Annotated in this window: 51 protein-coding genes (2 of these 51 running past the window's edge); 25 read left to right on the top strand and 26 right to left on the bottom strand. The window is 72.7% G+C overall.

Annotated elements, in window-relative coordinates; all coding sequences use genetic code 11:
* Positions 1-286 carry the 5' end (the start) of a LysR family transcriptional regulator gene (locus BZZ08_RS07980; protein ID WP_198601360.1) on the bottom strand. It extends 632 nt beyond the left edge of the window, so 286 of the gene's 918 nt are visible here — the first part of the coding sequence; it begins with the start codon at positions 284-286; its stop codon lies beyond the left edge, outside the window.
* 71 nt (positions 287-357) lie between these two features.
* Here BZZ08_RS07980 and BZZ08_RS07975 point away from each other — a divergent pair, with 71 nt between their 5' ends.
* Positions 358-801, top strand: coding sequence for a tautomerase family protein (locus tag BZZ08_RS07975; RefSeq protein WP_104631426.1), 444 nt, complete (start codon positions 358-360; stop codon positions 799-801).
* A gap of 71 nt (positions 802-872) precedes the next feature.
* Here BZZ08_RS07975 and BZZ08_RS07970 read toward each other — a convergent pair whose 3' ends face one another.
* On the bottom strand, positions 873-1,922 hold the full coding sequence (locus tag BZZ08_RS07970) for a LacI family DNA-binding transcriptional regulator (protein WP_198601359.1): 1,050 nt from the start codon (positions 1,920-1,922) through the stop codon (positions 873-875).
* A gap of 138 nt (positions 1,923-2,060) precedes the next feature.
* On the opposite strand from BZZ08_RS07970, the gene BZZ08_RS07965 reads away from it, so the two are divergent.
* From BZZ08_RS07965 to BZZ08_RS07950, 4 genes are read left to right on the top strand one after another with little or no spacing between them, the layout of a single operon-like run.
* Complete coding sequence (locus BZZ08_RS07965; protein ID WP_104631425.1) at positions 2,061-3,365, top strand: ABC transporter substrate-binding protein; 1,305 nt, start codon at positions 2,061-2,063, stop codon at positions 3,363-3,365.
* Positions 3,366-3,375: 10 nt separating this feature from the next.
* Entirely contained in the window at positions 3,376-4,332 is a 957-nt protein-coding gene (locus tag BZZ08_RS07960) for a carbohydrate ABC transporter permease (RefSeq protein WP_104631424.1), read from the top strand.
* Positions 4,329-5,147 (top strand): carbohydrate ABC transporter permease, encoded by an 819-nt coding sequence (locus BZZ08_RS07955; RefSeq protein WP_104631423.1) that lies wholly within the window; start codon positions 4,329-4,331, stop codon positions 5,145-5,147. Before BZZ08_RS07960 ends, BZZ08_RS07955 begins: the two co-directional genes overlap by 4 nt.
* Complete coding sequence (locus tag BZZ08_RS07950; protein ID WP_104631422.1) at positions 5,144-7,543, top strand: beta-xylosidase/alpha-l-arabinosidase; 2,400 nt, start codon at positions 5,144-5,146, stop codon at positions 7,541-7,543. The genes BZZ08_RS07955 and BZZ08_RS07950 overlap by 4 nt, the downstream gene beginning before the upstream one ends.
* A 66-nt stretch (positions 7,544-7,609) precedes the next feature.
* Here BZZ08_RS07950 and BZZ08_RS07945 read toward each other — a convergent pair whose 3' ends face one another.
* On the bottom strand, positions 7,610-8,182 hold the full coding sequence (locus BZZ08_RS07945) for a dihydrofolate reductase family protein (protein WP_198601358.1): 573 nt from the start codon (positions 8,180-8,182) through the stop codon (positions 7,610-7,612).
* Between the two features lie 40 nt (positions 8,183-8,222).
* Complete coding sequence (locus BZZ08_RS07940) at positions 8,223-9,899, bottom strand: PucR family transcriptional regulator (RefSeq protein WP_198601357.1); 1,677 nt, start codon at positions 9,897-9,899, stop codon at positions 8,223-8,225.
* Positions 9,900-10,050: 151 nt separating this feature from the next.
* On the opposite strand from BZZ08_RS07940, the gene BZZ08_RS07935 reads away from it, so the two are divergent.
* The 4 genes from BZZ08_RS07935 (at position 10,051) to BZZ08_RS07920 (ending at position 18,167) form a co-directional block, all read left to right on the top strand.
* Positions 10,051-11,316: an aspartate aminotransferase family protein gene (locus BZZ08_RS07935; protein WP_104631420.1), complete on the top strand. Its 1,266-nt coding sequence runs from the start codon at positions 10,051-10,053 to the stop codon at positions 11,314-11,316.
* 88 nt (positions 11,317-11,404) lie between these two features.
* A complete protein-coding gene (locus tag BZZ08_RS07930; RefSeq protein ID WP_104631419.1) occupies positions 11,405-12,844 on the top strand; it encodes an NAD-dependent succinate-semialdehyde dehydrogenase in 1,440 nt (479 codons plus the stop codon).
* Between the two features lie 84 nt (positions 12,845-12,928).
* Positions 12,929-14,374 carry an argininosuccinate synthase gene (argG, locus tag BZZ08_RS07925; RefSeq protein ID WP_104631418.1) on the top strand — a complete coding sequence of 482 codons (1,446 nt, stop codon included), beginning with the start codon at positions 12,929-12,931 and terminating at the stop codon, positions 14,372-14,374.
* Between the two features lie 397 nt (positions 14,375-14,771).
* On the top strand, positions 14,772-18,167 hold the full coding sequence (locus BZZ08_RS07920) for a CARDB domain-containing protein (RefSeq protein WP_104631417.1): 3,396 nt from the start codon (positions 14,772-14,774) through the stop codon (positions 18,165-18,167).
* Positions 18,168-18,245: 78 nt separating this feature from the next.
* Here the strand turns inward: BZZ08_RS07920 and BZZ08_RS07915 are convergent, their stop codons facing one another.
* Positions 18,246-20,528 (bottom strand): PI-PLC domain-containing protein, encoded by a 2,283-nt coding sequence (locus BZZ08_RS07915; protein ID WP_104631416.1) that lies wholly within the window; start codon positions 20,526-20,528, stop codon positions 18,246-18,248.
* 149 nt (positions 20,529-20,677) lie between these two features.
* Positions 20,678-22,123 carry a glyceraldehyde-3-phosphate dehydrogenase gene (locus BZZ08_RS07910; RefSeq protein WP_104631415.1) on the bottom strand — a complete coding sequence of 482 codons (1,446 nt, stop codon included), beginning with the start codon at positions 22,121-22,123 and terminating at the stop codon, positions 20,678-20,680.
* A gap of 212 nt (positions 22,124-22,335) precedes the next feature.
* On the opposite strand from BZZ08_RS07910, the gene BZZ08_RS07905 reads away from it, so the two are divergent.
* Complete coding sequence (locus BZZ08_RS07905; RefSeq protein ID WP_076973082.1) at positions 22,336-22,746, top strand: SseB family protein; 411 nt, start codon at positions 22,336-22,338, stop codon at positions 22,744-22,746.
* Positions 22,747-22,780: 34 nt separating this feature from the next.
* Here the strand turns inward: BZZ08_RS07905 and BZZ08_RS07900 are convergent, their stop codons facing one another.
* Entirely contained in the window at positions 22,781-23,191 is a 411-nt protein-coding gene (locus BZZ08_RS07900) for a MarR family winged helix-turn-helix transcriptional regulator (RefSeq protein ID WP_104631414.1), read from the bottom strand.
* Between the two features lie 129 nt (positions 23,192-23,320).
* Between BZZ08_RS07900 and BZZ08_RS07895 the strand changes: the two genes are divergently transcribed.
* From BZZ08_RS07895 to BZZ08_RS07875, 5 genes are all read left to right on the top strand, one after another.
* Positions 23,321-23,608, top strand: a complete 288-nt coding sequence (locus BZZ08_RS07895; protein WP_198601356.1) for a helix-turn-helix domain-containing protein — start codon at positions 23,321-23,323, stop codon at positions 23,606-23,608.
* 167 nt (positions 23,609-23,775) lie between these two features.
* Positions 23,776-24,240: a fluoride efflux transporter CrcB gene (gene crcB / locus BZZ08_RS07890; RefSeq protein ID WP_104631412.1), complete on the top strand. Its 465-nt coding sequence runs from the start codon at positions 23,776-23,778 to the stop codon at positions 24,238-24,240.
* Positions 24,237-24,581, top strand: coding sequence for a DUF190 domain-containing protein (locus BZZ08_RS07885; RefSeq protein WP_104631411.1), 345 nt, complete (start codon positions 24,237-24,239; stop codon positions 24,579-24,581). The genes crcB (BZZ08_RS07890) and BZZ08_RS07885 overlap by 4 nt, the downstream gene beginning before the upstream one ends.
* Entirely contained in the window at positions 24,578-24,952 is a 375-nt protein-coding gene (gene crcB / locus BZZ08_RS07880; RefSeq protein ID WP_104631410.1) for a fluoride efflux transporter CrcB, read from the top strand. The genes BZZ08_RS07885 and crcB (BZZ08_RS07880) overlap by 4 nt, the downstream gene beginning before the upstream one ends.
* Before the next feature lie 39 nt (positions 24,953-24,991).
* A complete protein-coding gene (locus tag BZZ08_RS07875) occupies positions 24,992-25,828 on the top strand; it encodes an undecaprenyl-diphosphate phosphatase (protein WP_104631409.1) in 837 nt (278 codons plus the stop codon).
* A gap of 25 nt (positions 25,829-25,853) precedes the next feature.
* Here BZZ08_RS07875 and BZZ08_RS07870 read toward each other — a convergent pair whose 3' ends face one another.
* Complete coding sequence (locus tag BZZ08_RS07870) at positions 25,854-26,912, bottom strand: fatty acid desaturase family protein (protein ID WP_198601355.1); 1,059 nt, start codon at positions 26,910-26,912, stop codon at positions 25,854-25,856.
* A gap of 135 nt (positions 26,913-27,047) precedes the next feature.
* On the opposite strand from BZZ08_RS07870, the gene BZZ08_RS07865 reads away from it, so the two are divergent.
* Entirely contained in the window at positions 27,048-27,980 is a 933-nt protein-coding gene (locus BZZ08_RS07865; RefSeq protein ID WP_198601354.1) for a glutaminase, read from the top strand.
* 15 nt (positions 27,981-27,995) lie between these two features.
* On the opposite strand, the gene BZZ08_RS07860 is transcribed toward BZZ08_RS07865, so the two are convergent.
* The 3 genes from BZZ08_RS07860 to BZZ08_RS07850 form a co-directional block, all read right to left on the bottom strand.
* Positions 27,996-29,171 (bottom strand): D-alanyl-D-alanine carboxypeptidase family protein, encoded by a 1,176-nt coding sequence (locus BZZ08_RS07860; RefSeq protein ID WP_198601353.1) that lies wholly within the window; start codon positions 29,169-29,171, stop codon positions 27,996-27,998.
* 123 nt (positions 29,172-29,294) lie between these two features.
* The gene (gene rho, locus BZZ08_RS07855; protein WP_104631406.1) at positions 29,295-30,434 is read right to left on the bottom strand and encodes a transcription termination factor Rho; all 1,140 of its coding nucleotides are present in this window, start codon (positions 30,432-30,434) and stop codon (positions 29,295-29,297) included.
* Positions 30,435-30,784: 350 nt separating this feature from the next.
* Positions 30,785-31,195 (bottom strand): nuclear transport factor 2 family protein, encoded by a 411-nt coding sequence (locus BZZ08_RS07850; RefSeq protein WP_104631405.1) that lies wholly within the window; start codon positions 31,193-31,195, stop codon positions 30,785-30,787.
* An 80-nt stretch (positions 31,196-31,275) separates the two neighbouring features.
* Between BZZ08_RS07850 and BZZ08_RS07845 the strand changes: the two genes are divergently transcribed.
* Positions 31,276-31,863 (top strand): PadR family transcriptional regulator, encoded by a 588-nt coding sequence (locus tag BZZ08_RS07845; RefSeq protein WP_104631404.1) that lies wholly within the window; start codon positions 31,276-31,278, stop codon positions 31,861-31,863.
* A gap of 4 nt (positions 31,864-31,867) precedes the next feature.
* Positions 31,868-32,593 carry a class I SAM-dependent methyltransferase gene (locus BZZ08_RS07840; RefSeq protein ID WP_104631403.1) on the top strand — a complete coding sequence of 242 codons (726 nt, stop codon included), beginning with the start codon at positions 31,868-31,870 and terminating at the stop codon, positions 32,591-32,593.
* A 9-nt stretch (positions 32,594-32,602) separates the two neighbouring features.
* On the opposite strand, the gene BZZ08_RS07835 is transcribed toward BZZ08_RS07840, so the two are convergent.
* The 6 genes from BZZ08_RS07835 to BZZ08_RS07810 form a co-directional block, all read right to left on the bottom strand.
* Positions 32,603-33,364 carry a GntR family transcriptional regulator gene (locus tag BZZ08_RS07835; protein ID WP_104631402.1) on the bottom strand — a complete coding sequence of 254 codons (762 nt, stop codon included), beginning with the start codon at positions 33,362-33,364 and terminating at the stop codon, positions 32,603-32,605.
* Between the two features lie 124 nt (positions 33,365-33,488).
* Positions 33,489-34,457, bottom strand: a complete 969-nt coding sequence (locus BZZ08_RS07830; protein WP_104631401.1) for an acetylxylan esterase — start codon at positions 34,455-34,457, stop codon at positions 33,489-33,491.
* 118 nt (positions 34,458-34,575) lie between these two features.
* Positions 34,576-35,160 carry an Rv1733c family protein gene (locus tag BZZ08_RS07825; RefSeq protein WP_104631400.1) on the bottom strand — a complete coding sequence of 195 codons (585 nt, stop codon included), beginning with the start codon at positions 35,158-35,160 and terminating at the stop codon, positions 34,576-34,578.
* Between the two features lie 152 nt (positions 35,161-35,312).
* On the bottom strand, positions 35,313-36,089 hold the full coding sequence (locus tag BZZ08_RS07820; RefSeq protein WP_241965404.1) for a ferredoxin reductase: 777 nt from the start codon (positions 36,087-36,089) through the stop codon (positions 35,313-35,315).
* Positions 36,082-36,687 carry a sulfite oxidase-like oxidoreductase gene (locus tag BZZ08_RS07815; protein ID WP_104631399.1) on the bottom strand — a complete coding sequence of 202 codons (606 nt, stop codon included), beginning with the start codon at positions 36,685-36,687 and terminating at the stop codon, positions 36,082-36,084. The genes BZZ08_RS07820 and BZZ08_RS07815 overlap by 8 nt, the downstream gene beginning before the upstream one ends.
* Positions 36,688-36,777: 90 nt before the next feature.
* Positions 36,778-37,272, bottom strand: coding sequence for a MarR family winged helix-turn-helix transcriptional regulator (locus tag BZZ08_RS07810; protein ID WP_104631398.1), 495 nt, complete (start codon positions 37,270-37,272; stop codon positions 36,778-36,780).
* 273 nt (positions 37,273-37,545) lie between these two features.
* Between BZZ08_RS07810 and BZZ08_RS07805 the strand changes: the two genes are divergently transcribed.
* Positions 37,546-38,388: a putative protein N(5)-glutamine methyltransferase gene (locus BZZ08_RS07805; protein WP_104631397.1), complete on the top strand. Its 843-nt coding sequence runs from the start codon at positions 37,546-37,548 to the stop codon at positions 38,386-38,388.
* Here the strand turns inward: BZZ08_RS07805 and BZZ08_RS07800 are convergent.
* Positions 38,378-40,489, bottom strand: coding sequence for a SpoIIE family protein phosphatase (locus BZZ08_RS07800; RefSeq protein WP_104631396.1), 2,112 nt, complete (start codon positions 40,487-40,489; stop codon positions 38,378-38,380). The two genes, BZZ08_RS07805 and BZZ08_RS07800, sit on opposite strands and share 11 nt — an antisense overlap.
* A gap of 257 nt (positions 40,490-40,746) precedes the next feature.
* On the opposite strand from BZZ08_RS07800, the gene BZZ08_RS07795 reads away from it, so the two are divergent.
* From BZZ08_RS07795 to BZZ08_RS07780, 4 genes are all read left to right on the top strand, one after another.
* Complete coding sequence (locus tag BZZ08_RS07795; RefSeq protein WP_104631395.1) at positions 40,747-41,643, top strand: hypothetical protein; 897 nt, start codon at positions 40,747-40,749, stop codon at positions 41,641-41,643.
* 91 nt (positions 41,644-41,734) lie between these two features.
* Positions 41,735-42,106 (top strand): hypothetical protein, encoded by a 372-nt coding sequence (locus BZZ08_RS07790; RefSeq protein WP_104631394.1) that lies wholly within the window; start codon positions 41,735-41,737, stop codon positions 42,104-42,106.
* 111 nt (positions 42,107-42,217) lie between these two features.
* The gene (locus tag BZZ08_RS07785) at positions 42,218-44,233 is read left to right on the top strand and encodes an NADPH-dependent 2,4-dienoyl-CoA reductase (RefSeq protein ID WP_104631393.1); all 2,016 of its coding nucleotides are present in this window, start codon (positions 42,218-42,220) and stop codon (positions 44,231-44,233) included.
* A 54-nt stretch (positions 44,234-44,287) separates the two neighbouring features.
* Positions 44,288-44,839, top strand: coding sequence for a PadR family transcriptional regulator (locus BZZ08_RS07780; protein ID WP_104631392.1), 552 nt, complete (start codon positions 44,288-44,290; stop codon positions 44,837-44,839).
* Between the two features lie 28 nt (positions 44,840-44,867).
* Here BZZ08_RS07780 and BZZ08_RS07775 read toward each other — a convergent pair whose 3' ends face one another.
* Together BZZ08_RS07775 and BZZ08_RS07770 are read right to left on the bottom strand one after the other, a co-directional pair.
* The gene (locus tag BZZ08_RS07775; protein WP_198601352.1) at positions 44,868-45,425 is read right to left on the bottom strand and encodes a hypothetical protein; all 558 of its coding nucleotides are present in this window, start codon (positions 45,423-45,425) and stop codon (positions 44,868-44,870) included.
* Between the two features lie 182 nt (positions 45,426-45,607).
* Positions 45,608-46,597, bottom strand: a complete 990-nt coding sequence (locus BZZ08_RS07770) for a fibronectin type III domain-containing protein (RefSeq protein ID WP_104631390.1) — start codon at positions 46,595-46,597, stop codon at positions 45,608-45,610.
* A gap of 399 nt (positions 46,598-46,996) precedes the next feature.
* On the opposite strand from BZZ08_RS07770, the gene BZZ08_RS07765 reads away from it, so the two are divergent.
* Positions 46,997-47,833, top strand: coding sequence for a glycoside hydrolase family 75 protein (locus BZZ08_RS07765; protein ID WP_198601351.1), 837 nt, complete (start codon positions 46,997-46,999; stop codon positions 47,831-47,833).
* A 49-nt stretch (positions 47,834-47,882) separates the two neighbouring features.
* Here the strand turns inward: BZZ08_RS07765 and BZZ08_RS07760 are convergent, their stop codons facing one another.
* From BZZ08_RS07760 to dhaK, 3 genes are read right to left on the bottom strand one after another with little or no spacing between them, the layout of a single operon-like run.
* Positions 47,883-48,293 carry a PTS-dependent dihydroxyacetone kinase phosphotransferase subunit DhaM gene (locus tag BZZ08_RS07760; protein ID WP_030182406.1) on the bottom strand — a complete coding sequence of 137 codons (411 nt, stop codon included), beginning with the start codon at positions 48,291-48,293 and terminating at the stop codon, positions 47,883-47,885.
* Positions 48,286-48,885 carry a dihydroxyacetone kinase subunit DhaL gene (dhaL, locus tag BZZ08_RS07755; protein WP_104631388.1) on the bottom strand — a complete coding sequence of 200 codons (600 nt, stop codon included), beginning with the start codon at positions 48,883-48,885 and terminating at the stop codon, positions 48,286-48,288. Before dhaL ends, BZZ08_RS07760 begins: the two co-directional genes overlap by 8 nt.
* A gap of 49 nt (positions 48,886-48,934) precedes the next feature.
* Positions 48,935-49,927, bottom strand: a complete 993-nt coding sequence (dhaK, locus tag BZZ08_RS07750; protein ID WP_104631387.1) for a dihydroxyacetone kinase subunit DhaK — start codon at positions 49,925-49,927, stop codon at positions 48,935-48,937.
* 312 nt (positions 49,928-50,239) lie between these two features.
* On the opposite strand from dhaK, the gene BZZ08_RS07745 reads away from it, so the two are divergent.
* A complete protein-coding gene (locus tag BZZ08_RS07745; protein WP_241965403.1) occupies positions 50,240-52,915 on the top strand; it encodes a SpoIIE family protein phosphatase in 2,676 nt (891 codons plus the stop codon).
* A gap of 10 nt (positions 52,916-52,925) precedes the next feature.
* On the opposite strand, the gene BZZ08_RS07740 is transcribed toward BZZ08_RS07745, so the two are convergent.
* The 3 genes from BZZ08_RS07740 to BZZ08_RS07730 form a co-directional block, all read right to left on the bottom strand.
* A complete protein-coding gene (locus BZZ08_RS07740; RefSeq protein ID WP_104631385.1) occupies positions 52,926-53,552 on the bottom strand; it encodes a histidine phosphatase family protein in 627 nt (208 codons plus the stop codon).
* Between the two features lie 113 nt (positions 53,553-53,665).
* Positions 53,666-55,825: an ATP-binding SpoIIE family protein phosphatase gene (locus BZZ08_RS07735; protein ID WP_198601350.1), complete on the bottom strand. Its 2,160-nt coding sequence runs from the start codon at positions 55,823-55,825 to the stop codon at positions 53,666-53,668.
* A 169-nt stretch (positions 55,826-55,994) separates the two neighbouring features.
* Positions 55,995-56,410, bottom strand: the end of a protein-coding gene (locus BZZ08_RS07730) for a polyketide synthase (RefSeq protein ID WP_104631383.1). 769 nt of this gene lie beyond the right edge of the window; 416 of the gene's 1,185 nt are visible here — the last part of the coding sequence; the start codon falls outside the window, past its right edge — the gene reads right to left on this strand; its stop codon occupies positions 55,995-55,997.

Raw genomic sequence — 56,410 nt, 5'->3', positions numbered from 1 at the left:
GGCTCGTGGCGTCCTGGACCCCGCGCAGTTCCCGGTCGGCCGCCTCCAGCGCGTCCAGTGCGGCGACGGCGTGGCGCAGCAGGGCGCGGCCCTCGCCGGTCGGCCGTACGCCGCCGGGGAAGCGGTCGAAGAGCCGGGCGCCCGCCGCCTGTTCCAGCGCGGCCACCTGCCGGGAGACCGCCGACTGCGTGTACCCGAGGCTGCGCGCGGCCGCCGTGAAGGTGCCCCGCTCCGCCACCTCGCGCAGCACCCGCAACCCGACCAGCGTCACATCGGCCATACCCATGAGGCCGCAGCATATCCGGCATGCCGAACATTCGCTGTCGGAATGACTCGCGGGCTCCTAGCGTCGGCGTCATGCCTCTGATCAGCATCTCCCTGCGCAAGGGAACCACGCCCGAGTACCGTCGTCTCGTCTCCGAGGCGCTCCACGCGTCCATGGTCGACGTCCTGAAGATCCCGCGGGACGACCAGTTCCACGTCTTTCACGAGGTCACGGACGACAACTTCGTCATGCAGCCGGTGGTGTTCGGCATACCGCGCAGCCGGCGCACCCTGTTCATCCAGCTGTCCTTCAACCGGCGCGGTGCCGGACAGAAGGCGGAACTCTTCCGGACGATCGTCGACAACCTCCGGCAGCGCGCGGGCGTCCCCGAGGAGGACGTCATGCTGGTGGCCTTCGAGACGGCGCGGGAGAACTGGTGGGCCGCCGGCCGCGTCGTCGATCCCGCCACGGGCTACGACGAGCGCATGACCGACGTGCCCGACCTGCCCGACGTGCCCGCCGATCCGGGCCGATAGGCGCCGCGGCAGGTCCTTGTCCGGTTCTCGTCCGGTTCTCGTCCTGTCCTCGGCTGTCCTCGTCGCCCTCGTCAGGAACGTGCGCCGCCGGGCGCCTGTGCCGCCCCGCCCGGTGGCGCCGTGCTCTGCCGTACGACGAGATGGGTCGCCAGTTCGATGCGGCGGCCGGCCCGGCCGGGATCGTCCGGGCGGAACAGCATGCGGGTGGCCTCCTCGGCCATGTGCCGCAGCGGCTGGTGGACGGTGGTCAGCGGCGGGCTCGACCACTGGGCCAGCGGCACGTCGTCGTAGCCCACGACCGAGAGGTCCTGAGGGACCCTCAGGCCGCTGACGCGGGCGGCCTCCAGCACGCCCAGCGCCTGGAGGTCGCTGCCCGCGAAGATCGCCGTCGGCCGCCCGGGACCGGCGAGCAGGTCCCTGCCGTGCTCGAAGCCGCTCTCCATGCTGTAGTCGCCGTAGCGGACGAGGGCCGGGTCGATCGGCAGGCCCGCCATGGTCATCGCCGAGCGGTAACCGTCGAGCCGGGCCAGTGAGCACAGCATGTCCTCGAACCCGGTGATGATCGCGACGCGTTCGTGCCCGTGGTCGGTGAGGTGACGGGTCGCCGCCAGCCCTCCGGCCCAGTTGGCGGAGCCGACCGACGGGACGTCGGGGTCGGGGTCGCCGGCCGGGTCGACGATGACGAAGGGGATGTCCCAGGACCGGAGCCGGTGCTTGACCTCCGCGGGGAGCGAGGAGAAGACCAGCACCACACCCAGCGGCCTGCGCTGGAGCACGCCGTCGATCCAGTCCGGCGCGGGCGCGTGCCGGGTGCCGCTGCGGGTGAGCACGACCTCGGTCCGGTTGGCCTTGGCGACGTCCTCCACGCCCCGGACGAGCTCCATCGCCCAGACGCTGTCCAACTCGTGGAAGACCAGTTCGACCAGCGGCGAGCGCGGCGGGCTCGCGGTGCGGCGGCGGTAGCCGTGCACTTCGAGGAGCCGCTCCACGCGGGCCCGGGTGGCGCTGGAGACATCCGAACGACCGTTGAGGACCTTCGAAACTGTCGGGGGCGAGACCCCCGCCTCTTTCGCCACCTCGGCCAGGGTCACCCTGGCGCTCACCTCAACTTCCTCGTGCATGCAGGAAGGATAGGCCATGCGGTCGATAACGTTTTGAGTCGGCAGCCGCACGGCCATTGACCAGAATTCCGGTCTCACTTTACTGTCCGACCAGCATGGACTTTCGGTGATGGCGCCGAAACTTTCGAAAGGCGAACGATGAAGACACGTGCGCGCTTGCCCAGACTGGTCGCCACCGGTGCGACGCTCGCCCTGGCGCTGAGCCTGTCGGCCTGCGGTGACGGGGACGGCGGGGCGTCGTCGGACGACGGCAAGATCCATGTCCTGGTCTACGGGGACGCCAGCAACAAGGTCGAACAGCAGATCGTCGACACCTTCAACAAGACGTCCGACGTCAAGGCGGTGCTCGACACCATCCCCGGTGCCGACTACCAGACGAAGCTCCAGACGATCATCAACACCCCGCAGGCCCCGGACGTCTTCTTCAACTGGGGCGGCGGCAGCATCAAGCCGTTCGTCAAGGCGGACCTGCTGCTGCCGCTCGACGACTTCATCAAGAAGAACCCGGACCTGGAGAAGAAGTTCCTGCCGTCCGTCTTCGAGAGCGCCGTCGTCGACGGCAAGCCGTACGGCGTCCCGATGCGCGGCACCCAGCCGGTCCTGCTCTTCCACAACAAGAAGGTCCTCGACGACGCGGGCGTCCAGCCGCCCAAGACCTGGGACGAGCTGCTCGCCGCGGTGGACAAGCTCAAGGACGCGGGCGTCACCCCGATCGCGCTCGGCGGCGGCGACGTCTGGCCCACCCAGATGTGGTTCCAGTACCTGTACGACCGCATAGCCGGCCCGGAGCTGTTCGCCAAGGCCGTCGGGGGCGACAAGAGCGCCTGGGAGAGCCCGGACAGCAAGAAGGCCCTGGACATGATCAAGGAGCTCGTCGACACCGGCGCCTTCGGCAAGAACTACGACTCCGTCAAGTACACCAACGGCGGCTCGGTCCAGCTCGTGGCCTCCGGCAAGGCCGGCTTCGAGCTGATGGGCTCCTGGTACTACTCCCAGCAGCTCACGGACCACAAGGAGTTCGCCGAGAAGGACCTCGGCTACTCCGCCTTCCCGACCGTCGAGGGCGGCAAGGGCGACCCGGCCGACGTGGCCGGCAACACCAACAACTACTACTCGGTGATGAAGAAGACCAAGCACCCCGAGGCGGTCGCCGAGTTCCTGAAGCTCATGTACTCCGACGAGTTCGTCAAGGCGCAGCTGGACATCGGCAACCTGCCGACCACGACCAACACCGACAAGTTCATCGACGGCTCCGGCACCCCCGAGTACTCGCGCTTCCAGTACGACCTCGTGTCCAAGGCCCCGTCCTTCCAGCTGTCCTGGGACCAGGCGTACCCGCAGAAGGCCAGCTCGGACATGCACAAGGCCATCCAGCAGTTCTTCAACGGACAGCTCGACACGGACGGCTTCATCAAGGCCATGCAGGCCCTCCCGACCGAGTGACGAACGGCTCATGACCACACACCTCACGAGCGCTCGGCCCGCCGCCGGACCCCGCAAGGAGTCCCGGCGGCGGCCGCCCGCCTCGTCCGCGACGACGGTGGGCCGCCCCGGCTTCGGCTGGGCGGTTCCCGCCGCACTGTTCTTCTTCCTCTTCGCGATCGTCCCGCTGATCATGGTGGCGGTGCTGTCCTTCATGAGCTGGGACGGCATCAGCTCGCCCGAGTTCGTCGGCACGGACAACTGGTCGCGCCTCATCGACGACCCGGTCATGCTCAAGAGCATCTGGCTGACCCTGCTGCTGACCGCGCTCGGCGTGGTCCTCCAGACCCCCCTGAGCATCCTGCTCGGCGTCTGGGCCGCGGGTCACCAGCGCAACCGCGCCGTCCTGTCCGTCATCTACTTCATCCCGCTGCTGCTGTCCGCGACGGCCGTGTCCGTGCTGTGGCGGGCGCTGCTCGACCCGAACTTCGGCATCCCGGCCGAGGCGAGCTGGCTCTTCGGCGACGGCAACCTCTTCGGTGAACAGAGCACCGCCATCGGGGTGCTGGCCTTCGTCAGCACCTGGCAGTTCACCCCGTTCCACACGCTGATCTACCAGGGCGCCGCCCGCGCGGTCCCACCGGTGCTCTACCAGGCGGCGGAGATCGACGGGGCGGGCCGCTACCGGCAGTTCTTCCACATCACCCTGCCGCAGCTGCGCACCTCCATGATCACCTCGATGATCCTGATGATCGTCGGCGGTCTGACCACCTTCGAGACGGTCCTGATCCTGACCCAGGGCGGCCCCGGCACCGACACCACCATCAGCGCCTACTACATGTACGACAAGGCGTTCAAGGGCTTCGACTACGGCATCGGCTCCGCGATCGCCCTGGCGCTGGTCGTGGCGGCCACGATCATCTCGCTGATCGTCGTCCGGGTCTCCGGCTACGACAAGATGCGCAGCTCCATGGAGGGTGTGTCATGAGGCGCCGACCCAACTATGTGGCCGGCGTCGGCTCGCTCGTCTGGCTCGTCCTGGTCGGGCTTCCGCTGTACGTGATGCTCGCCGCCACCCTGCGCACCCGCCAGGACTACGCCGAGAACGGCCCGGTCTCGCTCCCGGACAGCTTCACGCTGGACAACTTCACCGGCGCCTTCGACTCGGGCTTCGGCCAGTACTTCTTCAACACACTGGTCGTCACCGCCTGCGTGATCGGTATCGTGCTGCTGCTGGTCCCGCCGCTCGCCTACGCGATCGTCCGCAGCCGCGGCAGGGCCACCTCGGCGATCTTCCGGCTGTTCCTGCTCGGCCTCGCCATCCCGGCCCAGGCCGTCATCGTGCCGATGTTCTACCTGATCAGCGAAGCCGGGCTGTACGACAACCTGCTCGGCGTCATCCTGCCCACGGCCGCGTTCTGCCTGCCGATGTCCGCGCTCATCCTCAGCGGCGCGATGCGCGACATCTCCCCGGAGCTGTACGAGGCCATGGCGATGGACGGCGCCAGCCCGCGGCGCATGTTCTTCCAGCTCGTCGTGCCGCTGTCCCGCGGGGGACTGTCCACGATCGTGGTGTTCTCCGCGCTCCAGGCGTGGAACGGCTTCCTGTTCCCGCTCGTGCTGACCCAGTCCGAGTCCACCAAGGTGGTCACCCTGGGTCTGTACAACTTCCAGACCGCGCACGGCATCGACATCCCCGGTCTGCTGGGAGCCGTGGTGCTGTCCATGGTGCCCATCCTGCTCGTCTACCTGTTCGCCCGTCGTGCCCTGGTCCAGGGGCTGATGGGTGTCGGAGGAAAGTGACTGCCGACGTGGCCGTAGAGACCACCCCCGAAATCCCCCTCTGGAACGACCCCACCCACCCCGTCGCCGCCAGGGTCGACGCGCTCGTCGCCGCGATGACCCTCGAGGAGAAGATCGCCCAGCTGTACGGCGTGTGGGTCGGCGCCTCCGACCAGGGCGGCGAAGTCGCCCCCCACCAGCACGACATGGAGGAGGCCGTCGATCTCGACGCGCTCGTGCCCGCCGGCCTCGGTCAGCTGACCCGCCCCTTCGGCACCGTGCCCGTCGACCCCGCGCTCGGCGCGCTCTCCCTCATGCGCACCCAGGCCCGCATCACCTCGGCGAACCGCTTCGGCCTCCCCGCCGTGGCGCACGAGGAGTGCCTGGCCGGATTCGCCGCCTGGGGCGCCACGGCCTACCCCGTCCCGCTGTCCTGGGGCGCCACCTTCGACCCGGACGCGGTGCGCCGGATGGCCGCCGCCATCGGCCGCGACATGCGCTCCCTCGGCATCCACCAGGGCCTCGCCCCCGTCCTCGACGTGGTCCGCGACGCCCGCTGGGGCCGGGTGGAGGAGACCATCGGAGAGGACCCCTACCTCGTCGGCACCATCGGTACCGCCTACGTGCGGGGCCTCGAATCGTCCGGGATCGTCGCCACCCTCAAGCACTTCGTCGGCTACTCCGCCTCCCGCGCCGGCCGCAACCTCGCCCCCTCCTCCGTGGGCGCCCGCGAGCGGGCCGACGTCCTGCTGCCGCCGTTCGAGATGGCCGTCCGCGAGGGCGGCACCCGCTCGGTCATGCACGCCTACACCGATATGGACGGCGTGCCGGCCGCGGCCGACGAGACGCTGCTGACCGGACTGCTGCGCGACACCTGGGGCTTCGAAGGAACCGTCGTCGCCGACTACTTCGGCATCGCCTTCCTCAAGACCCTGCACGGCATCGCCGCCGACTGGGCCGACGCCGCGGGCGCCGCGCTGAAGGCGGGCGTCGACGTCGAACTGCCCACCGTCAAGACCTTCGGCGCCCCGCTCGTCGAGGCGGTCACCGAGGGCCGGGTCCCCGAGGCGCTCATCGACCGGGCGCTGCGCCGCGTCCTCGGGCAGAAGGCGGAGCTCGGACTGCTCGACCCGGACTGGAGCCCGCTCCCGCCCGCGCTCCACGGGGTGGACCTCGCGGACCCGGAGGCGCTGCGCGGAAGCATCGACCTGGACCGGCCCGAGAACCGGGAACTGGCCCGCGAGATCGCCGAGAAGGCGGTCGTCCTGCTCACCAACGACGGCACCCTGCCGCTGGCCCGGCCCCGCCGCATCGCCCTGGTCGGTCCCAACGCCACCGAGGCGACGGCCGTGCTCGGCTGCTACTCCTTCCCGCGGCACGTCGGGGTGCAGCACCCTCAGGTGCCGGTCGGCATCGACCTGCCCACCCTGCGCGACACCCTGACCGCCGAGTTCCCCGACGCGGACATCACCGTCGTCCGCGGCACCGGCGTCGACGACGGCGACCTGTCCGGCATCGGCGCGGCGGCGGACGCGGCCCGCGAGGCGGACGTCGTCGTCGCCGTCCTCGGCGACCGTGCGGGCCTGTTCGGCCGCGGCACCAGCGGCGAGGGCTGCGACGCCGAGTCCCTCGCGCTGCCCGGCGCCCAGCAGCAGCTCCTCGACGCGCTGCTCGACTCCGGCACCCCGGTGGTCACGGTCCTGCTCGCCGGACGGCCGTACGCGCTGGGCCGGGCCGTCGCCGAGTCCGCCGCGATCGTGCAGTCGTTCTTCCCCGGCGAGGAGGGCACCGCGGCGATCGCCGGTGTGCTGAGCGGGCGCACCAGCCCCTCGGGGAGGCTGCCGGTCAGCGTGCCCGGCGGGGCGGGTGCCCAGCCGACCACCTACCTGGGGGCGCGGCTCGCCCACGCCAGCGAGGTGTCCAACATCGACCCGACACCGGCCTTCGGCTTCGGGCACGGGCTCACCTACACCACGTTCGCCTGGAGCGACCTCGTGGCGCACACCGAGGAGGCGCCGACCGACGGCGGGTTCTCGCTGGAACTGACCGTCCGCAACACCGGCGAACGGCACGGCACCGAGGTGGTGCAGCTCTACCTGCACGACCCGGTCGCCTCCGTCGTCCAGCCGGTGCAGCGCCTCGTCGGCTACACGCGGGTGCCGCTGGCCCCCGGTGCGGCCCGCAGGGTGCGCGTCGAGGTCCCGGCCGACCTCGCCTCCTTCACCGGCCGCGACGGCCGCCGCGTCGTCGAACCGGGCGACCTGGAGCTGCGGTTCGCCGCGTCCAGCACCGAACCGCGGCTGACGGCGACGGTCGCGCTCACCGGACCGGAACGGCCGGTCGACCACACGCGGCGGCTGCACGCGGTGTTCACGCAGGAAGCGCACGAAGCGCAGGAAGCCGTCGAGGGCGCCTGAGCCGTCGGCACAGGACGAGCGGTGGTCCCGGGTCCGTGGTCCCGGCACCACCGCTCGCCGCGCGGCTCAGCGCACGACGTCGAAGACGTTCTTCTGGATGCCGTTGGCGTAGACCTCGTGCTCGACGAGCCTCAGCTGCTGCGCGTCCTTGTCGGTGTCGCTGAACAGCCGCTTGCCCGCACCGAGGAGGAGCGGGAAGACCAGCAGGTGGTAGCGGTCGATCAGGCCGGCGTCCGACAGGCTCCGGTTCAGGGCGGCGCTGCCGTGGACGATGATCGGGCCGCCCCCGGTCTCCTTCAGCGCGGCGACCTCGTCGAGCGAGCGCAGGATCGTCGTCTCGCCCCAGTTCGTCACCAGGTCGTCCTCGGTGAGGGTGGTGGAGACGACGTACTTCGGCATCGTCCGGTACTCCGGGAACTCCGCCATGCCGGGCCACACCGGGCTGAACGCCTCGTAGCTGGCCCGGCCGAGGAGCAGTGCCGTGGCCTCTCCCTGCTCCCGGCCCTTGATCTCGTACGCCTCCGGGAGGAAGTCCACGAGCTTGACGGTCCACCCGGAGTTCCGGTAGCCGGGCTCACCGCCCGGGGCCTCCACGACACCGTCGAGCGAGACGAAGGCGGTGCTGATCAGAGTACGCATGATGGGGTTCCTCAACGTTTCGTGTCCGGTCCGTGCACCCCTACGACCCGGGGCGGGGGGAAAACTCATCGGTCGCCGGTCCGGGGCGAGTGACCGGGTGTGCCCGCAGCGCGTCGACGGCGTGCAGGGCCACGTGCAGCTCGGTGCGCTGCTCGCCGGACTCCAGGTCGCGGCCGAGCAGCCGCTCGATGGTGCGCAGCCGTTGGTAGACGGTCTCCCGGGACAGACCGGCCGACCGGGCGGCCACCGTCTTGTTGCCCGCGGCGTCCAGATAACCGCGCAGGGTGGCCACGAGGTCGGTGCCGTGCCGGGCGTCGTGGTCGAGCAGCGGGCCCAGCCGCCGTTCCGCGTACTCCTGGACGCGCGGGTCGTCGCCTAGCGCGTACAGCAGGCGACGCAGCCCGATGTCGCCTCGCTCGTGGAAGGAACGGCCGGACGGGAGGGCCCGGCCGGGTTCGGTGGCCTCGGCCACCCGGGCCGCCTCGCGGAACGAGCGCGTCACGTCGGCGAGGTCCTCGGCGGGCGCGCCCGCGCTCACCGTCGCGCCCGGGGCCGCGTCCAGGGCGGTGCGGCTCAGCCGCTCGACGGCCTCGCGCCACGGCCGGGACGGGCGCAGCGCCAGCAGTACGCCAAGGCGGGTGGGGGACAGGAGCCCGACGAGGGCCCGCGCCCCCGTCGCGGTCAGCTCCTCGGAGAGCCGGGTCTCGGCCGCCCCGCTGTCCTGCTCGGACGGCAGGTCGGCGAGGACGGCGATGAACCGGGCGTGCTCGACGGGCAGTCCCAGGGCCGCGACGCGGGCCCGGGCGTCTGCGGGGGAGCGGTGCCGCTGCTCGACCAGGTCGCGCAGGGCGTCGCGGTGGGCGGTGCGCTCCCAGGGCGTGGGGTGGGTGAGCCGGGCGATGGTGAGCGCCATCGCGGTCCGCTCCAGCACCGTGACGTCCTCGGGCCCGAGGGACCGGCCGCGGAATGCGGCGGGGAGCATGACCACCCGGCCCCATCGCTCGCCCTGGTACTCCACCGGGGCCGCCAGCCAGCCCTCGGGACCGGACAGCCCCGCGCGGTCGGTGGCCGGTGTGGTGCGCGAGCGCCGTTCCCAGTCCGTGAGCGCGGCCCGGACCGAGGTCCCGGAGGGCGCGCAGAGCAGCGCCAGGTGGACCAGGTTCTCCAGCACGACCGTACGGCCGCTCATCTCCGCCGCGGCCCGCAGCACCTCCTCCGGGCCCGCACCGCGCAGGGTGAGCGCGGTGAACGCCTCGTGGACGCGCTGGGTCCGGTGGATCGCGTCCGCCTGGTGGCCGACGATCAGGGTGTGGACCACCTGGGTGACCTCCAGGAAGTTGACGTCCCTGGCGAGCGTGACGAGCGGCAGCCCGTGCGCACGGCAGGCGCGGACCAGGGCGTCGGGCGGCCGGTGATAGCGGCGTACCAGCTCGATGACGAGGGCGGCGGCACCGACGGCGGCGAGTTCGTCGACGTAGCGGCGGACACCGGCGGGGTCGTCGGGCAGGGGCATGCCGGTGGTGAGGAGGAGTTCGCCGCCCTTCAGGAAGGAAGCGGGGTCCGTCAGTTCGGTGACGTGGACCCAGCGGACCGGACGGTCGAGATGCTCCGCACCGGTCACCACCCGCGGATCACCGGTGGCCAGGACCGGCAGCGCCAGCACGTCGGCCACGGTGGGCGACCGGTCCGCCGGGCCCGGCTGCCGGTGCTCGCTCACGGTGCCTCCCTGTGCACCCAGGTTACGCCGAACGCCTGACACATCGTCCGGACACGCTGCCCCGTCCGGACAGATCACGCGTTGCCGCGCCCGGCGGGGCGGGAAGGCTCCCGGGACCGCAGGAGACCGACGAACAGGCCGGGAGACGAGCATGACCGCACTGTCGCCGCACCTTCGCCAGGCCACCCCCGTGGTGGCGGTCCGGGGCGAGGGGGTCCATATCGAGGGCGAGGACGGCCGCCGCTATCTGGACTTCACCGCCGGCATCGGCGTCACCAGCACCGGCCACTGCCACCCCAGGGTCGTGGCCGCCGCCCAGGAGCAGGTGGCCACCCTGGTCCACGGCCAGTACACGACCGTCCTGCACCCGCCGCTGCGGCGCCTGGTCGACAAGCTCGGCGAGGTGCTGCCGGACGGCCTGGACAGTCTGTTCTTCACCAACTCCGGCAGCGAGGCGGTCGAGGCCGCGCTGCGCCTGGCCCGTCAGGCCACCGGACGGCCCAACGTGCTGGTCTGCCACGGCGGCTTCCACGGCCGCACGGTGGCCGCCGCCGCCATGACCACCTCCGGCACCCGCTTCCGGTCCGGGTTCTCGCCGCTGATGAGCGGCGTGGTCGTCACCCCGTTCCCGACGGCCTTCCGCTACGGCTGGGACGAGGAGACGGCCACCCGCTTCGCCCTGAGGGAGCTCGACTACACCCTCCAGACGATCTCCTCGCCCGCCGACACCGCCGCCGTGATCGTCGAACCGGTCCTCGGCGAGGGCGGGTACGTCCCCGCGAACCGCGCCTTCGTCCAGGGTCTGCGCGAGCGCGCCGACCGGCACGGCTTCCTGCTGATCCTCGACGAGGTGCAGACCGGCGTGGGCCGCACCGGGCGGTTCTGGGGTCACGAGCACTTCGGCGTCACCCCCGACATCCTCGTCACCGCCAAGGGACTGGCCAGCGGCTTCCCGCTGTCCGGCATCGCCGCCCCCGAGGAGCTGATGCGCAAGGCCTGGGCCGGCTCGCAGGGCGGGACGTACGGCGCCAACGCGGTCGCGTGCGCGGCGGCCTGCGCCACGCTGGACGTCGTACGCGAGGAGAAGCTGGTCGAGAACGCCGAGACGATGGGCGCCCGGCTCCGCCACGGCCTGGAGGCGGTGGCGTCCCGGACCCCGGCCATCGGCGACGTGCGCGGCATGGGGCTGATGCTGGCCAGCGAGTTCGTCACCGAGGACGGCGAGCCGGACCCCGAGACCGCCGCCCGGGTGCAGCGGGCCGCCGTCGACGAAGGTCTGCTCCTGCTGCTCTGCGGGGCCTGGAACCAGGTGGTCCGGATGATCCCGGCCCTGGTGATCGACGAGACGGCCGTGGACGAGGGGCTCCGGGCGTGGGCCGCCGCCGTCCGGGCCGGGACGGCGGGGGCGGCGCGATGACGACGGCCGCCGCGCACCGCCGCACGACCCGCCCCGTACCCGCGACCCGCCCCGTACGCAGGACGCACCGGTGATCAGGAGGGACCCCATGACCGACACCCCCACGCAGCTGTTCCTCGGCGGTGCCTGGGTGGACGCCGCGGACGGCGCCGTCATGCCCGTGGACGACCCCGCGACCGGTGAGATCCTCGCCCACGTCGCCGACGCGGGCCCCAAGGACGCCCGGCTCGCCGAGGAGGCGGCGGTCCAGGCGCAGCGGGAGTGGGCCCGGACGGCGCCGAGGGCGCGCAGCGAGATCCTGCGCCGCGCCCACGAGATCGTGCTGGCGCGCACGGACGCACTGGCCCGCCTGATGACCTCCGAGATGGGCAAGCCGCTCGCCGAGGCCCGGGGCGAGGTCGCCTACGCCGCGGAGTTCTTCCGCTGGTTCTCCGAGGAGGCCGTCCGGATCGACGGCGGGCACGGCGTCCTGCCCGACGGACGCCACCGCATGCTGCTCTCCCGGCGCCCGGTCGGCCCCTGCCTGCTGATCACCCCGTGGAACTTCCCGCTCGCCATGGGCGCCCGCAAGATCGGTCCCGCGATCGCGGCCGGCTGCACGATGGTGCTCAAACCGGCCCCGCAGACCCCGCTCTCCAGCCTGGCGCTCGCCGCGATCCTCAAGGAGGCGGGACTGCCGGACGGGGTGCTGAACGTCGTCACCACCTCCAGGGCGGGTGAGGTGTGCGAGCCGCTGCTGCGCGGCGGGCGGATCCGCAAGCTGTCCTTCACCGGTTCGACGGACGTCGGCCGGCTGCTCCTCGCACAGTGCGCGGACACCGTCGTGCGGACCTCGATGGAGCTGGGCGGCAACGCGCCGTTCGTCGTCTTCGACGACGCGGACCTGGACGCCGCCGTGGACGGCGCGATGGTCGCCAAGATGCGCAACATGGGCGAGGCCTGCACCGCCGCCAACCGCTTCTTCGCGCACCGTTCGGTGGCCCAGGAGTTCGCCGACCGGCTGGCCCGGCGGATGGGTGCGCTCGTCGTGGGCCCCGGGACCGACGACGGCGTGGACGTCGGCCCGCTCATCGACGCCGCCGGACGCGCCAAGGTCGAGGAGCTGGTCGCCGACGCGGTGGAGCGCGGTGCCCGGGTGCTGGTCGGTGGCCGCACGCCCGAGGGGCCCGGCTGCTTCTACCCGCCCACGGTGCTCACCGACGTCGCGCCGGACAGCCGCCTGATGGGCACGGAGATCTTCGGCCCCGTCGCGGCGATCCTCACCTTCGACGAGGAGGACGAGGTGGTCCGCCGCGCCAACGACACCCCGTGGGGACTCGTCGGCTACGTCTTCACCGAAGGCCTGGACCGCGCGCTGCGGGTCAGCGAGCGCCTGGAGGTCGGCATGGTCGGACTCAACACCGGCCTGGTCTCCAACCCGGCCGCGCCCTTCGGCGGCGTCAAGCAGTCGGGCCTCGGAAGGGAGGGCGGCCGGGTCGGCATCGAGGAGTTCCTGGAGTACCAGTACGTGGCGCTGCCGACCCGGTGACGAAGAGGGTCCCGGCTCCCGGGGGGAGGGAGGCTCCGCAGGGTCGGCTTTGCATGGTCATGCGTAATCATGCATACTCTTCCTATGTCCAAGGTCCTCACCTCCCTCCCCACCGGCGAGCGCGTCGGTATCGCCTTCTCGGGCGGCCTCGACACCTCGGTCGCGGTCGCGTGGATGCGTGACAAGGGCGCCGTCCCCTGCACGTACACCGCCGACATCGGCCAGTACGACGAGCCCGACATCGCTTCGGTGCCCGACCGTGCCAGGACGTACGGCGCCGAGGTCGCGCGCCTGGTCGACTGCCGCGAGGCGCTGGTCGAGGAGGGGCTGGCCGCGCTCACCTGCGGGGCGTTCCACATCCGCTCGGGCGGGCGTGCCTACTTCAACACCACGCCGCTCGGCCGTGCCGTCACGGGCACCCTCCTCGTCCGGGCGATGCTCGAGGACGACGTCCAGATCTGGGGCGACGGCTCCACGTTCAAGGGCAACGACATCGAGCGGTTCTACCGGTACGGCCTGCTCGCCAACCCGCAGCTCAGGATCTACAAGCCGTGGCTCGACGCGGACTTCGTGACCGAGCTGGGCGGGCGCAAGGAGATGTCGGAGTGGCTGGTCGCCCACGACCTGCCCTACCGGGACTCCACGGAGAAGGCCTACTCCACCGACGCCAACATCTGGGGCGCCACGCACGAGGCCAAGACGCTGGAGCACCTCGACACCGGCGTGGAGACCGTGGAGCCCATCATGGGCGTGCGGTTCTGGGACCCGTCGGTCGAGATCGCGCCCGAGGACGTGACCATCGGCTTCGACCAGGGCCGCCCGGTGACGATCAACGGCAAGGAGTTCGCCTCCGCCGTCGACCTGGTCATGGAGGCCAACGCCATCGGCGGCCGGCACGGCCTGGGCATGTCCGACCAGATCGAGAACCGGATCATCGAGGCCAAGAGCCGCGGCATCTACGAGGCGCCCGGCATGGCCCTGCTGCACGCCGCCTACGAGCGCCTGGTCAACGCCATCCACAACGAGGACACCCTCGCCCAGTACCACACCGAGGGCCGGCGGCTCGGCCGGCTGATGTACGAGGGCCGCTGGCTGGACCCGCAGTCCCTGATGATCCGCGAGTCGCTGCAGCGCTGGGTCGGCTCGGCGGTCACCGGCGAGGTCACCCTCAGGCTGCGGCGCGGCGAGGACTACTCGATCCTCGACACCACGGGTCCGGCGTTCAGCTACCACCCGGACAAGCTCTCCATGGAGCGCACCGAGGACTCCGCGTTCGGCCCGGTGGACCGGATCGGCCAGCTGACCATGCGCAACCTGGACATCGCCGACTCCCGCGCCAAGCTGGAGCAGTACGCCGGCCTCGGCCTCATCGGCACCGCCAACCCGGCCATCGGCGCCGCCCAGGCCGCGGCGACCGGGCTGATCGGCGCCATGCCGGAGGGCGGCGCGCAGGCCATCGCCTCCCGCGGCGAGGTCTCCGCCGACGACGAGCTGCTGGACCGCGCCGCGATGGAGTCCGGCACGGACTGATCCCCGTCGCCCCCCACGACCGGGGACCACACACCGGCGAGGGCCGGCTCGACGCCTCAGGGCGTCGGGCCGGCCCTTGTTGTTTTGTCACGTCTGTTGCTCCACCTCGTGCACGACTTGCGCGCCTTGCGGGCTTCCAGCAGTCCGTCCGGCCTTCGTCGGCCCTCCGTTGCCAGTTCACATGCCACGCAAGAGCGTCGCAAGCAACGCAAGCCGTTTACGTGCCAACTCCCGTGTCAACCGCGACCGTTGACAAACCGGTGACGCGCTAGAAACCTGATGACGCACTTTCCGCAAAGAATCGACTGTCCTGCTCAATTGGCGCGCAGAGTCGGTGCTTCCCCCCAACTGCCGGACCGTCGCGCCCTCCCCGACTCCCCACGGAACAGAGGACCCCATGAGACGGAGATCTCTCGGCCGACGGACGCTCACGGGCGCCGCCGTCGCCGGGCTGATGACGGTCGGGCTGCTGCCACTGCCCCTCGCCGCCACCGCGCAGGCGGCGTCGGCGCCGGTGACGGCCGCCGCCGACGTCAATCTGGCCCTCGGCCGCCCCGCCGAGGCGGGCGGCTCGCACGGTGCCTACCCGGCCGGCAACGCCACCGACGGACAGCAGGCCACCTACTGGGAGGGACCGGCCGGTTCCTTCCCGCAGTGGCTGCAGGTCGACCTCGGCACCGCCCGCGAGGTGGACCGGGTGGTGCTCAAACTCCCCGCGGGCTGGGAGAGCCGGACCCAGACGCTCTCCCTGCGGGGCAGCACCGACGGTTCCACGTTCCGCAGCCTCGACGCCTCGGACGGACGGGCGTTCGGCCCCGCGCAGGCGGGCACCGTCGCCATCGACCTCGACTCACCCTCCGAAGCCCGTTACGTCCGCGTCGACATCACCGCCAACACCGGCTGGAACGCCGCCCAACTGGCCGAGGTCGAGGTGTACGGCGACGACGTCGACACCGGCCCGCCGCCCACCGGCACCAACCTCGCCCGCAACAAGCCGGCCGAGGCCACCTCCACGACCCAGAACTACGTCGCCGCCCACGCCACCGACGACTCCACCTCCACGTACTGGGAGGCCGCCGGCCACCCGGCCGACCTCACCGTCAAGCTCGGCGCCGACGCCGACGTCAGCGGTGTCGTGGTCAAGCTCAACCCGGACCCGGTGTGGTCCGCCCGCACCCAGAGCATCCAGGTGTTCGGACGGGCCCAGGGCGCGAGCGACTTCACCTCGCTGCGCGACCGCGCCGACTACGCCTTCAGCCCCGGCCAGGACAACGCGGTGGCCATCCCGGTCAGCGGCCGGGTCTCCGACGTACGGCTCCGGTTCTTCTCCAACACCGGCGCCCCCGGCGGCCAGGTCGCCGAGTTCCAGGTCCTCGGCAGCGCCGCACCCGCGCCCGACCTCACGGTCACCGGCCTCGACTGGTCGCCCGCCGCGCCGAACGAGCGCGACGAGGTCACCGTGAACACCACGGTCCGCAACGCCGGCACCGCGGCCTCGGCCGCGACCACCACCGAGGTCACCGTGGAGGGCAGGGCGGCCGGCAGCGCCGCGGTCCCCGCACTCGACCCCGGCGAGTCCGCCGAGGTCGCCGTCGCCACCGGCACCCACGCGGCCGGCAGCTACGCGGTCGCCGCCGTGGCCGACCCGCGTGACACCGTCGCCGAACTGGACGACACCAACAACAGCCGCTCCGCCACCGACCGCCTCGTCGTCGACCGGGCGCCCGGGCCCGACCTCGAGGTGCGCTCCCTCACCACCGACCCGGCCAACCCGGCGGTGGGCGCCGAGGTCTCCTTCACCGTCGCCGTGCACAACCGCGGCACCGGCGCCGTCGAGGCGGGCTCCGTGACCCGCGTCCAGGCCGGCTCCACCACCCTGGACGGCACGACCGGGCCGATCGCGGCGGGCGCCACGGTGAACGTCCCGGTCAACGGCACCTGGAAGGCGACCGGCGGCGGTGTCACGCTCACCGCCACCGCCGACGCCACCGCACGGGTCGCCGAGACCAACGAGAACAACAACGTGCTCACCAAGTCCCTCGTCGTCGGACGCGGCGCCGCCGTGCCGTACACCGAGTACGAGGCGGAGGACGGCCGGTACGACGGCACCCTGCTCACCACCGACGCCGAGCGGACCTTCGGGCACACCAACTTCGGCACCGAGTCCTCGGGACGCGAGTCCGTCCGGCTCGACTCGACCGGCGAGTACGTCGAGTTCACGTCCACCACGCCCACCAACTCCATCGTGGTGCGCAACTCCATCCCCGACGCCCCCGGCGGCGGCGGAGCCGAGGCCACCATCAGCCTGTACGCCGACGGCCGGTTCGTGCAGAAGCTGAACCTGTCGTCCAAGCACAGCTGGCTCTACGGCAGCACCGACGACCCCGAGGGCCTCACCAACCGGCCCGGCGGCGACGCCCGGCGCCTCTTCGACGAGTCCCACGCGCTCCTCGACCGGACCTTCCCGCAGGGCACCGAGTTCCGCCTCCAGCGCGACTCCGGTGACTCGGCCGCCTTCTACGTCATCGACCTGATCGACCTGGAACAGGTCGCGCCCGCCAAGACCAAGCCCGCCGAGTGCACCTCCATCACCGAGTACGGGGCCGTCCCCGGCGACGGACTCGACGACACCGACGCCATCCAGCGCGCCGTCACCGACGACCAGAACGGCAGGATCGACTGCGTCTGGATCCCCGCCGGGCAGTGGCGCCAGGAACAGAAGATCCTCACCGACGACCCGCTCAACCGCGGCCAGTACAACCAGGTCGGCATCAGCAATGTCACCATCCGCGGCGCCGGCATGTGGCACTCCCAGCTCTACACCCTGACCCCGCCGCACGAGGCCGGCGGCATCAACCACCCGCACGAGGGCAACTTCGGCTTCGACATCGACGGCAACACCCGGATCTCCGACCTCGCCATCTTCGGCTCGGGCACCCTCCGCGGCGGCGACGGCAACCAGGAGGGCGGCGTCGGGCTCAACGGCCGCTTCGGCAAGGACACCAAGATCAGCAACGTGTGGATCGAGCACGCCAACGTCGGCGTCTGGGTCGGCCGCGACTACTCGAACATCCCCGAACTGTGGGGCCCCGGCGACGGCCTGGAGTTCACGGGCATGCGCATCCGGGACACCTACGCCGACGGCATCAACTTCTCCAACGGCACCCGCAACTCCACCGTCTACAACTCCTCCTTCCGCACCACCGGCGACGACTCGCTCGCGGTCTGGGCCAACAAGTACGTGAAGGACACCTCCGTGGACGTCGGCCACGACAACCACTTCCGCAACAACACGATCCAGCTGCCTTGGCGGGCCAACGGCATCGCGGTGTACGGCGGTTACGGCAACACCATCGAGAACAACGTCGTCTCCGACACCATGAACTACCCCGGCATCATGCTCGCCACCGACCACGACCCGCTGCCCTTCTCCGGGCAGACGCTCATCGCGGGCAACGCCCTGCACCGCACGGGCGGCGCGTTCTGGGGCGAGGCGCAGGAGTTCGGCGCCATCACCCTCTTCGCCCAGGGCCAGGACATCCCGGGCGTGACCATCCGGGACACCGAGATCCTCGACTCGACCTACGACGGGATCCAGTTCAAGACGGGAGGCGGCGCGATGCCGGACGTGAAGATCCAGAACGTCCGCATCGACAAGTCGAACAACGGCGCCGGCATCCTCGCGATGGGCGGCGCCCGCGGCAGCGCCACCCTGACCGACGTCACGATCACCAACTCGGCGAAGGAGGACATACGGATCGAACCCGGCTCCCAGTTCAAGATCAACCGGTAGGCGCCGACCGATAGGAGCCGACCAGAAGGAACCGACCAGAAGGAACCGGTCGGCAGCAGCCGACCAGGCAGCAGCCGGTCAGCGGAGGACCGTCCGGCGGCGCGGAGCACCGCCGCGCCGCCGGGCTTCCGCCGCGCCCGGGAGCCGGCCGGGTGTGCGCTCGACGGGGACCCTGGTGCCGTCCTTCACGCGCTCGGCGTTGAGTTCGTTCACCGCCCCGATCGCGTCGCCGATCGTCGCGTAGTCCACCGCGATGAAGTTGACCGGCCGGCCGCGCTGCCGTTCACAGGTGTGCGCCCGCTCCAGCACCCGCTGCCGGGAGTTGACGATCCCGGCGTCGAGCCGCAGCCCGCCGCCCGCGGTGACGAAGTGGTTCAGCAGGAACAGCCGCTTGTCCGAGCCGCCCCGGTTGGGCAGGCAGGACATCTCGTCCGGGCTGCGGAAGGCGAACGGCGTCTCCATGCCGTACCGGTAGAGGTTCCAGTACCAGGGCGCGGGCCCGTCCGCCTTCTCCGCGAAGACGACCAGCCGCCGACCGCTGTCGATCATCTCGCCGAGCTTCGGCCACGGACGGTCCGGGTCCCGGTCCGGCTCGTAGAGCAGGTCCGAAAGACCGGCCCGGACGAAGGCGTCCTGGGTCGTCACCGCGTCCACGCCGTCCTGGAGGATCAGCGTGACGATCTCCGTGGGGTTGTCGCGCAGCCACTCACCGATCTGCCGCAGCGTCGGCTCCAGTTCGAGGGCTCCGGCGCCGCACACCGAGTGGCACAGCCACAGACCCGGGTGGGGCGGGTTCACCCGCTTGAGGATCGTGGTCAGCCGGCGGCGCTCGGCGGGGGAGAAGTCCGAGGTGCTCAACCGCTCCGCGACCTCCTCGGGCCGCTCCCAGCGGTGGGTGTCGAGCAGCAGGACCCGCGATCCCGCACCCAGCTGGCCGACGATGTCCGGGTCCTGGAGCGGGCCGATGAACCGGTCGGCCGTCGTCGCCATCGCGTTGTGCGACGCCAGCTGGGCGATCTCGTCGTAACGGGCCTCGCACAGCTCGGCGCTGCCCTGGCAGATGCGCGGGGAGGAGCCGGTGATCGCCACCGGCGCCAGCATCGTCCCGACGAGGGCGACGGCGGTGACGGTGAACGTCAGCGCCGGAACGTGCCGCGGATCGGTGAGGACCGGCACGCTGGGCCGGGTCTGCCAGACCCAGCCGACGGTGATCAGCAGGGCGCCCGCGGCGAGCAGGATCACCGCGACGACGACGGCGGTGGTCAGCAGCCGGTCGAGCGCGGCGGCCTGGACGTCGGCGAGCAGACCCGAGGCCGCGGGCGGCCACGACCTCGGCGTGCCGAACAGCGTGTCGCCCAGCGTGAGCCGCAGCACGAGCACGGTGAGGGCCATGAGGGCGGCCGCGGCGGCCGGCACCCAGCCCAGCGGAATCAGCCGGCGCTTGGCGGGCGACGGCGTCAGGAACCACAGCAGGGTGAGCGCGGCGGCGCACAGCACGGCCGCCGCCGGTTCCACCACGTCCTGGAAGAGCCGGGTCACGTTCCGGGCGCGGTCCAGCGGGGCCAGCGCCTCGGTTCCGGGCTCGACGTCGACGGTGACGACCCAGGTGCCCTGCCTCGCCTCCCGCAACAGCTCCTCGGCGGCGTCCCGGACCTGGTCGGTCAGGGCGACCGGGGCGATCGCGGCCAGGGCCGAGGCCACGTCGCCCCGGTCCAGCGCCGTCAGCACGGTGGATCTGACCCCGTCGCGCGCCGTGCCGTCCGGCACCAGACGCATCAGCGCGTCGGTGGCCGCGACCGCCTGGCCGTGCGAGAGCGGCAGCGTCGGCAGCTCGTCCAGCGGCGCCTCACCGGCCACCACCCGCGCCACCAGTTCCGACACGCGTTGCACGAAGGCCTGGAAGTCGGGTTCGGACCGCTTCTGGAGCGCGGCGACGGCGTCGCCGAAGTACGCCTGGCTGAGCCGCTCGACGTTCGCGACGACGGGCTCCAGGTCGACCGTGATCCGCAGCCGGTCGCGGTCGCCCTCCAGGTAGTGGACCATTTCCGCGATCTGCCCGTCGCCCATGGTCCGCAGCGTCTCCGGCGGGATCACCACCTTGAGGTTCGAGGTGATGGTCGACTGCGGCACGGGCAGCCGGTCCAGCAGGTCGCTGGTGAACGGCGTACTGCCCGGGTCCACCAGCACCTCGTCGTAGAAGCGCTGGTAGGCGCGCTCGTCCTCCAGCACCTTGCCGTAGAACCCGGGGTCCAGCACCGTGCTGCGGACGACGGCCGCCGCGGCGAGGACGGTCAGGCTCAGCACCGCCACGCACCAGACCAGCACCTCGACCCAGGGCGGGCGCCGGAACAGTGCGTTCATGGAACCATTCTCATGTCAGCCGGCCGTCGTGCCGCACGGCGGCCGGACGGGGGAGTGCCATCACACGCATGCCCCGCCCCGTGCACCGGCACGCGTGAGGGGCGGTGGGGACCGTCGTCCCACCGCCCCTCACGTGGCCGTGGCGCGGATCAGACCGCCGGAGCCGGGTACGTCGGATACTCCACCCCGGAGACGTGCTGCACGACGCGGACGACCTGGCAGGAGTAGCCGAACTCGTTGTCGTACCAGAGGTAGAGGATCGCGTTGTCGCCCTCGACCTTCAGCGCGCCGGCGTCCACGATCGAGGCGTGGCGCGAGCCGATGAAGTCGCTGGAGACGGCGTCGGGCGCGCTGATGAAGTCGATCTGGCGCTTGAGCGGCGAGGTCAGCGACACCTCGCGCAGGTGGTCCACGACCTCTTCGCGGCTGGCCTCCCGGGCCAGCTGGAGGTTGAGGATCGCGATCGACACGTCCGGCACCGGCACCCGGATCGAGCTGCCGGTGATCCGCGCCTTCAGGTCGGGCAGCGCTTTGGCGACGGCGGAGGCGGCGCCGGTCTCGGTGATGACCATGTTCAGCGGCGCGCTGCGGCCTCGGCGGTCCGACTTGTGGTAATTGTCCAGCAGGTTCTGGTCGTTGGTGAAGGAGTGCACCGTCTCCACGTGACCGCGCAGCACCCCGTACTCGTCCTCCATCGCCTTCAGCGGCGGGACGATCGCGTTGGTGGTGCAGGACGCGCAGGACAGGATCCGCTCGTCCGGCTTGATGGTGTCGTGGTTGACGCCATGGACGATGTTCGGGACGTCGCCCTTGCCCGGCGCGGTCAGCACGACCTTGTCGATGCCCGGGCGCAGATGCTTCGACAGGCCCTCGCGGTCGCGCCACTTGCCGGTGTTGTCGATGAGGATGGCGTCCTTGATGCCGTACGCCGTGTAGTCGACCTGGGTCGGGTCGTCCGCGTAGATCACCTTGATGGCGTTGCCGTTGGCGAGGATCGTGCTGTTGTCCTCGTCGACGGTGATCGTGCCCTGGAACTGGCCGTGCACGGAGTCGCGGCGCAGCAGCGAGGCGCGCTTGACGAGATCCTGCTCGCCGCCGCCCCGGACGACGACGGCGCGCAGCCGCAGCCCGTTGCCCGAGCCCGCCTTCTCGATGAGCAGCCGGGCGACGAGGCGGCCGATGCGGCCGAAGCCGTACAGGACGACGTCGCGGCCCGCACGCCGGTCGATCTTGTTGGCGCCGGTGGCCCCGGCGACGGCCTCGGCCGTGAACTCCTCGACCGACAGACCCCGGTCGTCGGTCCGGTAGGTCGCGGCGAGCATGCCGAGGTCGATCTGCGAGGGCCCGAGGTCGAGCGTGGTGAGCGCCCGCAGGAAGGGCATCGTCTCGGTGACCGACAGCTCCGCCCCGGCGATCTGGCGGGCGAAGCGGTGGGTCTTGAGGATGCTGACCACCGACTTGTTCACCAGGGAACGGCTGTGCAGCAGGATCGTGACGTCCTGCTCCCGGTGCAGCTTCCCGATCATCGGGATCATCGATTCCGCGGTCTCTTCGCGGTGCTTCCAGTTGGTGAACGAGTCGTCGTTGACAGTCACGTCTCTATCTTTCGAGCTAGGCGGCGCTCATATGCTAACCCCACCATGTCGATGATCGATCAAGTGGGCCCCCGGTCGATCAGATGAGTACGGCACCGGGTGCGTGTCCCGAACAGGATTGCGCCGTGGACGTACCGGGTACGCGAGGCTGGACCGTGTCCGCGCCGATCACCCGCGTGGGCCGCAACACCGCCGCTACCAGGGAATCAGCCATGGAGACACCCGCGAACGACCACCCCGTGACGCCCGCCCAGCGGGCACTGGACACGCTCGCCGAGACCCCCGAGGCCGCCGACAACACGGCGGCGCTCGACACGCTCGCGAGCAGCGACGTCCTCGTGCCGGTGCCCGACGACGCGAACGACCAGGACGCCGCCGACCCGGGCATGCTGGCGCTGCCGGTACTGGAACAGCAGGGCGGCCGCCAGGTGGTGCCCGTGTTCACCTCGGAGCTGGAGATGGCGGACCTGCTGCCGTACGTCTCCCGCTACCGCATGGTGCCGCTGGGTGCCCTCGCCGCGCAGTGGCCGGCCGACGACCTGTCGCTGTCCATCGACGCCGGCTCGGAGCACCGCCTCACCCTCACGTCGGACGGCGTGCGCACCCTGCTGGCCCGTCCTTAGGGGGCGGGACCGATGGCGAGGGCCTCCGCTCCCCTCAGGGGCGGGGGCCCTCGTCGTCGTCGCCGAGCGTGCGGGCCAGCGCGGCCCGCTGCAGCGGCAGTATCTCGGCGTGCAGGTCCCGGCCCCTGGGGGTCAGCGTGACGTACACGCCGCGCCGGTCCTCCGCGCACATGGAGCGCTGCACCAGCCCGTCCTTCTCCAGCCGGGCGATCAGCCGGGACAGCGCGCTCTGGCTCAGGTGGACCCGGCCGACCAGGTTCTGCACCCGGCACCGGTCACCGGCCCCGGGCCCCTCGGTCACGAGGAGGTCGAGCACCTCGAAGTCGCTCGCGCCCAGGCCGTGCGGGTGCAGTGCCCGGTCGATCTCGCACATCGTGCGCGCGTGCACCGACAGGATGTCCCGCCACCGTTCCTCGAGCCGCGCACCGGCCGTCCTGGCTCCCATGGGTGAACGGTAGCACCGGAACCGATATTGGTTGAATGTGCAAATGGCCCGGTTGCCGGACAACGGGATCCCGGCTGCGGGAAGGTGGAGGGACACGGCAGGGGCGGGCTCGCGCGGAGGGAGGACGAGATGCTCAGGACCCCCGTCCACGGCACGCGTCTCGACATCCTGGAGTGGCTGAAGGACCCGGCCGCGCACTTCCCGTCGCAACGCCGCGTCGACCCCGTCGAGCACGGTGTCCACGCGGGCCCCGTCGCCGCGAAACTGGGGGTGTCCCGTCGGGTGGCCGAGACCCACCTGGGCCTCCTCGCCGGTCTCGGCCTGCTCCGCGCCCGGAGGATCCGCCGTCGCACGTACTACCGGCGCGACGAGGTGCGGATCGCCGAGGTGGCGCGGATGTTCGAGAAGGGCTGGTAGGCACGGGCACCCTCCCGGCGTGACCGGGCACCTTCCCGGCGTGACCGGGCACCTCCCGGAGTGACCCGGGCGCCGTACCCGAACCGCGGCTCAGGCGCCGCCAACGGTCCCTACTTGACTTGCGCACGGGGGCGTCCCCCTGCCCGGCGAGTAGGAGACGTACGGACATGACAGTCCCGAAGACCTGGCGTCCCGGCGGGGTCCGGGCCGCCGCCCCGAGCCGGTCCGGGTGGCGCGCCCAGGCGCCGGTCGTCGCGGCCGTGGCCCTCGGCGGCGGCACCGGCGCCGCCGCCCGCTACGCGGCCCTTCTGGGGTGGCCGACGCAGAGCGGGGGCTTCCCCTGGACGACCTTCGTGGTCAATGTCGCGGGCTGCGCCGTGATCGGCGTGTTCATGGTGGTCGTCACCGAGGTACGTCCGGCCCACCGCCTGGTCCGGCCCTTCTTCGGCACCGGCGTGCTCGGCGGCTTCACCACGTTCTCCACCTACGCGGTCGACACCCGGTCCCTGTTCGCCGACGGCCGGGTCCCCACCGGCCTGGCCTACCTCGCCGCGACCCCGCTCGCGGCGCTCACGGCGGTGTGGCTCGCCGCATGGGCGGCCCGCCGGGTCCTGAAGTGGAGGCAGTCATGACGAGGCTGACCGGCAGTGCCCTGCGCCTGACCGTCTACGTCGGCGAGAACGACACCTGGCACCACCGCCCCCTGTACTCGGAGATCGTCCACCGCGCCCACGCGGCGGGCCTCGCGGGCGCCAGCGTCTTCCGCGGCGTCGAGGGCTTCGGTGCCTCCTCGCTGGTCCACACCACCAGGCTGCTGTCCCTGAGCGAGGACCTCCCGGTGGCCGTCGTCATCGTCGACACCGAGGAGCGGGTCCGTGACTTCCTGCCGCTGCTCGACGAACTCGTCACCGAGGGCCTGGTCACCCTCGACCCGTGCGAGGTCGTCAGGTACGAGGGCGGGAGGCCGTCGTGAACTGGCTGCTGGTCGTCGCCGGCGGCATGGTCGGCGCGCCGCTGCGCTACCTCACCGACCGGGCCGTGCAGTCCCGGCACGACTCCGTCTTCCCCTGGGGCACCTTCACGGTGAACGTGATCGGCAGCCTGGTCCTCGGCCTGCTGACCGGCGCCGCCCTGGCCGGCGCCGCCGGCTCCGAGGTGCGGCTGCTGCTGGGAACCGGGCTGTGCGGCGCCCTCACCACCTACTCGACCTTCTCCTACGAGACGCTCCGGCTGACCGAGACCGGTGCGCGCCTGCAGGCCGCCGTGAACGTGGTGGGGAGCGTGGCGGCCGGCCTCGCGGCGGCGTTCGCGGGGGTGACGCTGGCCGACGCGCTCTGGACCTGACGCCGGGCTCACAGGCTGGTGTAGTAGGAACTGGATGCCATGAGCGCCATCAGCATCGGTCAGGCCATCGTTCTCGGAGCCGTCGAGGGGGTGACCGAGTTCCTGCCCGTCTCCTCCACCGGACATCTCAAGATCGTCGAGGGTCTGATGGGCATCCCCGTCGACGACGACGCCGTCATCGGCTTCTCCGCGGTCATCCAGGTCGGCGCGATCGCCGCCGTGCTCGTCTACTTCTCCAAGGACATCGCGCGGATCGTCTCCGCCTGGGCGCGCGGGCTGCGCGACCGCGACGAGCGGTACCACCACGACTACAAGTTCGCCTGGTGGGTCATCTTCGCCACCGTCCCCATCGTCCTCGTCGGCCTGGCCGCCAAGCCTCTGATCAAGGGCCCGCTCGCCTCGCTGTGGGTGGTCGCGGGCTCGCTGATCGTCGGCAGCGGCGTGATGTGGTGGGCCGACCGCACCGGCCGGCACAAGCGCGGCGAGGACGACACGTCGTTCAAGGACGCGATGCTGGTCGGCGGCTCGCAGATCCTCGCCCTGCTCTTCCCCGGCTTCTCCCGCTCCGGCGCCACCATGTCCACCGCCCTGATGCTCGACCTCGACCGGGTCGCCGCCACCCGGCTGTCCTTCTTCCTCGGCATCCCGGCCCTGACCGGAGCGGGCCTGTACGAGCTGAAGGACGCCCTGGGCACCGGAGCGGGTGCCGCGCCCCTGGCGGCCGGCACCCTCGTCTCCTTCGTGGTGGCCTACGCCTCCATCGCCTGGCTGCTGAAGTTCGTCGCCAAGCACTCCTTCAACGCGTTCGTCGTCTACCGGATCGCGGTCGGCGTCCTGCTGTTCGGGCTGCTCGGCGCGGGCGTGCTGCACAGCTGACCGCGGGGCGCCGGGCGCCGCCCGTTCAGCGGGCCGCGCGCAGCGGCTCCCCGACGCTCCTCATGTGCCGCAGGGCCTCGCGGTGCGAGGCCAGCAGCCCCGTCTGGTGGTACGGCACGCCCAGCTCGGCGCAGTACGCCTCGGTGATGGCCTGGGCCCGGCCGAGTGCGGGGGTCGGCATGCTGGGGAAGAGGTGGTGTTCGATCTGGTAGTTCAGGCCGCCCATGAAGGCGTCGACGAGCACGCCGCCCCGCACGTTGCGGGAGGTGAGGACCTGACGGCGCAGGAAGTCCAGCCGCATGCCCTCCTCGATCATCGGCATGCCCTTGTGGTTGGGCGCGAAGACCGAGCCCAGGTAGATCCCGAACAGACCCTGGTGCACGGCGAGGAAGACGAGCGCCCTGCCCGGCGAGAGGACCGTGAACAGGCCGCCGAAGTACAGCGCGAAGTGGGCGACGAGCAGCGTGCCCTCCAGCACCGGCCGCTTCACGGCCCGGCTGCCGAGCGCCTTGAAGCTGTTGAAGCTCAGATTGAGGCCCTCCAGCGTCAGCAGCGGGAAGAACAGGGCGGCCTGGTGCTTGCCGACGAACCGCGGCAGCCCGGTCGCCCTGTCGGCCTGGCCTCGCGACCACACCAGGATGTCGGGGGAGACGTCCGGGTCCTTCTCCTCGTGGTTCGGGTTCGCGTGGTGGCGGGTGTGCTTGTTCATCCACCAGCCGTAGCTCATGCCGAGCAGCAGGTTGGCCACCAGCAGACCGCCCGCCTCGCTGGGGCGCCGGCGTGTGAAGACCTGCCGGTGGGCGAGGTCGTGGGCCGCCAGTCCGAGCTGGCCGAAGACGACGGCGAGCGCGACCGCGACGAACAGCTGGCTCCAGCTGTCCCCCAGGGAGACGAACGCGGCGACACCGCCGGCGAGCGCGAGGGCGACGGCGCCGAAACGGACCGTGTAGTACAGCGGGCGGCGCCGGAGCAGATCCGCGTCGGCTATGCGCCGTGAGAGTTCGGAGAAGTCGCTCCCCTTTTCGCGTCCCTTTTCCCGTGCGGGCTTGGGCAGGCTCTCGACGAGCACCGTTGATTCGACCATGCACCTGAGTATGTGGACGATCTCCCCGCCGCAGAATGGCGTCCGCCCCCGAAACGGGGGTGAGGCCAGCACCACCCCGGTCCGGGGGTCCACCCACCGTCGGCCTCCCGCCGCCCGGACCGGCCCGGAGGGAGAATGGCGATCATGAGCACACCGACGACCTTCCGGCCGGTCCTGGAGCGCATCGCCGAGGAGATCGAGCGGACCCCGGGCAGCGGCCGGCCCGCCGACTACATCCCCGCCCTCGCCGCCCGCGACCCGCGCCGTTTCGGCATGGCCGTCGCCGAACTCGACGGCACGGTGTACGGAGTGGGGGACTGGCGGGAGCCGTTCTCCGCGCAGTCCCTCACCAAGGTCTTCACCCTCGCCCTCGACCTGGCCAGGGAGGGCGACGCCCTGTGGGAGCACGTGGGCCGCGAGCCGTCCGGCAACCCGTTCAACTCCCTGGTGCAGCTGGAGTACGAGAACGGCATCCCGCGCAACCCGTTCATCAACGCGGGCGCCCTCGTCGTCACCGACCGGCTGCACACCCGCACCGGCGACGCGGCCGGTGAACTGCTCGCCTTCCTGCGCGCGGAGAGCGGCAACCCGGACCTCACCCACGACGAGGAGGTCGCCGCCTCCGAGGCCGCGCACGGCGACCGGAACGCCGCGCTGGCGCACTTCATGGCGTCGTACGGGAACATCGACAACCCCGTGCCGGTGCTCCTCGAACAGTACTTCCGCCAGTGCTCCGTCAGCGCCTCCTGCGCCGACCTCGCCCTGGCGACCGGATTCCTGGCCCGGCACGGCATCCGCGCCGACGGCAGCCGGCTGCTCAGCCGCAGCCGGGCCAAACAGGTCAACGCGGTGATGCTGACCTGCGGGACCTACGACGCGGCCGGCGACTTCGCCCACCGGGTGGGACTGCCGGGCAAGAGCGGGGTGGGCGGCGGCATCATCGCGGTCGTACCGGGGCACTGCACGCTGTGCGTGTGGAGTCCCGGCCTGGACGAGCGGGGCAACTCGGTGGCCGGGGTGGCGGCCCTGGACCGCTTCACGACGCTCACGGGGCTGTCGGTGTTCTGAACCACGACGCTCGCGTCAACTGCCGTCGTCCCGTACGAGCCTGAGCCGCAGGGCGAGCGCCATGACGCCCGCGCCGAGCGCCGCCACGCCCAGGATCGCGCCGGTCTCCGGCCAGCCCGGCTCGTCCTCGGCCGGCTTCGCCGCGGTCGCCGCCGCGGGGACGGCCTGCGGTCCCTGCCGGGGCCGGACGCCCCCGTGGGCCAGCGAGCCCACCGGGTCGACCTCGCCGGCCGCCTCGAAACCCCAGTCGAGCAGCGAACGGGCCTCCTCGTACACGGCGTGGCCGCCGCCCTCCTGAGGGTTCATCACCGTGACGACCAGGGTGCGTCCGCCGCGGCGGGCGGCGGCGACGAGGGTGTTGCCGGCGTTGCTGGTGTAGCCGTTCTTGACGCCGATCAGCCCCGGGTACGGTGCCACGCCGTCGGCCCCGGTCAGCAGCCGGTTGGTGTTCATGATCCCGTACGAGCCGCCGTCGCGGCCGGGGAACAGCGCGTCGACCCTGGCGCAGTACCGCGCGAAGTCGGGGCGCCGCAGTCCCTCCCGGCCGAACACCGCCAGGTCGTACGCCGACGAGACCTGGCCCGGGGCGTCGTACCCGTCGGGCGAGCGGACGTGGGTGTCGAGGGCGCCGAGCGCGCGGGCCTCGGCCTGCATCCGGGCCGCGGTGGCGCTCCAGCCGCCGGCGAGCGAGGCGAGGACGTGCACGGCGTCGTTCCCGGAGTTGAGGAAGACGCCGTTCCACAGGTCGGAGACGCGGTACGTCTGGCCCTCGACGACACCGACCAGGCTGCTGCCCGGACCGATGCCGGACAGGTCCTCGGTGCTGACCTCGTGCCGGATGCCGCCCGGCAGGGCGGGCAGCACGGTGAGGGCGAACAGCGTCTTGAGAGTGCTGGCCGGCGGCAGCCCGCGGTGCGCGTCGTTCGCCGCCAGCACATCGCCCGTACCGGCGTCGGCCACGACCCAGGACAGGGCGGAGACATCGGGAACCCGGGGCGCTCCGGGGTGCGGCCGGACGTGGGTGCCGGAGCGGTACAGCAGCGACGGCGGGGCCGCCGTGACGCCGCCGGGCGGGCCGGGGTCCGGCCGCTCCGCGGGGGCGGCCGCGGCGGCCGGCACGAGCGTCAGCAGCCCTGCCACGCAGAGCATGCAGCTGGATCGAGCCGCCCGGGATGAGAATCCGATAGTCATACCGCAAACGTAGGAACGGCCCCTCGCACCGCCACGCTGACCGGGCCGGGTCCGCTCCGCAACCACCCGGATGCCGTAGCCGGGCCCGGCGGGCGGTGCCCGTCGGCGCCGCGGGCGCAGGCGTCAGTCGGCGGGCAGCGTCGGCTGCACCTGCCGCAGGAACGTGGCGTTGTCCGGCGTCCGGCGCAGCCGCTCCAGCAGGGTCTCCAGGCCGGACTGCCCGTCCCGGGTTCCCAGCGCCCGCCGCAGCCCGCGCACGGCGGTGGCCTCGGTGGCGGAGAGCAGCAGCTCCTCGCGCCGGGTGCCCGAGCCGACCAGTTCGACGGCCGGGAAGACCCGGTGGGAGGCCAGCTCCCGGCTCAGCCGCAGTTCCATGTTGCCGGTGCCCTTCAGCTCCTCGAAGTAGAAGTCGTCGGCCCGCGAGCCGGTCTCCACCAGGGCGGTGGCGAGGACGGTGAGGGAGCCGCCCTCCTCCGCCTTGCGGGCCGCGCCGAAGAAGCGCTTGGGCCCGAGCAGCGCGCCGGCGTCGACGCCGCCGCTGAGCGTGCGGCCACCGGAGGCGGCGGCGTTGTTGTGCGCCCGGCACAGCCGGGTGAGGGAGTCGAGGAGGATGACGACGTCCTCCCCGGCCTCGACGAGCCGCTTGGCCCGCTCGATCACCAGCTCGGCGAGCGCGATGTGCTGCTTGGCGCTCTGGTCGAAGGTCGAGGAGTACACCTCGCCGCGCACCGAGCGCCGCATGTCGGTGACCTCCTCGGGGCGTTCGTCGAGCAGCACCACCATCAGCCGGGACTCCGGGTGGTTGCCCGCCACCGCGGCGGCGATCTGCTGGAGGAGGACGGTCTTGCCGGTCTTCGGCGGAGCCACGATCAGGCCGCGCTGGCCCTTGCCGACGGGGGCGATCAGATCGGTGACGCGTCCGGTGAGGCCGGCCGCCGGGTGTTCGAGCCGCAGCCGCTCGTGCGGGTGCAGCGGGGTCAGGTCGGCGAAGTGCCGCCGCGCGCTCCGCCGGTCGGGCGTGCGGCCGTTGACGCGGACGACGTCGGTCAGGGTGCGCCGGTCGCCGCACACCCCCTCGACGAGGTCGCCCTTGCGCAGCCCGTGCCGTCGGATCAGCGCGGGGGAGAGGGTGAGGTCGGAGGGCTCGGGATGCAGGCTCCTGCCCCGAAGGCGCCCCTTCCCGCCCGCCTCGATGTCGAGGACACCGCTCGCGATCTCGGTCGGGGACTGCTGTACAGGGGGGTGTTCGAGTGTGGTGGTCATGGTGGTCGGTCCTTTCGAGGACACGGGCATGGGACATGCGGAAGGAAGGGGAAGCCGCGCGAGGGGTCGGACGACACGCCTCCGGACGGCGGGAACAGCACCTCGGACACGGCGGGGCGAAGCCCCTGCTCACGAGGTTGGGCTGAGAAGCGGACGCACCAGGACAGGAGGATCCGCGAACCGAAGGGAAACTGGCACCGGCGCCCCGATCGTCGGGGCGTACACAAGTGCTGAGTGCACTGTAACACGGGACTGTGTGCCGTGGCGGCGGGGTGGGACAGGTGATGTCCCACCCTGCAACGCGGCCGGTGCGAAAGCTGTTCCGTCTTCCGCGATGTGCCGGGCCGGGCTCAGCCGGCCGAACTCGCCCGAGTCTCCTGAGCCTCCTCCGCGATCCGCTCGAACTGCGCGGCCATGGCCGTCTGAAGGGCCTGCGCGCCCGAGAGCGGGCGCACCATCACCGTGAGTTCGGCGATGCGGCCGGACGCGTCGAGGCGCAGGAAGTCGCAGCCGCTGATCTCCCGGTCGCCCACCCGCGCCGCGAAGAGCAGCGCGTGGTCGCGGCCGTCCGCCTCCCCGATGACGCGTTCGTAGCGGAAGTCCTCGAAGACGCGCTCGACCGCGCGCAGGATCGCCGCGGTGATCGCCTTGCCGTGGTAGGGCTTGAAGACGACGGGGCTGGAGAACACCACGTCGTCGGCCAGCAGTGCTTCGACGGCGTCCATGTCGTGTGCCTCGACCGCCGCGCGGAACGCCCGCATCGCCACTCCTTCATACTGAACTATTTGAATAGGTGTCGAGTAGAGTAGTCGTCGTGGGCCGTGCTTGCTAGCGTGTCGACATGTCTCTCAAGTACGCCGTCCTGGCCGCCCTGCTGGAGGGCGAGGCCTCGGGCTACGAGCTGTCCAAGGTGTTCGACGTGTCGCTCGCCAACTTCTGGCCCGCCACGCCGCAGCAGCTCTACCGGGAGCTGGAGCGCCTCGCGGGCGACGGACTCATCGAGGCCCGGACCGTGCCGCAGGAACGCAGGCCCACCAAGCGGCTGTTCTCGCTCACCGAAGCGGGCCGGGAGCAACTGGGCGTCTTCGCGGCCGAGCCGACCCGGCGGCCCACCGCCATCCGCGACGAGTTCCTGATCAAGATGCAGGCCATGGACGGCGTCGACCCGGCGGCGGTCCGCGCGCTGGTCGAGGAGCGCAGGGCCTGGGCGCTGGGCAAGCTCGCCCGCTACGAGCGGGTGCGTGAACGCCTCCTGGACGGCCGCACCGAGGAGGAGCACCTCCGGGAGGCCGACCGCGTCGGGCCCTACCTCACGCTGGCCGCCGGGATCGCGTTCGAGCGGGAGAACGCCCGCTGGTGCGCGTACGCGCTCACCGTGCTCGACGGGCGCCGCGCTCCCGCGGGGCCCGCCGGACAGCCCCTAGGCTGACCGGATGTTCAGCCCCGAGGGCCCCACCCTGCGCGAACTCGCCGTCCAGGCACTGTCGTCGGTCGAGCGCGGTTACGACCTGCTCGCCCCGAAGTTCGACCGGACCCCGTACCGGACTCCGGACCGGGTGCTGGACGCCGTGGCCCGGGCGCTGGAGCCGCTGGGACCCTTCGCCGCCGGTCTCGACCTGTGCTGCGGCACCGGCGCCGGCCTGGACGTGCTGGTCCGGGTGTGCCGACGGAGCGTGACCGGGGTGGACTTCAGCGCCGGGATGCTGGAGGTCGCGCGCGGGCGCACCCTGCCGCGGGGCCCGGCGGCCTCCTGGGTGCGCGCGGACGCCCGCGCCCTGCCGTTCGGCCCCGCCTTCGACCTCGTGGTGAGCTTCGGGGCCTTCGGGCACTTCCTGCCCCGCGAACTGCCGGGCCTGTTCGGCCAGGTGCGCTCCGTGCTGCGGCCGGACGGCTGCTTCGCCTTCCCCGTCGTCGCCCCGCCCCGCCCCGGCTCACCGGGGTACTGGACGCTGCTCGGCTTCGACGCCGCGATGCGGGTGCGCAACGCGCTGTGGCGGCCGCCGTTCGTCATGTACTACCGGACCTTCCGGCTCGGGGACGTGGGGCGCGAGCTGTCGCGGGCCGGCTTCCGGACGGACCTGTACGCCCTGCCGGAGTTCGGGCGCCGCCCCGACGGCAGCCCGCGGGTCCGGCTGGTCGTGGCCCGGCGACTCCCGTAGCGCGCCGGGTCAGCCCGCCGCCGGCAGGGTGAACTCGTAGACCAGGGCGTCCTGCCGGGTGTCCACCAGGAGGTCGGTGATCTCCAGCGGTCGCGCGTACTGGTCGTGCACCCGCCGTACGACCCGGACCGACGCGGTGTCGGGCTGGAGCGTGATGGTGTCCCGGTGATGCAGCGTCAGGCCCGCCCGGCGCATCCAGTCGTAGGCCCGCCGCAGCTGCGCGCGGGCGACCCCGTCGGCGCGGTCGCGATAGCGGGCCAGTTCCTCGACCTCGGCGAGCGCCACCGCGGAAAACGATGTCACGGCCGTCCGCCGGCCGTCGCCCCCGGCCGCCGCCGACGTGTAGTGGTGCATCAGGGTCGGCCGGCCCGGCGCCAGCCCCAGCGCCGCGGCGTGCTCCGGCGGCGGAGTCCCCCAGACCACGGTGGCACGGTCACCGGTGCGCGGCTCCGCCGCCCGGGCGCCGACCGGGAAGACCAGGGGTGCCGCACTCCCGGCCGGCGGCCCCGGCAGCGCGACGTGACTGCCCCGCCGGTCGGTGGTGAGCAGACCGTCCCTGCGCAGCACGTCCAGCGCCTGCCGTACGGTCTCCCGGCTGACGCCGAAGTGCTCCGCCAGCCGGCGCTCACCGGGCAGGCGTTCACCCGGTGGGGCGGTCCCGTCGCGCAACTCGCCCAGCAGCTGGTCCGCCACCCGTCGGTACAGGGGCGCCCGGGCGTCGGCGGTCGGCGGGTCGGCGGGGGACGGGACGTGCGGGGTGGTGCGGGCCATGCCGCGCCTCCTGTTGATGACGTACGGTAGCCGCGCGGGCTCGGTGCGCCACCAGGAGTACCATTGGTCTAAACCAGCTGGGAAGACCGGTCCGCCGGTTCGGCCGAAACACCACCCACGGACCTCAGGCGTGGCGGCTCAGCCAGCGCAGCTTGGCGGCCTCCTGGTACGGCCCGCCGCCCTCGTGATCGTTGAAGTCGTACACCTCGATCGTCTTGTCCTCGTGCGTCCAGGCGTTGAACGCGGCGAAAACGGTCGACGGCGGGCAGGTCTGGTCCTCCAGGGCGGCCGAGAACAGCGCCGGAGCCCGGCCCCGCGCCGCGAAGTGCACACCGTCGAAATAGGACAGCGTGCGCAGCGCGTCCCCGGTCCGGCCGCGGTGCGTCTTCAGGTACAGGCCGACCTCGCGGTAGGGGTGCCGGTCGGTGAGCGTGGTCGCGCGCGGGAAGTCGCACAGGAACGGCACGTCCGGCGCGACGGCGACCAGGTCCGGCACGAGTCCGCCCACCGCGATCGATATGCCGCCGCCCTGGCTCGCGCCCAGCGCGATCGTGCGGGACGGGTCGGTCAGCGGGTGGGAGCGGGCCGCCTCGACGGCGCGCACGGCGTCGGTGAAGACCCGGCGGTAGTAGTAGTTCTCCGGAGCGTCCAGGCCGCGGGTCATGAAGCCCGGGTACGCGGGCGTGCCGCCGACGGGGTCGGGGGTCCCGCCACCGCCGCCCCAGGCGCTGCCCTGGCCGCGGGTGTCCATCACGAAGTGGGCCCGGCCGGTGGACGCCCACAGCAGGTGCTCGTGCGGCAGCCCGCGTCCGCCGCCGTACCCGACGAACTCCACGACCAGCGGCAACGGCTCGGACGCCGCGGCCGGCAGGGTCAGCCAGCCCTTCACCGGGTGACCGCCGAACCCGGCGAACGTCACGTCGTACACCCGCACCGTGGACAGCCCCGTGTCGACCGGTTCGAAGCGGGCGTCCAGGTCGTGCTCGCGGGCCTCGGCGAGCGTCTTGCTCCAGAACGCGTCGAAGTCCTCGGGCTCGGCCGACGCGCTGCGGTAGGCGTGGAGTTCGTCGAGCGGAAGGTCGAACAGGGCCATCGAGAACCGCCTTTGCGGGGAGACGCGTCAGACCGTACGGATGATCACACGGTACGTGAGCGGTTCGTGAAAAGGCCAGGTCCGGCCGTACTCGGGAAGCGCGCGGGCGGGGGTGCGGTCAGGCCCGGCGATGGGTCCACCGAGGCTCGGTGAGGGCCCAGTCGCGGTCCCATTCCGCCATGCGCCGGCGCAGCGCCACCGCTCGTACGGCGCGGTGCGCGAGCAGCACCGTGAGCGCCGTCCCGATGGTGGTGAACGAGCCGATGGTGGCGCTGTGCTGCCAGATCTCGGCACCGTCCGACGGCGGGGGCACGCTCTGGCCGTGGGAGTCCAGCCACACGTCGACGGCGTCCCCGTGCCGGGTGCCGGCCGGCACCCGGGCCGTGGTGCTCTTCTCCGCGCCGTCCGCCGCCCTCCAGTGGACGGTCGCACGGTAGGTGTGCTGTCCGCCGAGCTGTCCCGTCGACAGGGCGTCGGGGGTCCGGTCCACGACCGTGGCACGGACGTGGTGCCGCTCGGCCCGTTGCTCGGCGACGATGGCCCGGGCCTGTCCGTAGCCCCACCACGCGGTGGCGGCACCGAGCAGCGGAGCGGCCACGAACAGCAGGAGGGCGACGACCACCGTGGTCCACGCCTCGACGACGTCCGACCGGCGCCGCAGACGATTGCGCCGCCAGCGCCAGCCGCGTACCCGGGTTCGCATGTCGACCTCCCCGCGATCACCGCGACCGGAGGGGCGGGCGGACGGCCGTCGGGTGCGGGGGCCGCCGTGCCTTCGTGTCGCGCCACGTGTGCGAGTGCCCGCACTAGGACTGGTACCCAGTCCTGCGGGCCTCGCTCACGAACCGGGCGGGATCAGCCGAAGCGTTCGATCCGGATCCGCTCCACCGGCTGTCCGGCCGCCACCAGCAGCCGCGAGGCGTGCTCCGCGAACGCGTTCGACCCGCACACGTACGCCTCCCAGCCGCCGGCGGGCGGCTCGGACAGGAGCGGCGCCAGGTGCGCGGACGTCAGCCGGCCCACGGGCGTCCCGGCCGGCGCGGTGCGGGTGAACACCGGCGTCGTCTCCGCGCCGAACTCACGGGCGTAGATCAGCTCCTCGGGGCCGCGCGCCGACACGAGGAGACGCAGCGGCACCGTCAGGCCCCGCGCCCGGTGGTGCCGCACCATCGACATCAGCGGTACGACGCCGGAACCGGCGCCGAGCAGCAGCGCGGGCCGGTCGCCCGGCCAGGCGAAGAAGCCGCTGAGCGGGCCGCGCACCTCGATCCGGTCGCCGGGCCGCGCCACCGTGTGGAACCAGCCGGACACCTCCCCGTCCGGCACCCGGTCGAGGGTCAGCTCGATGTGCCCCGACTCGTCCGGCGCGGACGCCAGCGAGTAGTGGCGCTGGGCCCGGTAGCCGTCCTCGGCGGTGAGCCGCAGCATCAGGTGCTGGCCGGGCAGGTGGCCCGCCCAGCCGGGCACGGCGAAGCGGAAGGTCGACGCGCCGGGCGTCTCGCGGTGGATCTCGGTGAGCGTGGCCGTCTGCCACGTCCCGGCCACCCGGCCGTTCACCTCGATGCGCCCGGGCACGGCGAACCGCGCCGGGGGTGTGAAGGCCCCTGCCGTGTGCGTGGCTGTCTCAGTCACCGGAGTACCGCTGCTCCTTCCAGGGATTGCCCCGCGCGTGGTAGCCGTTCTGCTCCCAGAAGCCCGGCTCGTCGTGGTCGAGGAGTTCGAGCCCCGCGATCCACTTCACGCTCTTCCAGAAGTACAGGTGCGGCACCACCAGCCGGGCCGGGCCGCCGTGCTCGGGGGCGAGCGGCTCCCCGTCGTACTCCCACACGATCCAGGCCCGTCCGCCGGTGAGGTCGGCGAGCGGCAGGTTCGCCGTGTAGCCGGTGTGCGCGTGGGCGACCGCGTGCGTGGCCGACGGCAGGGGGCCCGCCGCGTCCAGGAAGGCGTCCAGGGACACGCCCCCGAACCGCACCCCGAACTTCGACCAGCCGGTGACGCAGTGGATGTCGCCCGCGTACCCGGACGCCGGCAGCAGGCGGGCCTGTGCCAGGTCCCAGGTGCGGGGCTCGGCCACCAGGCCGCCCACACGGAAGGTCCAGTCGGCCGGCGCGATCTCTGGCGTGACCTCGGCGGACAGCACGGGCCAGTCGTCGCCCGCGTCGTACTGGCCGGGCGGCAGCCCCGGCCGGGCGGCGCGCGGGCGCCCGGTGAAGCCTCGGGTGGTGTTCATGCGGTGGAGCCTTTCGGGCCGCCGGGGCGGGCTGCCCGCGGCCGGCGTGATCAGTGCGTACCCGTCAACGGTACGTGTCCCCGGCGCCGCTCAGACCGGGTCCCCGCCGGGGGCCGCGCCCGGCCACGCGTTGTACCGCTCCAGATACGCGGCGAAGCGGAGCAGGTCCTCCTCGGGCCAGTCGGCCAGCCGCTCCCGGAAGGCGGTCCTGCGGCGCTCGGTGACCCGGTCCAGGGCGTGCCGTCCGGACTCCGTCAGGTGCAGGACCTGGACGCGGTGGTCGTCCGGGTCGACGCGCCGCTCGATCAGCCCGGCGCGCTCCAGCGCGGACACCTGGCGGCTGACGGTGGACTTGTCCAGGGCGTAGTGGGCGGCCAGGTCCGTGGCCCGGCGGCCGTCCCGCTCCTCCAGGTGACCGAGCAGCGTGTACGACACCAGCGACAGTTCCGGATGCATGCGTCCCGCGGAGGCGCGGGCCCGGCGGGCGAAGACCGTCATCTCGCGCTGGATGGTCTCCACGGCCGCGTCCGCGGGGCGTCCGCCGGGAGCGACGGTCGTCTCGTCCGGTGTCTCGGCAGCCGTCACGGTTCCTCCTCCGCTTCTCCTCCGCAGCGCTGGTTGCACAGTACAACTTTGACCAGGAGGTGGCACTGGTCAACCACGTGCGGGAGGCCCTCGGCGTCTGATCATTGGGGTAATGTGACCGTCGGCCGCGGACCGCCCCGGCCGCCGGACGACTGGGAGGTGAGACCGATTACCGCTGTGTCGGCCCGGGTGCTCTCACCTCACGGCAGTGCGGTCACCGGAAACGAGTGACCGGGAGAGCGCCCTTCGGTTCCCGAAAGGCTCTCGGCTTCCATGCCTCCCACCTTCCCCGCTTCGCCCACCCCCGCGTCCTCCCCGGACCTCGTCGCCCCGTTCTCGGCGGCTCTCCCGTCGCGTGACGCCGTCGTGGCCGCGCTGCGTGCCGCAGGATGCGTCTTCGCCGAGGACGAGGCCGCGCTCCTGCTGACCGCCGCCCGCACCGCCGCGGAACTCACCGCGCTGGTCGACCGCCGGGTCACCGGCCTGCCCCTCGAACTGGTCCTGGGCTGGGCCGAGTTCCGCGGCCTGCGCATCGCGGTCGCCCCCGGCGTCTTCGTGCCCCGCCGCCGGACCGAGTTCCTGGTGTCCCAGGCCCTGGCCCACGCACCGCGCGCGAAGGTCGTCGTGGACCTGTGCTGCGGCTCCGGGGCCGTCGGCGCGGCCCTGGCGGCCGCCCTCGACCGTCCCGAGGTGCACGCCGCCGACGTCGATCCCGCCGCGGTGCGCTGCGCCCGCGGCAACCTCGCGGACGCGGGCGGCCGGGTGTACGCCGGTGACCTGTTCGACGCGCTGCCCGACGCGCTGCGCGGCCGGGTGGACATCCTCGCGGCCAACGTGCCGTACGTCCCCACGGACGAGGTCGCCCTGCTGCCCGCCGAGGCCCGCGACCACGAACCGCTGGTCGCCCTGGACGGCGGCACCGACGGCCTCGACGTGCTGCGCAGGGTCGCGGCCGCGGCGCCCGGCTGGCTCGCCCCGGGCGGCTGCCTGCTGGCCGAGACGAGCGAACGCCAGGCGCCCGACGCCGTCGCCGCCTTCACCCGGGCCGGCCTGACCACCCGTCTCGCGGTCTGCGAGGAGCGGTACGCCCACGTGGTGATCGGCGTCAGGGGCTGACCGTCCGCGCCCCGTACCGCGAGCCCGGCGGCGTGGCCCGGGCGATCAGCAGGGCCACGTCGTCGGAGTTCTCCGGCTCGTGCAGGGTGCGCAGCAGCAGGTCGCAGACCTCCTCCAGAGGGCGGTCCGGACCCTCCAGGAGGGCGAGCAGCGCGTCCAGCCGCTCGTCCAGCGGATGTCTGCGCGTCTCGACCAGGCCGTCCGTGTAGAAGACCAGCCGGTCGCCCGGCTCCAGGCCGACCTCGGTGGTGGTGAAGGCGACGCCGCCCACCCCGAGCGGTACCCCGGTGGGCAGGTCCAGCAGCTCGGCCGGCCGGCCGGCCCGCAGGCGGACCGGGGGCAGATGCCCGGCGTTGGCGATCAGGCACCGCCGCCGGTGCGGGTCGTGGACGGCGTACAGACAGGTGGCGATGGCCTGGTCGAGACCCGCCGTGGTCCGCTCCAGGTGCCCGAGCAGCTGCGCGGGGTCCAGTTCGAGGGCGGCCAGGGTGTTCGTCGCGGTGCGCAGCCGCCCCATGGAGGCCGCCGCCGCGATGCCGCTGCCCATCACGTCGCCCACCACCAGCGCGGTCCTGCCGCCCGCCAGCTCGATCACGTCGAACCAGTCGCCGCCGACCTCGCTGGTGCCCCCGGCCGGCTGGTAGCGGGAGGCGACCTCGAGCCCGCCGGTCACCGGCGGATGGCTGGGCAGCAGGCTGCGCTGGAGGGTGAGGGCGGTGTCGCGGGCGTTCTGGTACCAGCGGGCGTTGTCGATCTGCAGCGCCGCCCGCGCGGCCAGCTCCCGGGCCAGCAGCAGGTCGTCCTCGTCGAACGGCACGGGGTTGGCGATCCGCTTCAGGTCCAGGGCGCCGAGCACCTCGCCCCGCGCGATCAGCGGCACGGCCAGGTACGAGTGGACGCCCGCCCGGCGCAGCAGCTCGGCCGCCTCCGGCGAGCGGGCGACGCGTTCCAGGTCCTCCAGCGTCACCCGCGCCACCATCACCGGCCGGCCGGTGCGCACGCACTCGGTGACCAGGCGGTCCGGTCCGTACCGGGCGACCCGGCCGGGCGGGTCGGCCGCCCGCAGCGCGTCCCCGGCGCAGTCGTCGGCGCGCACGGCCAGCGCCCTGATCACCGCGGGTTCGGCCGGCCCCAGCGTGCTGCGCCGGCCCTCGACCACGGCGTCCAGCAGGTCGACGGCGGCGATGTCGGCGAGGCCGGGCACGGCCACGTCGGCCAGCTCGTACGCGGTGCGGTCCAGTTGCAGCGTGGTGCCGATCCGGGCGGAGGCGTCCGCGACGGCGGCCAGCCGGCGCCGCGCGCGCTCGGCCTCGGCCGCCGTCCGGTACTGCTCGGTGACGTCGACGACCGAGACGGCCACACCCAGTACGGCGCCCAGGGCGTCCTCCAGCCGGTACAGCGAGACCGACCAGGTGTGCTCCTCGGCCGGGTCGGAGGGGGTCCGCCCGGTCGCGGTCCGGTCGACGACCGGCCGTCCGGTCTCCAGCACCTCGCGTGCCGCCGCCTCCAGCGGGTCGGCGTCCACCTGCGGCAGCAGCTCACGGATGGTCCGGCCGAGGTGGTCCTCGGCGGGGACGCCGTTCATCCGTTCCAGGGCCGGGTTGACCGAGACGTACCGCAACTCGGAGTCCAGAACGGCCAGACCGATCGGGGACTGCATGATCACCCTCGTGGAGAGGGCGACGTCCCGCTCCAGGCGGCGGACCATCGACTGGTCGGCCGCGAGTCCGAGGGCGTAGACGTCCCCCCGGTCGTCCAGGAGGCGCATGTTGCGGAACTCCACCAGCCGGGTGCCGCCGTCCTTGTGCCGGACGGGGAAGGCGCCGGCCCAGCTCCGGCCGGTCCTCATGACGTCCTCGAACAGCTTCACGACCAGGTCGAGATGGCGTTCGTGGACCATGATGCGGGCGGCGTACCGCCCCAGCGCCTCCCGCGCGGAGTAGCCGAACAGCTCCTCGGCCTGCGGGCTCCACAGGACGATCCGGCCCTCGGCGTCCAGCACGATCGAGGCCACGTTCAGCAGGTCGAGCAGCCCGCTGGGCCGCACCGGGCCACGCGGCGACGGCTCGCCCTCGAACCCGGCAGACCCCGCTGCACTCATCCCACGCCCCGCCTTCGCCGTTCGACGCGGCACGCCCCGCGATGCCGACCTCCTTGTCCCACCGCGTTCCACCGCGCCGAGGACCGGTTCGTCACGGCTCCGCCGTCTCCCCCCAGCATCTCCCCGCAGGCCGGGGAGCGCCGCACGAAGCACGTCCGAAGTTGGTCTGTACATGACTCCGTGGCCGGGTCAGACTGTGCGCCGAGTGCCCCACGCCCGTCCCGTGCCGCCCGGCCACCCCCACCAAGGAGCCCCCGATGCCCCTGCGTGCCCGGCAACGTTGTCACGCCGCCCTGACCGGACTCGCCGTCCTCACCCTCTCCGCCGTCCTCGCGGGCCCGGCCCGGGCGGACGCCGCCGCAGAGGGCGCCCGGGCCGCCGACACCTGGACCGAGGTGGGCTCCGACCGGGCCGACCCGCTGACCGAGAGCCAGGGCCTGGCCTCGGTGGAGGTCCCGGCGGGCAGCCCCAACCGCTACACCGGGATCGGCACCATTCCGCTCGGCCTCAGTGCCCGCGGCTGGAACCACGTCGGCGACCCGGACGCCTCCTACGACGGCCACTACGTCGAGCCGTACCAGCGAGACGACGGCAACACGAAGATGTTCCGCGTGCAGGCACCGGACGGGACCTGGTCGGAGTACGTGCACACGCTGAGCCCCGGCGAGGCGCCGAACAACTCGTGGTCCGCCGTCTCGCCCGACGGGCAGTGGATGCTGGCGGGCGAGTGGGGCACCATGAACCGGCTGCTGGTCTTCCCGACCCCGGGCGTCAACCCCGCCACCTCGCCCTCGGCGAACCTCCCGCAGGCGGCCACCGTCCACCTGGACCACGCCGTGCGCGACGTCCAGGGCTGCGACTTCCTGGACGCCACCACGCTGCTGTGCTCCTCCGACGACCCGGAAGGCACCCTCTTCGGCATCACCAAGCCGCTGCTGAGGATCGACCTGTCGGCGGCGCCGAACGGCACCGCCGACGTCACCGGGCACGTCACCGCGCTGCGGCAGCTGCCCCTGCGCAGCGCCTGCTCCGGGGGCTTCGAGGCGGAGGGCGTCGACTACGACCGGCGTACCGGCACCCTGCGCGTGATCGTCGTGTCGCCCGGGTTCTGCGTGCTCACCGACAGCAAGACGTACCGGTTCACCCGGGGCTGACCCGGCCCCTTCGCGCCGGGCCGCCGGTGGTGCTTTTCTGGTGGTACGGCGAGAGCGGTATCTGCCATGACCACGAGAGGGAGCGATCACGATGGACGGTGAGCGACTGCATCCGGAGTCCGTCTCGGTGGAGCTGAGCGGGTGCAGCAAGGAGGACGCCCGGACCGTGTTCGACACCCTGTGCGCGTGCTTCTCCTCCGACCGGCACACGGGCGACGTGACCCGGGAGTACGACGAGGTGCGCCCGACCGTGTGGCTCGGCACCTTCGACGTGGCCGACGAGCAGCGGGGCGAGTGCGGCCCCGCCCGGCTCGGGGCGTCCGTGGAGGCCGACGCGCAGGGCGGCTACTGGGCGGTCGAGAGGCTCCGCACCACCCTGGACTCCCTGTTCACCGTGCACGACCTGAGTCAGGCCTCCGGGGACCAGGAGCGGGAACTGCACGTACGGCTCGAGAGCCGCTGAGCCGGTCCCGCCGGGTGCGGTGAGGTGTGCGCCACCCCATTGTGCAACTAGTTGCACAATGGGGTGGCCGTCCTCTACAACAGAGGCACGTCACCGCGCACGGAGGGCCCGATGAGCCGTTACCCGCACCTGCTGAGCCCGCTCGACCTGGGCTTCACCACGCTCCCCAACCGGGTCCTGATGGGCTCCATGCATGTCGGCCTGGAGGAGGCCGAGCGCGGGTTCGAGCGGATGGCCGCCTTCTACGCCGCCCGGGCCCGCGGCGGAGTGGGCCTGATCGTCACCGGCGGCATCGCCCCCAACGACGAGGGCCGCCCGTACGAGGGCGGCGCCAAGCTCACCACCGAGGCGGAGGCGGACCGCCACCGTGTGGTCACCGACGCCGTGCACCGCGAGGGCGGCCGCATCGCCCTGCAGATCCTGCACTTCGGCCGCTACGCCTACCACGCCGACCTGGTCGCCCCGAGCCCGCTCCAGGCCCCGATCAGCCCGCACGTGCCGCGCGAGCTGACCGACGCCGAGATCGAGCGCACCATCGACGACTACGTCCGCACCGCCCGCCTCGCCCGCGAGGCCGGGTACGACGGCGTCGAGATCATGGGTTCCGAGGGCTACCTGATCAACGAGTTCATCGCCGCGCGGACCAACCACCGCACCGACCGCTGGGGCGGCTCCTACGAGAACCGCACGCGCTTCCCCGTCGAGATCGTCCGCCGGGTGCGCGAGGCGGTCGGCGAGGACTTCATCGTGATCTACCGCCTCTCCATGCTCGACCTGGTGCCCGGCGGCTCCACCCTCGACGAGGTGATCACCCTCGCCCAGGCCGTCGAGACCGCCGGAGCCACGATCATCAACACCGGCATCGGCTGGCACGAGGCCCGCATCCCCACCATCGCCACCTCCGTGCCCCGCGGCGCCTACACCTGGGTCACCAGGAAGCTGATGGGCCAGGTGGCCGTGCCGCTCGTCACCACCAACCGCATCAACACCCCCGAAGTGGCCGAGGCACTGCTCGCCGAGGGCACGGCCGACATGGTCTCGATGGCCCGCCCGATGCTCGCCGACCCCGACTTCGTCGCCAAGGCCGCGGCCGGCCGCCCCGAGGCCATCAACACCTGCATCGGCTGCAACCAGGCCTGCCTGGATCACACGTTCAGCGGCCGGATCACCTCCTGCCTGGTCAACCCGCGCGCCTGCCACGAGACCGAGCTGGTCCTGTCCCCGACCCGGCGGCGCAAGCGCGTCGCCGTCGTCGGCGCCGGACCGGCCGGCCTCGCCTGCGCGGTGAGCGCCGCCGAACGCGGCCACGAGGTCACCCTGTTCGACGCCGCGAGCGAGATCGGCGGGCAGCTGAACGTCGCCCGCAAGGTCCCCGGCAAGCAGGAGTTCGACGAGACGCTGCGCTACTTCCGTACCCAGCTCGCGGCACACGGCGTCGACGTGCGCCTGAACACCCGCGTCGGCGTCGACGACCTCACCGGCCACGACGAGGTCGTCGTCGCCACCGGCGTCACCCCCCGCACGCCCGACATCCCCGGCGTCGACCACCCCTCCGTCGTCGGTTACCTCGACGTCCTGCGCGAGGGCGCCCCCGTCGGCGAGCGCGTCGCGATCCTCGGCGCGGGCGGCATCGGCTTCGACGTCGCCGAGTACCTCACCGACGGCGGCGACAAGGCGCACGAGGACCCGGAGACGTACTTCCGCCTCTGGGGCGTCGACACCGGCTACCGAGCCCCCGGCGGCCTCGCCGCGCCCGAACGCCCCGCACCGCCGCGCACCGTCCACCTGCTCCAGCGCAAGACGTCCAAGGTCGGGGCGGGACTGGGCCGGACCACCGGCTGGATCCACCGCACTGAGCTCAAGCACCGCGGCGTCACCATGGTCCCGGGCGTCCGCTACGACCGGATCGACGACGCCGGGCTGCACATCACCGTCGGCGACGAGTCCACCGTGCTGGAGGTCGACACGGTCGTCCTGTGCACCGGCCAGGAGCCGAGCCGGGGCCTGTACGACGACCTGGTCGCCGCCGGACACAGCGCACACCTCATCGGCGGCGCCGACGTGGCCGCCGAACTGGACGCCAAGCGCGCCGTCAAGCAGGGCACCGAGCTGGCGGCGGCACTGTAGGGCAGGGCGCGGGCGGAGAGCGGACGGCGGGCGGCCCGTCCCTAGGATGAGGCCATGTCACTCCCGCACGCGATCCTCACCGCCCTGGTCGAAAAGCCGTCCTCGGGGCTGGAGCTGACCCGCCGGTTCGACCGGTCGATCGGCTACTTCTGGTCGGCGACGCACCAGCAGATCTATCGCGAGCTGGGAAAACTGGAGGCGCAGGGCCTGATCCGGGCCCTGCCCGATCGGCAGCCGGCCCGCGGGCAGAAGAAGTCGTACGAGGTCCTGCCCGCGGGCCGCGCCGAACTGTCCCGCTGGACCGCGACCCCGCAGGACCCCAAGCCCCTGCGGGACACGATGCTGCTGCGCCTGCGCGCCGCCGCCGTGGTCGGCACCGACGGGGTCGAGTCGGACCTGAGACGCCACCTGGAGCTGCACGAGCGGCAGTTGGCCGAGTACGAGGAGATCGAGCGGCGCGACTTCCCGCCCGGCCGGGACAGCACCGAGGACCGGCTGCGCCACCTGGTGCTGCGGGCCGGCATCGACCTGGAGACGTTCTGGACCCAGTGGCTCAGGCACGCCCTGGCCCAGTTCGCCGAGCTGCCCGGCGACGAACCGGCCTGACCGGCCCGGCGGCCCCGTGGGCCCCCGCTCAGAACCGGTACGGCTTCGAGCGGCGGCGCAGGAACCAGGCCGCGGCGATGACGCCGGCCCCCACCAGCGCGCCGCCCGCCACCAGGGTGGCCGTGCCGTAGTCCTGGACGGCTCCGCCCAGACCGCCCATGACGCCGCCCGGCGACGCGGACGGGGCGGGGGTGGCGGAGCGGCTCGGCGAGGGCCTGGGGGAGGGGGCCGAGGAGACGATGACCGTCTGGGTGCCCGCGGTGCTGTTGTTGGAGCACATGACGATCACCGTGTACGTGCCCGGCGAGATTCCCGACCAGGCCGCGGACTGGCCCGAACCGCTGCCGGACAGCGCCACCTGGCGTCCCTGGGCGAAGTCCCGCTGACTGCTGGTGAGCAGCGAGGCGGTGCCCCAACTGCCGTTGAGCTGGGCGCAGGCCGTGGTCGTGACCGACACCGTGGTCCCGGTGGTGCTCACGGAGATCCCCGGTCCCGCCGCAGCCGGTCCGGCGGCCAGGGCGACGGGCAGCGCGGCGGCGGCCGCCACCGTGGCACCGGAGCGGAGAAGTGGCGATGAGATGCGCATGTGGACTGCCCTCCGGCGGCACGGTCGGCGGTACATCCTTGCGCCGCCGGGATCGGGAACGCCCGTGCCCCCTCTGGCAGCCAACAGGGCGCCGGCCGGGCCCGCATGCGGAGCGCGACCGGCCAGGTGACGCGTCCGCCGGACCGGACCGCGCCGGACACCTGAGCCGACCGGGCGTCAGGTCACCGGCCCGCTCCCGTGGTCACCTTCCGCTCCGCCGAGAAGCCGCCCCAGGTTCCGTCGGCCAGCCTCGCCCGGACCTTCACCCGGTGCGTGACGCCGGCCTCGCGTCCGGCGTAGAAGCTGTACTCGGCGCGGTCGCGCGGCGCGTCGGCGCCGTAGACCAGCGAGGTCGCCGCCCGGCCGTCCAGGTGGATCTGGTACTCGGTCACCGGGGTCTCCGCGTGCGGCGGGACCCAGGAGAGGTCGAGGTAGTAGGCGCCGTCGGCCCGGTGCGAGGCGGCGCGCAGCCGCGTGGGCGCGGTGGCGTGTCCGTCGTCGGTGCCCGGGGTGGTGAGCCGGACGGCGGCGCCCGCGGGGGAGACGTTGTCGGCGGCGTCCCGCGCCCGCACGGTGAACGAGTAGCGGGTGCCCGCCCGCAGCCCCGTGACCACGGCCGCCGTCTGATGGCCACCGACGCTGTGGACCTTCGTGCCGCCCTGGTAGACGTCGTACGACACCACACCCTGGTTGTCCTTCGCGGCCGACCAGGTGAGCTGGACCGCACGGCCGCCCGCCGCCCGGCCGTGGACGTCCCCCGGGCGGGTCGGAGCGGAGTCGTCGGCGACCGCGCCGGGAGTGGTCGCCCGCACCTCCCGGCTGCGCGGACCGAGCCTCCCGTCGGCGTCCCGCGCCCGCACGGTGAAGACGTACGCCGTCGAGGGGCGCAGCCGGACGACGTCCACCATCCGCTCGGCCGCCGGCACCTCCTTCACCAGGGTGCCCCCGCGGTAGACCTCGTAGGTCTCGACGTCCTCGACCGCGTTCCACATCACGTGCACGGTGGTCGCGCTGCCGGCCTTCGCGGTGACGCCCGTGGGTACCGCGGGCAGACCGCCGCCCTCACCGCCACCGTCCCCGGCCGAGCCCCAGCCGCAGGACGTGAGCAGGAGGAGCGCCCCGCAGAACAGGGCGCAGCGGCGCGGGAGAGCGGGAACGGAAACCTCGCGCACGGCTCTGCCTCCCCGGTGGCGCCGGCTTCGACGGCGACGGCTGTAAAGGTCCGGACCAATATGCCGCCGTGGCGCGATCACATCAAGAGGGCCGCGGGTGAACCGCACCCGGGCGGGTTACGTATGCTGAGTCACCTCACGGCCGAACTCCCGGGAAACCCGGGGAAGTTCGCGCCGACGGCGCGCGGACCGCTGTCGTCGCCGACCCGCGCCGGCATGAGCGGCCGGGTGGGCCGGAGCCGGACCAGGCCCGGCCCGCCCGCCCCCGGTCGCGCGTCCCCGGGACGCGGGGCGCACGGCGGGCGTGCACCGTCTGGCCCTGTGAAAGGTGGCCGCGCGAGCGTTTGGGGGACACATGGGGCCGAGTGCCCGCCCATGTCCCCGAGGAGAGGTCCCATCGTGCGTGTCCAGTCGCTGACACTGGTCGCGGCCAGCGCCGCCCTGCTCGCCCCCACGACGTTCCCCGACGCTCCGCCCCCGCCGCGCCCCCACCCGCCGGCGCGGGTCCTGCTGCCCGGCGTCCTGGACCGGACCGGGAGCCTGCGCGCGGACCGGTCCGGAGTCCGAACGGGCCCCGTTCCGCACGTCCCGGCCGGGCCGTCCGAACCCCGCTCGCGGGCCGGGGCCCGTCCGCAGCGGGACGGGAGCGGGGAACCCGTCCGCGCCGCCGACCTGCTGGCCAAGGTGCGGGACTGCGCACCCGTCTCGCGCGGGCGCTACCGCAGCGACGCCGGAGCACCGGCGGACATCCCGGTGTGCGGCACGCGGGACGCCGTGTACTGGAAGGCCGACCTGGACGTCGACTGCGACGGCCGGCCCGGCGACCGGTGCAACGCCCGCACCGACCCGCAGTTCAGCCCCGCCACCGCGTTCACGGAGTCCGACGGCCGCCCGCTGGACGCCGAACGCCTGCCCTACGTCGTCGTGCCCGGACCCAGCGACACCTGGGACCACCGCGAGGACGACGTCCGCGGCGGATCGCTCGCGGCCCTCGTCCACGGGGACCGGGTGCGGTACGCGGTCGTCGGCGACGTCGGCCCGAGCGAGCTGATCGGCGAGGCCTCCTACGCCGCCGCACGCTCCCTCGGCATCCCGGCGGACCCCGCGGGCGGCGGCGTGGCCTCCGACGTCACGTACATCGTCTTCAAGGGCAGTGAGGCCGAGCCCATCGAGGACACGGCCGCGGCCGAGAAGGCGGGGGAGCGGCTGGCGCGGCGGTTCGTGGCCGGGGACTGAGCGGACCGGGCGGGGCCCTGCGCCCGGACCTCCCGGCCGGACCCTTCGATCAGACCTTCCGGTAGGAGTACGCCTCCGCGGCCGCCGCCTCCACGGCCGCGAGGTCGGCGCCCGTCGAGGCCGTGACGACCGCCGCCACCGCGCCCTCCACGAAGGGCGCGTCCACCAGCCGGGTGTTCTCCGGGAGTTCGTCGCCCTCGGCGAGCAGCGCCTTGACGGTGAGCACCGCACTGCCCAGGTCGGTGAGGACGGCGACGCCCGCGCCCCGGTCCACGGACGCGGCGGCGGCCGCGACCAGTTCCGAACTGGTCCCGAACTCCCCGGACGCGGTACCGCCCGCGGGGGCGACCGCCACGGCCCCGGCGCCGCCCGACAGGGCCTTCGCCAGCTCCGCCACCGACGCGGCGACCTCGGCGCTGTGGGACACCAGCACGACGCCCACCAGTTTCTCGTCACTCACCGGCCGCCTCCTTCAGCGCCTCGAAGAGCAGGGCGGCCGAGGTCGCCCCCGGGTCCTGGTGTCCGATGCTGCGCTCACCCAGATAGCTCGCCCTGCCCTTGCGGGCCTGCATCGGCGTGGTCGCCTCGGCCCCGTCCGCGGCCGCCGTACGGGCCGCCGCGAAGGAGTCGCCCAGGGCGTCCACGGCGGGCACCAGGGCGTCCACCATCGTCTTGTCCCCCGGGGCGGCACCGCCGAGCGTCCGGACGGCGTCCACGCCCGCCCGCAACGCCTCGGCCAGCTGCTCCGCGCTCACCTCGGGGGAGTCCCCGAGGGCCTTGCCGGTACGGCGCAGCAGCGTCCCGTACAGGGGCCCCGAGGCACCGCCGACCGTGGAGATGAGCTGCCGCCCGGCGAGGATCAGGACGGCGCCGGGAGTGTCGGGCGCCTCCTTCTCCAGCGTGGCGGCCACGGCGGTGAACCCGCGCTGGAGATTGCTGCCGTGGTCGGCGTCGCCGATGGGTGAGTCGAGGGCGGTGAGCCGCTCCGCCTCGCGGTCGACCAGCGCGGTGGCCGCCGTCATCCAACGGCGGAAGAAGTCGGCGTCGAGCACAGGATCTCCTTGCCTGGTAGGTACGTGGCGATTCTTCCCCGGCTCGCCGTCACATGCCCCATCGCAGACCCGGGGTGCTGACCGGCGCGTCCCACAGTCCGAGCAGCTCCTCGTCGATCTCGCACAGGGTGACCGAGGCGCCGGCCATGTCGAGGGAGGTGACGTAGTTGCCGACGAGGGTGCGGGCGACGGCCACACCGCGTTCGCCGAGCACCCGCTGCACCTCGGCGTTGAAGCCGTACAGCTCCAGCAGCGGCGTCGCGCCCATGCCGTTGACCAGGACCAGGACGGGGTTGCGCGGGCCGAGGTCGGTCAGCACCGCGTCCACGGCCGCCTCGGCGATCTCGCCCGAGGTCATCATCGGGCGGCGCTCCCGGCCGGGCTCCCCGTGGATGCCGATGCCCAGTTCCAGCTCACCGGCGGGGAGGTCGAAGGTGGGGCTGCCCTTGGCCGGCGTGGTGACGGCGCTGAGCGCCACTCCGAAACTGCGGGAGCTGTCGTTGACCCGGCGGGCGATCGCCTCCACCTGCTCCAGCGGCCGGCCCTCCCGCGCCGCGGCCCCCGCGATCTTCTCGACGAACAGTGTCGCCCCGGTGCCGCGCCGGCCCGCGGTGTAGAGGCTGTCCGTGACCGCCACGTCGTCGTTGACCAGCACCTTCGCGACCCGGATGCCCTCGTCCTCGGCCAGTTCGGCGGCCATGTCGAAGTTGAGCACGTCGCCGGTGTAGTTCTTGACGACGAAGAGCACCCCGGCCCCGCTGTCCACGGCCGCCGCGGCCCGCACCATCTGGTCCGGCACCGGCGAGGTGAACACCTCACCCGGACAGGCGGCCGACAGCATCCCCGGGCCCACGAACCCGCCGTGCAGCGGCTCGTGCCCGGAACCGCCTCCGGACACCAGGGCGACCTGTCCGGACACCGGGGCGTCCCGCCGCACGATCACCCTGTTCTCGACGTCCACGGCCAACTCGGGATGGGCGGCAGCCATACCGCGCAACGCGTCCGCGACGACGGTCTCGGGTACGTTGATGAGCATCCTCAAGGGTCTCTCCTAGGCAGATTGGCGGACGGGCCGGTGACCCGTGTTTGACCTCGGTGACATACCGTCAGGTCTTCGCGGCAAGTCGACTGCAGACCGACAGGAGTCCTCCAGGGGCAGTATCGACCTTGCGCCCGCGAAGGTCACGCGAGGCGACGTCCGCGGAGGCCAGGGAGTACCGGTCTGGCAGACACGACCAGAACACAGGCTCCCGCCGTACGCCGGCCCCCGCCCCCGGGGCTGCCGTCCAGCGTCACAAACGTGCGCACCCCGCCCCACCGAAATTTCAGGACGCAACGGTGATAAAACGGGCGAATGCCCAAGGGGATGAGTGGCGTATCAGCGGCACCGCGTAAGCCATGGCCGCAGAGCGTTGCGGCGCAGGTCTTCGTTCTGCAGTTGCTGGTCATGCTGCTCCTCGCCGTGCTGAGCGACGTCACCCTGGTGTACGAAACGCGGAGCCAGACGGTGCGTGGAGCGCGACACCAAGCGCTCGCGGTGGCGGCGGGCTTCGCCAGTTCCCCCGGCGTCGCGGCAGCCGTGAACGGCACGAACCCGACGGCTGTGCTGCAGCCGCTGGCCGAAGAGGCTCGACGGACCTCGGGCGTGGACTTCATCGCCGCCCTGAATCGGCACGGTGTCCGCTACACCGACGCCCGGCCTGATCTGATCGGCAAGCGTGCGAGCGGAAACTTCGGCCGGGCGCTCGCCGGCGAGTCCTACACCGAACTGTTCAGGGGAGAGCCGACGGACGCCGTTCGCGCGGTCGTGCCGGTCACTGGCACGGACGGGACCGTCGTGGGCATCGTGACGGCCGGCCTGGAGATCAGCACGGTGAGCAGCACCTTCTACCGGCAACTTCCGCTGCTGGCAGCCGGTGCCGCAGGATCCCTGGCGTTGGCCACCGGCGCGGCGTGGCTGGTGAGCCGGCGGTTGCGCCGGCAGACGCACGGGCTCGGACCGACCGAGGTGACGCGCATGTACGAGCACCATGACGCGGTGCTGCATGCGGCACGCGAAGGGGTCCTGGTGATCGGGACAGACGGCCGGTTGTCGCTGGTCAATGACGAGGCGCGCAGGCTGTTGCACCTGCCTGCGGATGCGGAGCACCGGCCGCTGCGCGACCTCGGCCTGCCCGTCTCGATGGTGCGGCTCCTGACGTCCGACCGGAGTGTGGACGACGCCGTTCAGCCGGTAGGCGGCCGCCTGCTCGCCGTCAACGTGCGACGGACCGGCCGCGGCGGCCACGGCCCGGCCGGAGGCGTCGCCACCCTGCGTGACACCACCGAGCTGCGCTCCCTCGCCGGGCGAGCGGAAGTGGCACACGAACGCCTGGAACTGCTGTACCGGGCGAGCACGGAGATCGGCAGCACCCTGGACGTGGCGCGTACCGCCGAAGAGCTCGCGGACCTCGTCGTCCCCCAGTTCGCAGACGTGGTCACCGTCGATCTCTTCGACGCGGTGCTGCGCGGAGACGAACCCGTACCGGGCGTGACGTCGTCAGTGCGGCGCGTAGCGCTGCGCGGAGCGGTCGACGCCTGGCCCTTCCACGAGGCGAGCAGCAGTCTGGAGTACGGGCCGGCCGCGCAGCAGCGTCGGGCCATCGACGGTGAGGACGCCCTCCTGGTACCCGATCTGACACGGTCGCAGGACTGGCGCGTACCGGATCCGGAAGGCGCGCGGCATGTTCTGCGACTGGGCTTCCACTCGCTCCTCGCGGTGCCCCTGCGTGCCCGGGGGGTCGTACTGGGACTCGTCATGTTCTGGCGCGGGAGCCAACCTCCGTTCCAGCCGGACGACGTGTCGCCCGCGGAGGAACTGACGGCCCGCGCGGCGGTGTGCATCGACAACGCGCGCCGCTACACACGGGAGCACGCCACCGCGGTCTCCCTCCAGCGCAGCCTGCTGCCGCCGGACCTGCCCCGGCAAGACGCCCTGGAAGTGGCCCACCACTACCTGCCGGCCCGAGCAGGCGTCGGCGGGGACTGGTTCGACGTCATCCCCCTTTCGGGCGCCCGGGTCGCTCTGGTGGTGGGCGACGTGGTCGGGCACGGACTCCAGGCCGCCGCCACCATGGGCAGACTGAGAACCGCGGTCCTCACCTTCTCGGCCCTCGATCTGCCTCCGGAAGACCTCCTCTTCCACCTGGACCAGCTCGTCACGCGCTTGGACGCCGCATACCGGGCAGGCGGCGAAGACCACACCGTCACCGGCGCGACCCTCGTGTACGCGGTCTACGACCCGACCAGCGGTCGGTGTGTTCTCGCCGGCGCCGGACACCCACCGCCCGCGCTGGTCCTGCCCGACGGCTCGGTCGAGTTCGTCGACGTGCCGGCCAATCTGCCGCTCGGCCTGGGGAGCGTTCCGTTTCAGACCACCGACATCGGCGTTCCGCCCGGAAGCCGCCTCGTTCTCTACACCGACGGGCTTGTGGAGTGTCGGGGCAGGACCATCGACGCCGGACTGGAGTTGCTGCGGTCGGTACTCACCGACACGGAACCAGGCTGTGAGAGCACGTGCCGTACCGTCATCGAGACGATGGTGCCGACCGGATCGCACGACGACGTCGCCCTGCTCGTGGCCGGCGCCCGCCGCCTCCCGGCCGAGCACATCGCTCAATGGGACGTTCCCGCCGACTTCGAGGCAGTCGGAGCTGTCCGGGCCCAGTGCATGCGACAACTGGAAGAGTGGGGGCTCGACACGGGTTTCACCACGGAACTCATCCTCAGCGAACTGATCACGAACGCCGTACGGTACGGCGCGCCGCCGATCACCGTCCGGCTGCTTCGGCACCGGGTCCTGATCTGCGAGGTGTACGACGCGAGCAGCACCGCGCCGCGCGTGATCCAGGCAGCCGACTTCGACGAGGGCGGGCGTGGCCTGTTCCTCGTGGCCCAGCTCGCCGATCGGTGGGGTGTGCGCTATTCGGGACACGGCAAAGTCATCTGGGCCGAACAGTCACTTGCTCAGGACCACGGCATGACCCGCTGAGGATCAGCTCTCAGACGTGCAGTTCGGGGGGAAAGCCCGTCCAGCGCAGCTCGGCGGGCAGGTGCCGCATGTCGTTGGAGAGGAGGACGGAGGCCGCTCGGCCGGGCGCGTACCGGATGACGGTGAGCGCCGCGTTGCCGTGGTTGAGGCCGAGCCACCGCCACTTCGGCGCGTGCAGGGCGTCGCGGACGAGCCAGGCGATGAGGAAGTTGTGGGTGACGACCAGTTCGTGCCGGTCCTGAGCGCCGTCCGTCACCGCCCCCGTGAAACGACGCAGCGCCTGACGGGCGAGCTCGGGTCCGCGCCTGCGTTCCTCGTCCGTGGCACCGGCGAGGAAGTCGAGGTAGAAGTCCGCCGACTCGGCCGGGAGTTCGCCGCGTTCCGGGATGTGGGGCACGTAGTCGCCGGCGCTCTCCGCGACGCGCGGGGTGACACCCTCCAGTTCGTCCGTGATCAGGCGCGCGGTCTCTTCCGCCCGTGGCAGGGGGCCGTGGTGGACGGCGGTCAGGGGAAGGTCGCGGAGGCGGCGGCCGAGCAGGGTGGCCTGTCGCCGGCCGGCGTCCGTCAGCCCGCTCCCGTCCGGTGCGGCCTCGCCGTGCCGCGCGAGACAGAGGTAGCGGGTGGCCGTGCCGGTCATCTCGAATTCCTCGGGGCGCTGGGGGATCTCGTGCTTCCACGGACGTCGGCTCCGGCGCCCCGGTTCCCTTCACGCCGGGAACGTCGCCAACGACGTACGGTCCCGCGGGCGCGTCAGCGCACGACCTCGGCCCAGACCACCTTGCCGGTGTCCGTCCACCGCACCCCCCACCGGCTGGTGAGCCGGTGCACCACGTGCAGGCCGCGGCCCGCGTCGTCGAGGAGCCCGCCCCGGCCCAGCCGGGGTCGGCCGTTGCCGGTGTCGCCGACCTCGCACAGCAGGCCGGGCCCGGCCCTGATCAGCCGTACCGTGATGGGGCCGCCGGCGAACCGGACCGCGTTGGTGACCAGCTCGCTGACCAGGAGCAGCACACTGTCCCGGGTGCCGTCCCTGATGCGCCACTGCCGCAGCAGCGCGGAGACCAGCGCGCGGGCCCGGGCGGCCGCGTCGTCGCGGGCGGGCAGCCGCCAGGTCGCGGTGTCCCCCTTGCGGTAGCCGATCAGGCGGGCGAGCAGCAGGGTCACGTCGTCGCGCTGGCGCGCCGGCATCACCTCGGAGACCACCCGCCGCGCCGCCTGCTGCAGCGTGTCCCAGGGGTGCACCGCGGCCACGGCCTCCGCCAGCCTGCCGATGCCCTCGTCGATCGGCACGGCCGGGTCCTCGACCAGGCCGTCGGTGTAGAGGGCGAGCAGGGAGCCCGGGGGTGCGACGAACGTGTGCACGCCGAACGGCTCCCGCAGCGCGAACTCGGCGCCCAGGCCGGGGTGCGGGTGGACCGGCAGCGGACCGGCGCGTCCGTCCGGCGACACCAGGATCGGAGGCAGGTGGCCCGCGCTGGACAGCGCCACCCGCTGGCTGACGGGGTCGTAGACGGCGATGCAGCAGGTCGAGCCCAGGGCGCTGTAACCGGCCGCCAGTCCGGACTCCGAGTCGTCCAGCAGCGTCACGGTCTCGTCCAGGTGCTCCAGCACCTCGTCGGGCGCCAGGCCGGCGGACAGCAGCGCGCGGGCCTCCATGCTCAGCTGGCCCATGGTCGCCGCGGCCCCCAGGCCGTGCCCGACGACATCGCCGACGACCAGCGCGGTACGGCCGTCCGGCAGCGGAAAGCTGTTCACCCAGTCACCGCCGACGCCCGCGCTGTCGGGAGTGGTGGGCTGGTAGACGCTGGCGGTCTGGACGGTCTTGCCGCCGGAGCGCGGCAGCAGCCGCCGTTGCAGGGCCAGCACCTGGGTGTGCTCGCGCTGGTGCTGGCGGGCCAGGTCCACGTGGTGGGAGGTCCTGGCCACCAGTTCCTGGAGGTCGAACAGCTCGCTGTCGGCGAAGGGGCGGTCCGCCCGCCGCCAGACCTCCACCACGCCCAGTACGACGGGCGGATCGCCCTCCAGGACCAGCGGCACGCACGCCACCCCCGCCGACCGGTCCCCGGGGACCAGGGCACGCACCAGCCGCGGGCTGCCGAGCACCCGCTCGATCGCCTCGCGGTCGGGCAGGACGATGGACTGCGGGGCGTCGGCGCGCCGTATCGCCTGCGACAGCAGGCGGCTCGCGTCGCTGGGAAGATCCTCGCCGAGGGTCACATAGCCCTCGGGCCACGCCCGGTCCGGCACCAGGGCCGCCCGGCGCAGCCGGATGCGGCCCTGTGCCCGCTCGGTGACTCCCTCGCCCGTCCACACGGCGAAGTCGAGATCGACGGCCGCCACGTCCCCCCACGCCAGCAGGGACTCCGCCAGCGACTGCGCCGTCTCGCCGATGTCCAGCGACGTGCCGATCGCGGTCTCGGCGGCGTACAGGTGCAGCCTCCTGGCCATGGCGATCACGGAGACGGTCAGGCCCTCCTGGGGCGCCGCCGCGGGCAGGATGCTCATCGAGACCACCAGCTCCGACCCGTCGCGGCGGCGCAGGCGCTGGACCCGGGCCACATGTGCCTCGCCGGTCTCGAGGACCTGGCGCAACCGCCGGGTGACCGTCGGCACGTCACCCTGGGGCAGGAGATCGACGAACGGGCTCCCGATCACGGCGTCCAGTCCCGCGAAGACGGGGGCTTCGAGATTGCGGTGGGTGACTCTCAGCTCCCGGTCCAGATTGACCGCGCCGAGAATCTGCTCCGGCCGGCCCACTGCCGGGTGATCGTGCTCCGGTTGCTGCCCGGTGGGGTCGTCCTGCGACTCGGCAGGACCGGCCGCCGCCGCTCCGCCACGCGGAATGTACCGTCCCAGAGCACTGCTGACCAGGTCGAACGGCGACGAGGACGACGGGGAGGGTGTGGAGTCCATGCGGCTCCCTCAGCTCGCTCGCCAACCCCGGCACACTGCCGGGGCCGTACTCGAACCCGTGCGGAGGGGCCCCCGAGGATCCCGACCGCACACCCCATTCAATAACACCGGCGGACGCTTCGCCCACACCAGCGGACCGCGCGACGACCACGGAAGGTGACCGCGGGGCCTAGAGCCACTCCCCTTCCAGGGCGGTGGCCGTGAGGCCGGGGGCGGCCGCGTAGAGGACGGCACGGCTGCCCGCCTTCTGCCCGGCGTCGTGCGCCCGGCGCAGGATGTCGAACACGGCGGCGCCCCCGCGGTTGCCGCTGGTGTAGCTGTCCCGGCTGTACTCCAGGAGCCCCGACGGCCACGCGTCGGGCATCGTCTGCTCCATGTACTCCAGCACCCGGGTCCCGCCGGGGTGCGCGAGCAGGACGTCGGGGTGCCAGGACGCGGGGTCGTCCTCGTAGCGGACGCGGAGCCACTCCCACATCGCGGTGACCGTCTCCTGCACCGCTCGCGGCCCGCGCCGGTCCATCACGAAGTGGGTGCCGTCCGCCCGCGTCTCCAGGCGGTGCAGGTCCTGTGTGCCCGGCAGGGTGT

Origin of the sequence: Streptomyces sp. MH60 (assembly GCF_002939385.1) — a bacterium.
Taxonomy (GTDB): domain Bacteria; phylum Actinomycetota; class Actinomycetes; order Streptomycetales; family Streptomycetaceae; genus Streptomyces.
Note: the sequence above shows the minus strand (reverse complement) of the source record. Positions and strands in the feature narration are given on the sequence as shown.

Coding starts and splice junctions, on each gene's coding strand:
- BZZ08_RS07905 (WP_076973082.1), top strand. CDS start 22,336: ATGGAGACACCCGCGAACGACCACCCCGTGACGCCCGCCCAGCGGGCA.
- BZZ08_RS07960 (WP_104631424.1), top strand. CDS start 3,376: ATGACCACACACCTCACGAGCGCTCGGCCCGCCGCCGGACCCCGCAAG.
- BZZ08_RS07845 (WP_104631404.1), top strand. CDS start 31,276: ATGTCTCTCAAGTACGCCGTCCTGGCCGCCCTGCTGGAGGGCGAGGCC.
- BZZ08_RS07865 (WP_198601354.1), top strand. CDS start 27,048: ATGGCGATCATGAGCACACCGACGACCTTCCGGCCGGTCCTGGAGCGC.
- BZZ08_RS07790 (WP_104631394.1), top strand. CDS start 41,735: ATGGACGGTGAGCGACTGCATCCGGAGTCCGTCTCGGTGGAGCTGAGC.
- BZZ08_RS07795 (WP_104631395.1), top strand. CDS start 40,747: ATGCCCCTGCGTGCCCGGCAACGTTGTCACGCCGCCCTGACCGGACTC.
- BZZ08_RS07735 (WP_198601350.1), bottom strand. CDS start 55,825: ATGGACTCCACACCCTCCCCGTCGTCCTCGTCGCCGTTCGACCTGGTC.
- crcB (WP_104631412.1), top strand. CDS start 23,776: ATGACAGTCCCGAAGACCTGGCGTCCCGGCGGGGTCCGGGCCGCCGCC.
- BZZ08_RS07930 (WP_104631419.1), top strand. CDS start 11,405: ATGACCGACACCCCCACGCAGCTGTTCCTCGGCGGTGCCTGGGTGGAC.
- BZZ08_RS07840 (WP_104631403.1), top strand. CDS start 31,868: ATGTTCAGCCCCGAGGGCCCCACCCTGCGCGAACTCGCCGTCCAGGCA.
- BZZ08_RS07745 (WP_241965403.1), top strand. CDS start 50,240: ATGCCCAAGGGGATGAGTGGCGTATCAGCGGCACCGCGTAAGCCATGG.
- BZZ08_RS07800 (WP_104631396.1), bottom strand. CDS start 40,489: ATGAGTGCAGCGGGGTCTGCCGGGTTCGAGGGCGAGCCGTCGCCGCGT.
- BZZ08_RS07860 (WP_198601353.1), bottom strand. CDS start 29,171: ATGACTATCGGATTCTCATCCCGGGCGGCTCGATCCAGCTGCATGCTC.
- BZZ08_RS07970 (WP_198601359.1), bottom strand. CDS start 1,922: ATGCACGAGGAAGTTGAGGTGAGCGCCAGGGTGACCCTGGCCGAGGTG.
- BZZ08_RS07775 (WP_198601352.1), bottom strand. CDS start 45,425: ATGCGCATCTCATCGCCACTTCTCCGCTCCGGTGCCACGGTGGCGGCC.
- BZZ08_RS07885 (WP_104631411.1), top strand. CDS start 24,237: ATGACGAGGCTGACCGGCAGTGCCCTGCGCCTGACCGTCTACGTCGGC.
- BZZ08_RS07825 (WP_104631400.1), bottom strand. CDS start 35,160: ATGCGAACCCGGGTACGCGGCTGGCGCTGGCGGCGCAATCGTCTGCGG.
- BZZ08_RS07870 (WP_198601355.1), bottom strand. CDS start 26,912: ATGGTCGAATCAACGGTGCTCGTCGAGAGCCTGCCCAAGCCCGCACGG.
- BZZ08_RS07920 (WP_104631417.1), top strand. CDS start 14,772: ATGAGACGGAGATCTCTCGGCCGACGGACGCTCACGGGCGCCGCCGTC.
- BZZ08_RS07935 (WP_104631420.1), top strand. CDS start 10,051: ATGACCGCACTGTCGCCGCACCTTCGCCAGGCCACCCCCGTGGTGGCG.
- BZZ08_RS07875 (WP_104631409.1), top strand. CDS start 24,992: ATGAGCGCCATCAGCATCGGTCAGGCCATCGTTCTCGGAGCCGTCGAG.
- BZZ08_RS07850 (WP_104631405.1), bottom strand. CDS start 31,195: ATGCGGGCGTTCCGCGCGGCGGTCGAGGCACACGACATGGACGCCGTC.
- BZZ08_RS07830 (WP_104631401.1), bottom strand. CDS start 34,457: ATGGCCCTGTTCGACCTTCCGCTCGACGAACTCCACGCCTACCGCAGC.
- BZZ08_RS07965 (WP_104631425.1), top strand. CDS start 2,061: ATGAAGACACGTGCGCGCTTGCCCAGACTGGTCGCCACCGGTGCGACG.
- BZZ08_RS07975 (WP_104631426.1), top strand. CDS start 358: ATGCCTCTGATCAGCATCTCCCTGCGCAAGGGAACCACGCCCGAGTAC.
- BZZ08_RS07785 (WP_104631393.1), top strand. CDS start 42,218: ATGAGCCGTTACCCGCACCTGCTGAGCCCGCTCGACCTGGGCTTCACC.
- BZZ08_RS07895 (WP_198601356.1), top strand. CDS start 23,321: ATGCTCAGGACCCCCGTCCACGGCACGCGTCTCGACATCCTGGAGTGG.
- BZZ08_RS07900 (WP_104631414.1), bottom strand. CDS start 23,191: ATGGGAGCCAGGACGGCCGGTGCGCGGCTCGAGGAACGGTGGCGGGAC.
- rho (WP_104631406.1), bottom strand. CDS start 30,434: ATGACCACCACACTCGAACACCCCCCTGTACAGCAGTCCCCGACCGAG.
- BZZ08_RS07740 (WP_104631385.1), bottom strand. CDS start 53,552: ATGACCGGCACGGCCACCCGCTACCTCTGTCTCGCGCGGCACGGCGAG.
- BZZ08_RS07945 (WP_198601358.1), bottom strand. CDS start 8,182: ATGCGTACTCTGATCAGCACCGCCTTCGTCTCGCTCGACGGTGTCGTG.
- BZZ08_RS07805 (WP_104631397.1), top strand. CDS start 37,546: ATGCCTCCCACCTTCCCCGCTTCGCCCACCCCCGCGTCCTCCCCGGAC.
- BZZ08_RS07835 (WP_104631402.1), bottom strand. CDS start 33,364: ATGGCCCGCACCACCCCGCACGTCCCGTCCCCCGCCGACCCGCCGACC.
- BZZ08_RS07955 (WP_104631423.1), top strand. CDS start 4,329: ATGAGGCGCCGACCCAACTATGTGGCCGGCGTCGGCTCGCTCGTCTGG.
- BZZ08_RS07915 (WP_104631416.1), bottom strand. CDS start 20,528: ATGAACGCACTGTTCCGGCGCCCGCCCTGGGTCGAGGTGCTGGTCTGG.
- BZZ08_RS07780 (WP_104631392.1), top strand. CDS start 44,288: ATGTCACTCCCGCACGCGATCCTCACCGCCCTGGTCGAAAAGCCGTCC.
- BZZ08_RS07815 (WP_104631399.1), bottom strand. CDS start 36,687: ATGAACACCACCCGAGGCTTCACCGGGCGCCCGCGCGCCGCCCGGCCG.
- argG (WP_104631418.1), top strand. CDS start 12,929: ATGTCCAAGGTCCTCACCTCCCTCCCCACCGGCGAGCGCGTCGGTATC.